Origin of the sequence: Paraglaciecola arctica BSs20135, from assembly GCF_000314995.1 — a bacterium.
Taxonomy (GTDB): Bacteria; Pseudomonadota; Gammaproteobacteria; order Enterobacterales; family Alteromonadaceae; genus Paraglaciecola; species Paraglaciecola arctica.
The window spans coordinates 1-57,671 of sequence record NZ_BAEO01000043.1; the positions used below are offsets into that span (position 1 = coordinate 1).

Annotated in this window: 56 protein-coding genes and 1 pseudogene (1 of these 57 running past the window's edge); 18 read left to right on the plus strand and 39 right to left on the minus strand. The window is 39.9% G+C overall.

What is annotated here, in order from left to right:
• Positions 1-144 precede the first annotated feature (144 nt).
• A complete protein-coding gene (locus GARC_RS14325; RefSeq protein WP_039989718.1) occupies positions 145-483 on the minus strand; it encodes a putative quinol monooxygenase in 339 nt (112 codons plus the stop codon).
• A gap of 483 nt (positions 484-966) precedes the next feature.
• On the minus strand, positions 967-1,626 hold the full coding sequence (locus GARC_RS14330; RefSeq protein WP_007621362.1) for a PEP-CTERM sorting domain-containing protein: 660 nt from the start codon (positions 1,624-1,626) through the stop codon (positions 967-969).
• A 237-nt stretch (positions 1,627-1,863) separates the two neighbouring features.
• Between GARC_RS14330 and GARC_RS14335 the strand changes: the two genes are divergently transcribed.
• Entirely contained in the window at positions 1,864-2,379 is a 516-nt protein-coding gene (locus GARC_RS14335; protein ID WP_039989738.1) for a hypothetical protein, read from the plus strand.
• A gap of 89 nt (positions 2,380-2,468) precedes the next feature.
• Here GARC_RS14335 and GARC_RS14340 read toward each other — a convergent pair whose 3' ends face one another.
• Together GARC_RS14340 and GARC_RS14345 are read right to left on the minus strand one after the other, a co-directional pair.
• Positions 2,469-3,605: an aminotransferase class V-fold PLP-dependent enzyme gene (locus tag GARC_RS14340; RefSeq protein ID WP_007621365.1), complete on the minus strand. Its 1,137-nt coding sequence runs from the start codon at positions 3,603-3,605 to the stop codon at positions 2,469-2,471.
• Positions 3,602-4,780, minus strand: a complete 1,179-nt coding sequence (locus tag GARC_RS14345; protein ID WP_007621366.1) for a PrnB family protein — start codon at positions 4,778-4,780, stop codon at positions 3,602-3,604. Before GARC_RS14345 ends, GARC_RS14340 begins: the two co-directional genes overlap by 4 nt.
• A 734-nt stretch (positions 4,781-5,514) precedes the next feature.
• Here GARC_RS14345 and GARC_RS14350 point away from each other — a divergent pair.
• A complete protein-coding gene (locus tag GARC_RS14350) occupies positions 5,515-6,210 on the plus strand; it encodes a substrate-binding periplasmic protein (RefSeq protein ID WP_161603934.1) in 696 nt (231 codons plus the stop codon).
• Positions 6,211-6,316: 106 nt separating this feature from the next.
• Here the strand turns inward: GARC_RS14350 and GARC_RS14355 are convergent, their stop codons facing one another.
• A complete protein-coding gene (locus GARC_RS14355) occupies positions 6,317-6,730 on the minus strand; it encodes a GNAT family N-acetyltransferase (protein WP_007621368.1) in 414 nt (137 codons plus the stop codon).
• 228 nt (positions 6,731-6,958) lie between these two features.
• On the minus strand, positions 6,959-7,252 hold the full coding sequence (locus tag GARC_RS14360; protein WP_007621370.1) for a hypothetical protein: 294 nt from the start codon (positions 7,250-7,252) through the stop codon (positions 6,959-6,961).
• A gap of 334 nt (positions 7,253-7,586) precedes the next feature.
• On the opposite strand from GARC_RS14360, the gene GARC_RS14365 reads away from it, so the two are divergent.
• Together GARC_RS14365 and GARC_RS27735 are read left to right on the plus strand one after the other, a co-directional pair.
• Complete coding sequence (locus GARC_RS14365) at positions 7,587-9,236, plus strand: class I adenylate-forming enzyme family protein (RefSeq protein WP_226989165.1); 1,650 nt, start codon at positions 7,587-7,589, stop codon at positions 9,234-9,236.
• A gap of 108 nt (positions 9,237-9,344) precedes the next feature.
• Positions 9,345-9,557, plus strand: a complete 213-nt coding sequence (locus GARC_RS27735) for an NIPSNAP family protein (RefSeq protein WP_007621376.1) — start codon at positions 9,345-9,347, stop codon at positions 9,555-9,557.
• Positions 9,558-9,568: 11 nt separating this feature from the next.
• On the opposite strand, the gene GARC_RS14375 is transcribed toward GARC_RS27735, so the two are convergent.
• The 4 genes from GARC_RS14375 to GARC_RS14390 form a co-directional block, all read right to left on the minus strand.
• On the minus strand, positions 9,569-11,125 hold the full coding sequence (locus tag GARC_RS14375; RefSeq protein WP_007621378.1) for a polyamine aminopropyltransferase: 1,557 nt from the start codon (positions 11,123-11,125) through the stop codon (positions 9,569-9,571).
• A gap of 1 nt (position 11,126) precedes the next feature.
• Positions 11,127-11,510 (minus strand): adenosylmethionine decarboxylase, encoded by a 384-nt coding sequence (speD, locus tag GARC_RS14380; protein ID WP_007621388.1) that lies wholly within the window; start codon positions 11,508-11,510, stop codon positions 11,127-11,129.
• A 137-nt stretch (positions 11,511-11,647) separates the two neighbouring features.
• Complete coding sequence (locus tag GARC_RS14385; protein WP_007621390.1) at positions 11,648-12,466, minus strand: phytanoyl-CoA dioxygenase family protein; 819 nt, start codon at positions 12,464-12,466, stop codon at positions 11,648-11,650.
• Positions 12,467-12,548: 82 nt separating this feature from the next.
• The gene (locus GARC_RS14390; protein WP_007621398.1) at positions 12,549-13,808 is read right to left on the minus strand and encodes a DEAD/DEAH box helicase; all 1,260 of its coding nucleotides are present in this window, start codon (positions 13,806-13,808) and stop codon (positions 12,549-12,551) included.
• Positions 13,809-14,137: 329 nt separating this feature from the next.
• Between GARC_RS14390 and GARC_RS14395 the strand changes: the two genes are divergently transcribed.
• Positions 14,138-15,478 carry a magnesium transporter gene (locus GARC_RS14395; RefSeq protein WP_007621399.1) on the plus strand — a complete coding sequence of 447 codons (1,341 nt, stop codon included), beginning with the start codon at positions 14,138-14,140 and terminating at the stop codon, positions 15,476-15,478.
• 146 nt (positions 15,479-15,624) lie between these two features.
• Here the strand turns inward: GARC_RS14395 and GARC_RS14400 are convergent, their stop codons facing one another.
• From GARC_RS14400 to GARC_RS14415, 4 genes are all read right to left on the minus strand, one after another.
• Positions 15,625-15,936, minus strand: a complete 312-nt coding sequence (locus GARC_RS14400; RefSeq protein WP_007621400.1) for a hypothetical protein — start codon at positions 15,934-15,936, stop codon at positions 15,625-15,627.
• 37 nt (positions 15,937-15,973) lie between these two features.
• A complete protein-coding gene (locus GARC_RS14405; protein WP_007621401.1) occupies positions 15,974-16,633 on the minus strand; it encodes a hypothetical protein in 660 nt (219 codons plus the stop codon).
• 204 nt (positions 16,634-16,837) lie between these two features.
• Positions 16,838-18,985 carry a penicillin acylase family protein gene (locus GARC_RS14410; protein ID WP_007621402.1) on the minus strand — a complete coding sequence of 716 codons (2,148 nt, stop codon included), beginning with the start codon at positions 18,983-18,985 and terminating at the stop codon, positions 16,838-16,840.
• Positions 18,986-19,323: 338 nt separating this feature from the next.
• Positions 19,324-20,928, minus strand: a complete 1,605-nt coding sequence (locus GARC_RS14415) for a methyl-accepting chemotaxis protein (RefSeq protein WP_081587559.1) — start codon at positions 20,926-20,928, stop codon at positions 19,324-19,326.
• Between the two features lie 333 nt (positions 20,929-21,261).
• Here GARC_RS14415 and GARC_RS14420 point away from each other — a divergent pair, with 333 nt between their 5' ends.
• The 3 genes from GARC_RS14420 to GARC_RS14435 all read left to right on the plus strand — a co-directional run bounded on the left by GARC_RS14420 (position 21,262) and on the right by GARC_RS14435 (position 26,079).
• Complete coding sequence (locus GARC_RS14420) at positions 21,262-22,044, plus strand: SDR family oxidoreductase (protein ID WP_007621404.1); 783 nt, start codon at positions 21,262-21,264, stop codon at positions 22,042-22,044.
• Between the two features lie 466 nt (positions 22,045-22,510).
• A complete protein-coding gene (locus tag GARC_RS14430) occupies positions 22,511-24,289 on the plus strand; it encodes an ABC transporter ATP-binding protein (RefSeq protein ID WP_007621406.1) in 1,779 nt (592 codons plus the stop codon).
• Positions 24,286-26,079, plus strand: coding sequence for an ABC transporter ATP-binding protein (locus GARC_RS14435; RefSeq protein WP_039989722.1), 1,794 nt, complete (start codon positions 24,286-24,288; stop codon positions 26,077-26,079). Before GARC_RS14430 ends, GARC_RS14435 begins: the two co-directional genes overlap by 4 nt.
• 79 nt (positions 26,080-26,158) lie before the next feature.
• Here the strand turns inward: GARC_RS14435 and GARC_RS14440 are convergent, their stop codons facing one another.
• The 6 genes from GARC_RS14440 to recC form a co-directional block, all read right to left on the minus strand.
• Positions 26,159-28,174 (minus strand): putative bifunctional diguanylate cyclase/phosphodiesterase, encoded by a 2,016-nt coding sequence (locus GARC_RS14440; protein WP_007621409.1) that lies wholly within the window; start codon positions 28,172-28,174, stop codon positions 26,159-26,161.
• A gap of 291 nt (positions 28,175-28,465) precedes the next feature.
• Positions 28,466-30,073: an L-lactate permease gene (locus GARC_RS14445; RefSeq protein ID WP_007621411.1), complete on the minus strand. Its 1,608-nt coding sequence runs from the start codon at positions 30,071-30,073 to the stop codon at positions 28,466-28,468.
• A gap of 62 nt (positions 30,074-30,135) precedes the next feature.
• Positions 30,136-30,504, minus strand: coding sequence for a hypothetical protein (locus GARC_RS14450; protein WP_007621413.1), 369 nt, complete (start codon positions 30,502-30,504; stop codon positions 30,136-30,138).
• A gap of 118 nt (positions 30,505-30,622) precedes the next feature.
• On the minus strand, positions 30,623-32,605 hold the full coding sequence (gene recD, locus GARC_RS14455) for an exodeoxyribonuclease V subunit alpha (RefSeq protein ID WP_007621414.1): 1,983 nt from the start codon (positions 32,603-32,605) through the stop codon (positions 30,623-30,625).
• A gap of 7 nt (positions 32,606-32,612) precedes the next feature.
• The gene (gene recB, locus GARC_RS14460) at positions 32,613-36,389 is read right to left on the minus strand and encodes an exodeoxyribonuclease V subunit beta (protein WP_007621415.1); all 3,777 of its coding nucleotides are present in this window, start codon (positions 36,387-36,389) and stop codon (positions 32,613-32,615) included.
• Positions 36,386-39,787 (minus strand): exodeoxyribonuclease V subunit gamma, encoded by a 3,402-nt coding sequence (gene recC, locus GARC_RS14465; protein WP_081587560.1) that lies wholly within the window; start codon positions 39,785-39,787, stop codon positions 36,386-36,388. The genes recB and recC overlap by 4 nt, the downstream gene beginning before the upstream one ends.
• A gap of 86 nt (positions 39,788-39,873) precedes the next feature.
• On the opposite strand from recC, the gene ppk2 reads away from it, so the two are divergent.
• The 5 genes from ppk2 to GARC_RS14490 all read left to right on the plus strand — a co-directional run bounded on the left by ppk2 (position 39,874) and on the right by GARC_RS14490 (position 44,070).
• Positions 39,874-40,644: a polyphosphate kinase 2 gene (ppk2, locus tag GARC_RS14470; protein ID WP_007621418.1), complete on the plus strand. Its 771-nt coding sequence runs from the start codon at positions 39,874-39,876 to the stop codon at positions 40,642-40,644.
• 93 nt (positions 40,645-40,737) lie between these two features.
• Entirely contained in the window at positions 40,738-41,544 is an 807-nt protein-coding gene (gene xthA / locus GARC_RS14475) for an exodeoxyribonuclease III (protein ID WP_007621420.1), read from the plus strand.
• 2 nt (positions 41,545-41,546) lie between these two features.
• Positions 41,547-42,209 carry an energy-coupling factor ABC transporter permease gene (locus tag GARC_RS14480; RefSeq protein WP_081587561.1) on the plus strand — a complete coding sequence of 221 codons (663 nt, stop codon included), beginning with the start codon at positions 41,547-41,549 and terminating at the stop codon, positions 42,207-42,209.
• Between the two features lie 137 nt (positions 42,210-42,346).
• Entirely contained in the window at positions 42,347-43,033 is a 687-nt protein-coding gene (locus tag GARC_RS14485; RefSeq protein WP_007621425.1) for an alpha/beta fold hydrolase, read from the plus strand.
• A gap of 230 nt (positions 43,034-43,263) precedes the next feature.
• Positions 43,264-44,070 (plus strand): sulfite exporter TauE/SafE family protein, encoded by an 807-nt coding sequence (locus GARC_RS14490; RefSeq protein ID WP_007621427.1) that lies wholly within the window; start codon positions 43,264-43,266, stop codon positions 44,068-44,070.
• 208 nt (positions 44,071-44,278) lie between these two features.
• Here the strand turns inward: GARC_RS14490 and GARC_RS27340 are convergent, their stop codons facing one another.
• The 3 genes from GARC_RS27340 to GARC_RS14500 all read right to left on the minus strand — a co-directional run bounded on the left by GARC_RS27340 (position 44,279) and on the right by GARC_RS14500 (position 45,993).
• On the minus strand, positions 44,279-44,578 hold the full coding sequence (locus GARC_RS27340) for a TM2 domain-containing protein (RefSeq protein WP_322786602.1): 300 nt from the start codon (positions 44,576-44,578) through the stop codon (positions 44,279-44,281).
• Positions 44,466-44,723 (minus strand): hypothetical protein, encoded by a 258-nt coding sequence (locus GARC_RS27345; RefSeq protein ID WP_226989168.1) that lies wholly within the window; start codon positions 44,721-44,723, stop codon positions 44,466-44,468. The genes GARC_RS27340 and GARC_RS27345 overlap by 113 nt, the downstream gene beginning before the upstream one ends.
• A gap of 400 nt (positions 44,724-45,123) precedes the next feature.
• Positions 45,124-45,993 carry a sensor domain-containing diguanylate cyclase gene (locus tag GARC_RS14500; RefSeq protein ID WP_007621429.1) on the minus strand — a complete coding sequence of 290 codons (870 nt, stop codon included), beginning with the start codon at positions 45,991-45,993 and terminating at the stop codon, positions 45,124-45,126.
• Positions 45,994-46,449: 456 nt separating this feature from the next.
• Between GARC_RS14500 and GARC_RS14505 the strand changes: the two genes are divergently transcribed.
• Entirely contained in the window at positions 46,450-47,736 is a 1,287-nt protein-coding gene (locus tag GARC_RS14505; protein WP_007621433.1) for a cation:proton antiporter, read from the plus strand.
• Between the two features lie 111 nt (positions 47,737-47,847).
• Here the strand turns inward: GARC_RS14505 and GARC_RS14510 are convergent, their stop codons facing one another.
• The 4 genes from GARC_RS14510 to GARC_RS26765 all read right to left on the minus strand — a co-directional run bounded on the left by GARC_RS14510 (position 47,848) and on the right by GARC_RS26765 (position 49,768).
• Positions 47,848-48,186 (minus strand): DUF805 domain-containing protein, encoded by a 339-nt coding sequence (locus GARC_RS14510; RefSeq protein WP_039989725.1) that lies wholly within the window; start codon positions 48,184-48,186, stop codon positions 47,848-47,850.
• A 147-nt stretch (positions 48,187-48,333) separates the two neighbouring features.
• A complete protein-coding gene (locus tag GARC_RS14515; protein ID WP_007621440.1) occupies positions 48,334-48,783 on the minus strand; it encodes a hypothetical protein in 450 nt (149 codons plus the stop codon).
• Positions 48,784-48,867: 84 nt separating this feature from the next.
• The gene (locus GARC_RS14520; protein ID WP_007621442.1) at positions 48,868-49,500 is read right to left on the minus strand and encodes a DUF1294 domain-containing protein; all 633 of its coding nucleotides are present in this window, start codon (positions 49,498-49,500) and stop codon (positions 48,868-48,870) included.
• Positions 49,501-49,567: 67 nt separating this feature from the next.
• On the minus strand, positions 49,568-49,768 hold the full coding sequence (locus tag GARC_RS26765; protein WP_153810938.1) for a hypothetical protein: 201 nt from the start codon (positions 49,766-49,768) through the stop codon (positions 49,568-49,570).
• A gap of 982 nt (positions 49,769-50,750) precedes the next feature.
• On the opposite strand from GARC_RS26765, the gene GARC_RS14530 reads away from it, so the two are divergent.
• Positions 50,751-51,002 (plus strand): type II toxin-antitoxin system Phd/YefM family antitoxin, encoded by a 252-nt coding sequence (locus tag GARC_RS14530; RefSeq protein WP_007105088.1) that lies wholly within the window; start codon positions 50,751-50,753, stop codon positions 51,000-51,002.
• A complete protein-coding gene (locus tag GARC_RS14535) occupies positions 50,999-51,259 on the plus strand; it encodes a Txe/YoeB family addiction module toxin (RefSeq protein WP_007621448.1) in 261 nt (86 codons plus the stop codon). Before GARC_RS14530 ends, GARC_RS14535 begins: the two co-directional genes overlap by 4 nt.
• 106 nt (positions 51,260-51,365) lie before the next feature.
• Here the strand turns inward: GARC_RS14535 and GARC_RS14540 are convergent, their stop codons facing one another.
• From GARC_RS14540 to GARC_RS27745, 11 genes and pseudogenes are all read right to left on the minus strand, one after another.
• Positions 51,366-51,872, minus strand: a complete 507-nt coding sequence (locus tag GARC_RS14540; RefSeq protein WP_007621449.1) for a hypothetical protein — start codon at positions 51,870-51,872, stop codon at positions 51,366-51,368.
• Positions 51,873-51,977: 105 nt separating this feature from the next.
• Entirely contained in the window at positions 51,978-52,403 is a 426-nt protein-coding gene (locus GARC_RS14545; protein WP_007621451.1) for an immunity 26/phosphotriesterase HocA family protein, read from the minus strand.
• A gap of 252 nt (positions 52,404-52,655) precedes the next feature.
• Positions 52,656-52,934 (minus strand): helix-hairpin-helix domain-containing protein, encoded by a 279-nt coding sequence (locus tag GARC_RS14550; RefSeq protein ID WP_007621452.1) that lies wholly within the window; start codon positions 52,932-52,934, stop codon positions 52,656-52,658.
• A gap of 114 nt (positions 52,935-53,048) precedes the next feature.
• Complete coding sequence (locus tag GARC_RS14555) at positions 53,049-53,594, minus strand: hypothetical protein (RefSeq protein WP_007621453.1); 546 nt, start codon at positions 53,592-53,594, stop codon at positions 53,049-53,051.
• Positions 53,595-53,741: 147 nt separating this feature from the next.
• Positions 53,742-53,984, minus strand: a complete 243-nt coding sequence (locus GARC_RS14560) for a hypothetical protein (RefSeq protein ID WP_007621454.1) — start codon at positions 53,982-53,984, stop codon at positions 53,742-53,744.
• A gap of 110 nt (positions 53,985-54,094) precedes the next feature.
• On the minus strand, positions 54,095-54,400 hold the full coding sequence (locus GARC_RS14565) for a cupin domain-containing protein (RefSeq protein WP_007621455.1): 306 nt from the start codon (positions 54,398-54,400) through the stop codon (positions 54,095-54,097).
• A gap of 270 nt (positions 54,401-54,670) precedes the next feature.
• Complete coding sequence (locus tag GARC_RS14570) at positions 54,671-55,054, minus strand: nucleoside/nucleotide kinase family protein (protein WP_007621458.1); 384 nt, start codon at positions 55,052-55,054, stop codon at positions 54,671-54,673.
• 132 nt (positions 55,055-55,186) lie between these two features.
• On the minus strand, positions 55,187-55,528 hold the full coding sequence (locus GARC_RS14575; protein ID WP_007621460.1) for a type II toxin-antitoxin system HicB family antitoxin: 342 nt from the start codon (positions 55,526-55,528) through the stop codon (positions 55,187-55,189).
• A complete protein-coding gene (locus GARC_RS26395) occupies positions 55,525-55,755 on the minus strand; it encodes a type II toxin-antitoxin system HicA family toxin (RefSeq protein ID WP_081587562.1) in 231 nt (76 codons plus the stop codon). Before GARC_RS26395 ends, GARC_RS14575 begins: the two co-directional genes overlap by 4 nt.
• 145 nt (positions 55,756-55,900) lie before the next feature.
• Positions 55,901-56,056, minus strand: a pseudogene (locus GARC_RS27740) (BrnA antitoxin family protein); the annotation flags it as partial.
• Positions 56,057-56,247: 191 nt separating this feature from the next.
• A complete protein-coding gene (locus GARC_RS27745; protein WP_226989171.1) occupies positions 56,248-56,433 on the minus strand; it encodes a BrnT family toxin in 186 nt (61 codons plus the stop codon).
• Between the two features lie 121 nt (positions 56,434-56,554).
• Between GARC_RS27745 and GARC_RS14580 the strand changes: the two genes are divergently transcribed.
• Together GARC_RS14580 and GARC_RS14585 are read left to right on the plus strand one after the other, a co-directional pair.
• Entirely contained in the window at positions 56,555-56,800 is a 246-nt protein-coding gene (locus tag GARC_RS14580; protein WP_007621464.1) for a type II toxin-antitoxin system CcdA family antitoxin, read from the plus strand.
• Complete coding sequence (locus tag GARC_RS14585; RefSeq protein WP_007621466.1) at positions 56,800-57,117, plus strand: CcdB family protein; 318 nt, start codon at positions 56,800-56,802, stop codon at positions 57,115-57,117. Before GARC_RS14580 ends, GARC_RS14585 begins: the two co-directional genes overlap by 1 nt.
• A gap of 87 nt (positions 57,118-57,204) precedes the next feature.
• Here GARC_RS14585 and GARC_RS14590 read toward each other — a convergent pair whose 3' ends face one another.
• Positions 57,205-57,671: the 3' portion of a DUF6544 family protein gene (locus GARC_RS14590; protein WP_007621468.1), read on the minus strand. Its footprint extends 388 nt past the window's final position; only the last 467 of its 855 coding nucleotides appear in the window; its start codon lies beyond the right edge, outside the window — the gene reads right to left on this strand; it ends in the stop codon at positions 57,205-57,207.

Consider the following 57,671-nt stretch of genomic DNA (forward strand, 5'->3'; position numbering starts at 1 on the left):
TGGGCACATCACGGCCATAATAATTTAGTCGCTTTGAGCCAGTTTCAGGCCGTCACTGATTGATTTATTTGTAACTCAGTTAAAATGATTTTTACTTTTTTATTGCTCCGCAGATCACACCATACGGCTTAAAAAAGTAGTTGCTTAGTGAATGGTTTGTTGGGCGGTAGACTTTTTGGTGGCGACAGCAACTTCCTCTTTCTGGGCAAAATAACTGCGGGTAATGATTGGCTTCTCTAAATGCTGGATCAGTTTGCTCATAAAATCATCCATGTGCTCGGTCTGGTAGTGACCTTGAAGGCTCTCGGCGTTTTCCCATTCCTGTAACAAAATGATTTGATTAGAATCGGTGATACCTTCGAAGTATTCATAGCTGATGCAGCCTTGTTCTTTTCTGCACAGCAGAACCATGTTCTTCATTAAATCAATCACTTCTGACTTCGATTTGCTTAACAAATGGAATGTGTTTTGAACAATTATCATATTTAGGAGCCACGTGGTGAAATTAACGTTCGATAACATCAATTGAGTTAATTGCTGTTTCCAATATAGATACTAAACGTACAGTTGTTGAAAAAACAGTAGCGAAAAAATCTATAAAGACATATGTGGTGCTTTTTAAGCAAAACTCAATCTGCGGGAGTCGCTGATTCATTAAAAAACCAACGGCCTTTTCTGGCACATAACCGGAATTCAATGTGGGTAAAAAACAGTAGTAGATAGATAAAACCCAAACACTAAAGCTACTAATAACAGAGAACTCAAAGCACTTCGCTGCATAGAAGTACAGATTGATATTTACGTTTTTTTCTCTGTGCCCTCCTATTCCTCTGGGTTAATATCTTTTTATCTTTTAACTACAATGAAATGAATTGCTCAAATCTAGTGAAATAAATAACCAAGGAATTAAATGTATTTAAAGCCCGCTATGAAAGCAGGCTTTTTAGCAACTGGATAAAATTAACTTTAAGCTGATTTACGTTTCACGAACATTAACCCGCACAGCCCTAACCCCAATAAAACTAGACTTCCTGGTTCTGGAACAGCAGTCGATCGCATGGCGATAATGATATCGTCATAGTCAGCATCAGAACTGTTGTGGTGGTTATCGTTAAAGCCCACAATAATATCGCCTACAAAAAGCGATAAGCTGCGATTACCCGATAGATAAGTAAGTGTAGTGTTTTGCGTTAAACGGAATAATTTAAAGCCGGGGTCATTGGAGGCCCCAAAATTATCCAGAGCAACATTCCAAGGACCATTCGAATCTTCGAAAAATAGATTTTCTGTATCAAAGTTAACTGTATCCCAAACACCCCAATTATTTGTGTTGGCAGTAGAGAATGTTAATAAGGAATCTAACGATCCCACACCTGCACTAGCGGTCTTATCAATATCATTGGTATTGCCCGACTCTCGTCCTATGGCGGTGAACATCCACTCTCCGTTAAAATCTAACCTAGACACCGAAGTTTCAATTCCCGGGAAAGCACCATTCGCTAAAAATCCGTTAATATTATCGCCATTCCAGCCACTAGGACCAATGAGTCCAGCCATAGAGTTAGGTACAAAAACCATCTGAGTGATGAATACTAATACCATTAATTTTACATTTAAAAATTTCATTAATTCTTACTCCATGAATTCTTAGTTAGCTAGGAGCATTTAAATACTCACTCGCGATTGTGCAAATAATACCCACCTAAAAATTCAGAAAATATGGCTAAACTGTCCATTATTAAAAAGTGAACAGCTATATTTCTATTTTTGATATCTAACCTATGCAAGTCTTTGGTCTTTCAACACTTTTCTTTACTCAGCTTTGTTGGTAATTTGTGAGAAATTGGGCAGGGAAATATTGTGGTGTCTGAACTTAATAGCAGTGAACATGAAAAAATAGTGTTAGAGCATCAGGCTGCAAAACTCTTTATGCGTTGGTATGAGCACGAAACAGGCCATGCAATCCGCCACCTTTGGCATAACCGCCCTTCTAAACCCGATGTGTCTTGTCGTTTTGAAGGGGAACGCTTAGATTTGGAAGTGGCGCATCTTTACGGCAGTGAGCAAGAAGCCATGCAGATATTGAAACGGGAATTAAGTGACAAGACCCGTCAAGAACTGCAAGAATTAGAAAATAATACTGAGCCTGGATCTCGTCTGTTAACTGCGCTAAACCGAATTCTGTTTAATAAATCCTTTAAACATTATAAGACCAAGCGAGTTTGGCTGGTTATCCGTAATGCTCATCCTGCTTGGAGTAAAACCCAGATCCAAGCTCTACAACATTGTATCACTGTGCCCGCTACCCACCCCTTTGAACAAATTTGGATAGTAGGTGACTGGGACGGTAAAAGCGGCATAGTGCAGCTCTTTCCCTAATGCAGATGAAGCTCTAATTAAAGAAGGGGTTATTTATAAACTTATTAAGTGTGTTATAGGCAATAAAAAATCTCAACGCTCCTATCGAATTAACAGGCTTTATTTATCACATCAATCATATGCACTATATCGTCTTCGTCATTATAGATATGCGGGGAAACACGGATCCCTAAACTACGGGCATCTACCCCTATATGAGCGGCCTTTAATGCATTGAGCACAACGTCTTGGGCATCGCCAAACTGCAATATAGCGGTGCCACTGCATTTATTGGCCTCTTTAGGTGACACAATTTGCGCCCCAAACGCTTTATGCAGCAAGGTTAAAAGCCTCAGATTATGCCGTCTAGCTAAGCCTGTGGGTATTTGATTAGCATAATTGATACTATGGGCCGCTAAAATAAAGGGAGCCACTGAAGGCGTACCACCCCAAAATCTTAATGCCCCTTGGTGGTAGCGAAAATCATGTATATTAAATTCAAAGGGATTTTCATGAGAAAACCAACCAACGTCTTTAGGTTTACAATCATCAATATGTTTAGGATGTACCCATAAATAAGCGGCTCCAGGGCCTGAGCATAACCATTTAACTGATGACCCAATCATAAAGTCGGCAGCTGTTTCGGTAAGATCTAAGGAGATTACTCCTGCTGATTGAGCCACATCTATTAGGGTAAATATACCCTGCTGTTTCGAGCGTTCGACTATGGATTTTACTGGCGGCTGTTGCCCAGAGTTTGAATACACTTGGCTGATAAACACCAAATCTATGTCTTGGCTTAAGTGTTTTTCCCACACATCTAAGCATGTAATATCTAACTCTTTAGGGATAAAACAAATTTCACATTCAGGTAACGCATGACGTAATGCAAACCCCATGCTAGGGAAGTCTTGTTCACTCATCAGTAACTTAGCGGATGGCTTGGTCAATCTTGGATGTGACATAACCAGCTTAGATAGAGCGCTGGATAAATTAGCCTGAGGGCAAAAATTCTCAGGGGCATGATTGAAGAGTTGTCCTAAAGCAGACTGAAATGTTTCGATGCTCTGCAGCCATTGTTGCCAAGGCTCAGAACTCTGCGTTTGCCACGGACTAAAAAAGCCATCAGAAAACGCCTGTTGCGCGCTTTTTAAGGGGCGTCCAACCGAGTGATTTAATAGATAACAGCCTTTATTTGGAAGACAAAAATCGTCTTTATAGTTTTGGGTAGCTAAAGCAACTGTCATTTAAGGCTAGCCTTAAGACTATTAAGATCTTCAAAACGAGTCAGAATATCGCTACGTTCATTTGCCATGCGTTTATCTTTAAGTTTTTCTAATCCACTCAGTAAAGCCGCAAGGGGCGGACCACTAGCTGTCACTGTTTTTAAGTGAGCTTGCGAGAGGTCAGTCGACGGCTGAGTAATATATTTATTAACTAGTTGTTCATGGTGCTGATTGGCTGTTTCACCATGTAATTCACAAGCGATTAAAAATTGTTTTAAGTTAGCTTGATACCAGTCTTGATCGGAGCAATCTTTAGCAATGAGAAAATCGTTCATTATACTTTCGCGGCGCATACAGTCGCGCAATAAAGTTTGATCTTCGGGCATCATGTAGAGAAATTTATCCACTAACAGCTGAGAATAATTGGGATCATTTGCCATACACAAGCCAAGCTGCATATCGATAACATTGATCCCTGCAAAATCCCCAGCATTGGCACCGCGAAAAACCTGGGAGCCAACACGGTAAGGTTTATAGTAAGGACGAACACAATAGAAAAAGCGCGTAGCATCTAAGCGTTCAAACAATATAGCATTAGAATCGATCACTTCTTGCAACGCCTTTTGGCAAGTCACCAGTAAATCATGGCTGATAGGATGGGAGATCCCCAACGGCTGAATTTTTAATAGTGCATCTGCAGCTCGTTTATAAGCCAAAATACCGCGGGTATTAAAATCCAAAAACAGTTTTTCATCTTTTAAGCTGGTAAAGCGCTTATAGATACCGTTTTGGGCACTGTTATGGGTGGTTAAATGGGCAGTAGCGAAACGTGGTGTCACCCCAATAGAAGCGCCAATATGCATGGCTAGCGCGGATGCTTCAACTAAGGGTGATTGAGTCTCTCGACTCGGTTCAGTAATTTCGTGACGACGACATGCGGCCATATACAGGCCCACATTCCCTAAAAGATCAAAAGCACTGTCAAATCCCTGATCGGTATTACCCTCAGCTAATAATTCTTTTATTAAATCTCGCCCTTCCCTTTCCAATTGCTGTTTAATGTCATCACCAATTCCCGCAACATTAGACTTGTCTTCTTGTTCAAAATAAAGCGTTTCCAGTTCATCATTAAGCTGCACAAAATCGCTACGGATCCAGCTATCGAAAGCCTGTGTTTTTGGCGTCAGTAATTTCATATTTTCCCATTTATAATATTTATTTTCCCTTTATGTCATGCAACCTTGGGAATAGAGAAATATGGTGCCAATAATTATGAAAATAAGCAAGTTAACCGCAGCGATAGCAGAGCGTAGATTTATCTGGAAGCGTAAATTACAAATTACGCTTACTCTCATTAAAAATTAATCAATTATGTGAAAATATTTTCACTAGAAGTATAGTGATACTTATCTTATAGACAACCTCACTACTTTGTCCCTTTTACGGCTCAATTTTTTGTAGACTAAGAATTAAATATGCAGCTATGCTAATTTACCCAAACACCTCGAAAACCTTCATTCTCTAGCGTTATAAAGCAAAACCATGACCAGAAAAATATTATCTATAAATGTCAAAAGACATAAAGAACCTAAACCAGTTGAAGGGTTAGTCAAAGATGGATCTCAAGTTGACCCTCCAAAGCTTTTTTAACCGCGTAGCGGTTAAAAGCCTGCATTTGGAATATTTCGATAACATCTTACCGATCCAACGGTGATAATTTTGAGAACTTCATTCTGAGCGGCCTCTCCTGCATTCATTTACCTATTTATCCTAGCGCTCAATACATCCTGCTATACTCCTTGCCAATCGACAACTGATTTACAATTCTGGTATATTTACAATATTAGCAAATTGTGTTTATGTGGAATAAAACGTTTAAAAAATTCAAAGGGACGTTATGCCAAAGCGCATTTTTTTTGCCATTATACTGATGGCGACATCTATTGTTAGCACTGGTAAAAACTTGGTTTTTTCAACTGGAGTAGATACTTTAGAACAAGAAGTTTCTGGCAAAGTCATTCATGAAGCCTACCAACAAATAGCGCTTAAAGTTGACATATTAAGCTACCCGAATATGCGTTCGCTAGTGAAATCTAATAATGGTGAAGTTGATGGCGAATTAGCAAGAATTGGTCACATCAATCAGCGATTTAAAAATTTATTACAAGTGCCTGTTGTCATTAATCATATTGACGGGTATGCGTTTTCAGCAAAATACAACTTGCAAGTGTCGGATTGGGAAAGTCTAAGAGAGTATGAATTAGTTTGTGTTAGAGGCTTGCTATTCGTTGAACAAAACCTGAGCCAAAGAAATATTCCATGTTATCAAGTATCGACATATTCACAGGCTATAAACTTGCTAAAAATAGGGCGTTTTGATATCGCTGTCTTACCAGAAATCACTGCGATTAGCATAATAAAAAAGAATAAGGCTAAGAATGTTTATATTCAGGGAAATCGTCTTATTAGAGTTGATTTATTTCACTATTTGCATAAAAAAAACATACCTATTTTACCAAAAATCACCGCTGTTTTACAAAAGATGAAAACCAGTGGGCGAATTGAGGAAATTCGGACAGAATATACCTTACAACAAAGCAGTAAGGCAGCTTCTGTTGAGAACTGAAAAATAATAAAATTTTAAGTCCTATTGTAATTCAGTCAAACATTCTGATTCTTTCGGTATAATCTACAACGAATATATTTGTTAATCTCATACCATTAATCTCAGATTATAATTCTTTGACCATAAAATACTTACAACCCGTTTTAGGATAATCCTGCTGAATCCATTGGGTTTTATAACCGTGTTTTTCGTAAAACGGCATAGCTTGAAAATTAAGTGTGTCTAAAAGACATTTTTTACATCCACGCTTCTTAGCTGACTCTTCAATTTCTTTTAATATTTTACTACCTACTTTTTGCCCACGTAACTCATCTGAAACCCACAATGTATTTAATAATAACCAATTACCAAATGTACGAGCTGCTGCACCAGCAATAACATCACCCTGGTCATTCTTTATTTGCACTGCTAAGGGAACTCGTTTGTTAACTTCCCAATTTTCCCAATTAAAATCTGCTATTTTTGTATCTAGAAAATCTATCAACTCTTGTTCAGGGTTGTCTAATACTTCAATTTTCATAAATATTCCGATTTACCTGACGTTAAAAATGCACAGTTCACCCTGACACTTATTCAATATATTTAGATTCATATTGACCATATTTACAAAAGCTCAATTTTTGTTCCTTTAGATTATCATTAATGACAATAAGTAGCTCCGCACCCATTGAAAAGTTAATTTAATCATTGAGTTTTCTGTACATAACGCGCTTGGTTATGCTCCGGTTTCAGCTCGTAGCTAAAAACACTAATTCCTGCGCCAAACGCAATACAATTCAATATTGCGTTTTAGTTCTTCCAAATTAGATAATTGGCCTTCTTCGACCGTTTTATCAAGCTGATATTTAGCATCTTCACATTTTTCACCAAAAGCATATTTGCTGTCATTTTTTTTAAGTTCAGTTGGATCCGAAGCCACCACTCTTGACTGTGCACAACCACTCAACCCCAACACTAAAAGACTGGTTACCAACAACACATTACCCATAAAAACCCTTAATGACACAAAGTAAACATCAGACAACAACTGATTAAAATTCATTTTGATTTGAGTAAACCAAATTACGCTGACAGCTTAGGTAATTCAATCAAATATTTAAGGGCATTTGAGAATAGGTACAAAGGATGACTTGCTAAGTCTCTATTTAGATCTAGTTGCTGCAGCATCTAGTTTTTTCATCAGATAACCTTGGAATTCAGTACATTTTTTAAGTTGATAGTTGCCTATAAACCTAATAAAAGCACTAGACGCCTTGTACATAACCTGACACATTTACATATATAAGTTATTGAAACGCCTAGACATCAATTTTCAAGTATTGACTGTCCGCTGATTTAGCGTTGTCTTTAATTTTCATTCAACGGATAAGGAACGCATGATGAATTTTCCATGGTTAGCTCACTACGAATCGTTAGGCATTATCACCCCTGAGTTTGAAGATAGACCCTTTGGTAGCTTCATAGAGGAGCATGCCCTTAATCAGCCTGAAGCCATTGCTATGTGGTATATAGCACGGGGGATTAGCTACGCAGAATACAATAAACAAGCGAACCGCCTAGCCAATGCCTTGGGTAAATTGGGTGTTAAAAAAGGCGATGTTGTTGGTATTCACCTGCCTAATATCCCGCAATATCCAATTATGCTGGCGGCAATCAGTAAGATAGGTGCAATAGGTTCGGGGGTTTCGCCACTATTAGCTCCTCCAGAAGTGGCATATCAAATTCAAGACGCTGGCATTAAAGTCATTATCACCTTAAGCGAACTCTCTTTAGCCCTAACAAATATGCCTGAAACTCCAGATTGCTTAGAATATGTAATTGTAACAGGGGCGGCAGATCTACTAGCGCCAACAGATTTTGATCTTCCAGAAATTAAACATTGTGAAGTATTACCTTTTTTACGGCTCACTCAAGCGGCATCAGATGAATATAGACAAACCGATATCCATTGGAACGATACCTTTATGATCCAATATACCGGTGGAACCACAGGCAAACCTAAGGGCGCGATGTTGTCCCATCGAAATGTTATGCATAATACTTCTCAATCCATGGCAGTAAATCCATTTGAGGGAAGCCAAGAGACACTATTAAGCGCGTTTCCGATGTTCCATATTGCTGGACTCGCTAATGCTATTGCCTCAGCAATCTATGGTGGTCTGATGATCTTAGTGCCAAATCCAAGGGACACTGATTTTATTTGCGCACAACTTCAAAAACATCCTGCAAACGTATTGATAGGTGTTCCGGCACTATACGACTTGTTAGTTGCAAACCCAGCATTTAGCACCCTAGATTTTTCTAATCTAAGAGTAGCAGTATCAGGAGCCGCCCCACTCACTCGCGGAAGTTACGACGCAATTTCAGCGGTTATTGGCACAAATAAAATATCTGATGCCTTTGGCATGACCGAAACGGCACCTTGCTACACTGCCAATCCACCTAAGCGATACAAACTTGGCTCAATCGGCTTTCCTGTACCAAATGCAAAGGTGCGTATTCGCGATGTTGAAACGGGTACTCAAGACATGCCCTACGGCGAAGCAGGAGAGATTATTTGTACTGGCCCACAAGTTATGAAAGGCTATTTGAACTTGCCGAACGAATCGGCCAAAGCACTGCGAGAGATAGACGGCGAGCGTTGGATGTTTTCTGGCGATGTGGGTTACATGGACGAAGAAGGTTACATTTTCCTTTGTGATCGCGCTAAAGATATGTTGATTGTTGGCGGTTTTAAAGTGTTCTCAGTCGAAGTAGAAGATAAACTTTCCGCTATACCTGAAATTGCGGCTTGTGCGGTAATAGGTAGCGAAGATAAAGCCCGTCCAGGCAATGATATTGTTAATTTGTATGTTGAGTTATCCTCCAATTATAAGGAAGCGGATCACAACACAGTAAAAGATAAAATATTAACATTTTGCCATGGATCAATGGCTGCCTTTAAAACACCAAAACATATTCATATTATCGACACCATACCACTCACACCAGTCGGGAAAATTGATAAAAAAGCGTTACGTCAGTGATATTTGCAGGTAAATCTCGCTGAGAGGTCACTTCATCAATGGGATTGTTATAAATTAAAAGATGTCATTTAAATAGCCAACTTTCTACTATTAGAATCATAGTGATTAATGCAGGTTACTGGATCCCAACTAAAGAAAAAAAACACCTTAATTTATATAATTTCTCATGCAAGCAAACAACAGACTGATAAAAACTGGCAGTTCTTTATTGCTGATCCTTTATGGAAAAAGGTATATGCCGCATCTCGCGAAAATGGACCAATTGTAAAAAATCTAACGTCCGAATATTTAACCGCAACAAATTTTTCGCCATTAAAATAATTCAGGTGTTTTTAGTCACTAAAATAGCGCCAACTATTTAGGTAATAATCGAGTACGACAGGTTTATCAATTTGATTTATTTCAACCGCTATTTCTTGAATATCTTTTGCAAAAACAAACATAGATAAGATAGTTTCTTGGCTTAAAAATAGACTATCGTCTAGGGAACGTTTAGGTACTAAACTTATAGGTTGCAGGCCGCTTAGTACAAAGCCCCAATCACCAAAAGACGGCACATTAGTATGGTACGGATAGGTGTAATCAAATCCGGCTGCTTCTATGGTTTTTGCAATACTCCAAAATGCAGGTTTAACAAAAAACGGGCTAGTTGCTTGGGTCACCATAATGCCGTTAGAGCTTAAATTTTCTTTGGCTAATCGGTAGTACTGTTTACTATATAAACGAGAAAGTGAAATGGTATTGGGGTCGGGTAAATCGTTAATGATAAGATCAAAAGTTTGTTGGTTTTTCTCGAGAAAAACAAAAGCATCATCAATCACAACTTGTACTTTTTTATTCGTTAAACTGGCTAAGTTAATGTCTACTAGATGGGCATTATTTTTTGCTAATTCTGTCATTCGCGCATCTAAGTCAACTAATACAATTTCTTGAATTTCTGGATATTTAAGAAGTTCTCTTACCGCTAAACCGTCACCTGCGCCTAACACTAATACACGTTTGATGGGGTTATCCGCGTATGTCATAGGCACCATTACTAATGATTCATGGTATCGATATTCATCCACAGACGAAAACTGTAAAACACCATTTAAGTAAAGCCGCAGATCGTCTTTGCTTTTGGTCAGGGTTATTTTTTGATACGGGGTTTGTTCGCTATGCACAATACGCCCGTTGTAGAGCATTTGATCCCATTGCTTCAAGGCCTGACTAGAAAACACTAACATAACCAAAATAACTAAACTCATAGCGGCTGTTAAAAGTTGTAGTTTTTGGGCCGTTTTTCCGAGGGATTTTCTAAATGAATATAAAACCACTGCAGCAATGGACATATTAATAAGCCCAAACAACAATGATGATTGGTAAATGCCCATTACAGGTAAAAGAAAAAACGGAAATGCAATAGTTGCAATCAAAGCACCTAAATAATCGAAAGATAATATATTCGCAATGTTGGATTTAAGTGCCTGATAATTATCCATTAATCGGGTTAGGAATGGAATTTCTAACCCGATTAAAAAACCAATACATAAAGTGAGTACTACATAAGTTGGGTAGAATAATGCGGTGGTGGTATAGGTAAAATACAATAATGGGATACTCATACCACCGATGAGTCCGAGTAGGATTTCGGCAATCACAAATTTTTGTAATAGTTTGTCCGTAATGAATTTAGATAAATAAGAGCCAAAGCCCATTGCTGCCATATATAAGCCAATGGTAAGTGAGAAAAATTTCACACTGTCGCCCATAAAATAAGACACAGTGGTGGCAATCAGCAGTTCATAAATAATCGAGCATAAGCCAGCGATAAATGCGGCATAAATCAAAGTCGCGGATTGTTTATGCTTAGATGCTTCCTTAGTCAAATCTGTTTGAGCATTCGTCATATCAACTGGACTTATCTAGTAACGATGTTTTGTTTAATGAAGTGCCTCTATCAAACTCACGCACATCGACACTTTTGGGGTGTAAATATTTCTTGATAGGCGCTATGGCGAGTTCTGGATCGCAGTTACCACACATAAATATATCTACGGCGGCAAAGTGACTTTCTGGCCATGTATGAATGCTTATATGGGATTCGGCAAGTAACAACATGCCAGTAATGCCTTGTTCTTCTCCAAAACTGTGAAAGTTCTTTTGTAAGACCTTAGCGTCGCAAGCCTCTGCTGCTTCCAATAATGCTTTCTCAATGACACTCTTGTCACTTAGGTGAATTGCTTGATATAGGTCTAAAAGCAGGTGTTTCCCTGGGGTATAACTATTTTCCATAAAAAGTTTTTTTAAAATCTGACATTATTTAAGGGTACGCTGTTAGGTTAATTCGCTATTGTCTAGTTTCGTTACCACAGTAGCAAATAAATCTGCAAATTTTACTGCTCGTCCTTTTAGCCTAGTGAATTAGATCCTTAGTCTACTGCTCGGGGCAAGGCAACAAAACAATCACCTAACAAACGTTGCGGAATATTATCCTTGGCAACAAACCGCAATTCGACACTGGTTCGATTCGACTGCATTTCTTTTAACACATGAGTCCGATGCAGCGATGCACCACTAAAAATAACAGCATCACCCGCTTCCATCTGAGGTTTGAAAAATGAATCTGCGGAAAAACGATTGAAAATGTTGTTATCAGTCAATTCCTCTGGAAGTAGTAATGAACGAATATCCTGGGATACAAATTCCAATCCAGGAGCATCTACTCCGCACTCAGTTAAAGCAATCCAACAAGTAACAGTTGGTAACAGTGCTTCTGGTTCCTTTAGTGCACTAGCCGCCTTTAGAAAATCAAAACCCAAGGCTCCATCTTGATGCCAACCGTGCGCGGCATGTTTCAAAGGATAAAGGTGTAGAGCATACTGTCGGCGTATCCAAGCCTGATCCAAATCGCAAAGCACCTCGTTACTCCCCAACATCTTGCGGACAAAACAACCGGCAGTACCTCGCCCAATTTCAGCTAATAAGACGTCAACAAGGGCTTTATCATCAATAGCTCCGAGACTCACCGAGGAAGCATGGGGTAGATATTTGTATTCTTGGGGAAGGGGCGCTGCTACAGTATCCGTGTATTGGCTCACCATGAAGGCAGCGATATCTTGGTATGTATTCTGGGCTGCAGCAAATAAAGAACCAGTCATGCCACTAGTTAAAGCTTTCCTAGCGAGCTCTATTGCTGCTATTGGAGTTTCAACGAGTGTTTCAGAAGTCACATGTTCAGAGATATTCATAACCCTTTTAGCTCATTCTCAATACATTGGCATTAAAGCACAGTAAAATTAATATTTTCGTTTTTCACATTAACGATTTTGATTAGTTTCCGCCACGCCTACCACGGCCTTTAGATTGGCCTCGCCGCAGGGGCTTAGCATCAGCTTCAAAATTACCGTACAAATCTTCATCTGCTGATCCTGTTTCTGCCTGCTTGTTAGGCGCAAAACCTGAGATAATTTCACGCTCAAATTTACGTCCAATCAAAGCTTCAATAGACTTCAATTGTTTAGATTCATCCTCACTGAACAATGAAATCGCTAAGCCGAAAGTCCCCGCACGGCCAGTACGGCCAATACGATGCACATAGTCTTCTGGTACATAAGGCAGATCGAAGTTAACCACACAAGGTAATTGATTGACATCAATCCCCCTAGAGGCGATATCAGTAGCGACCAATATTTTCACATTGCCGTTTTTAAACCCATCTAAGGCCAATGTCCGCGCATGCTGAGTTCTATTAGCATGGATTGATGCAGCACTAATACCAGCCTTTTCCAGTACAGCGACTAAACTATCCGCTCCCTGCTTAGTGCGACTAAAAACCAAGACTTGTCGCCACTTATTCTTTTTAATCAGGTGGATCAACATCTCACCCTTACGGGATTTATCTACAGGATGTAATTTCTGCTTAACCTTCTCCACAGTGCTGTTTGCAGCAGCCACATCAATCAAAAGTGGACTATTTAACATACCTCTAGCAAGCGACTTGATCTCGTTAGAAAACGTTGCTGAAAACATCAAAGTTTGACGTGTCTTAGGCAGTAGCTTTTGAATATGGTGGATATCGTCAATAAACCCTAAATCCAACATGCGATCTGCCTCATCTAATACCAATATTTCAAGCTGATCAAAGTTAATCGCCTGTTGATTATAAAGATCAAGCAAACGACCAGGAGTAGCAACAAGCACGTCTACACCAGCTTGCAGCTCTGCTATCTGTGGCTCAATCCTCACCCCACCAAACACCGCCACAGAACGAATATTCATACGGCGGCTGTAATTTTTAACATTATCGGCAACCTGTGCAGCAAGCTCACGAGTTGGCGTAATAACTAACGCCCGCACACATTTGGCCTGCAAGGTAGGTGCATCCATGTTAGCGCCGCCTGACAATAACTGCACCACAGGTAAGGTAAACCCAGCCGTTTTACCGGTGCCAGTGTTTGCCACCGCCATTACGTCACGACCACTAAGCACCGCCGGAATAGCTTTAATCTGTATCGGAGATGGCTTGGTATAACCTTGTTCTGCAACAGTTTTTAACAGTTCTTCACATAAACCTAATGCACCAAATGACATAGATAAATATTCCTTGGATTGATTAACGAGGGTAGTTGCGCAGACACACATTGTAATGCAATCAAAGATTTAGAACCATTTAAGAGTATTTTCAATGATATTCTTGTCAATTCTACAGATATGCCATAAATAAGACATGGGCAATGGGTGAGTACAGTTGCTGTTTCAGGTCACCAAAAGAGCTAAGCCAACTCGTCAAAGCTTTGATAGAAAGTCAAAAACCTTATAGTTTTTAAATAACTTTCCGCCTCAGACTTGTGACTATTAGCCCCCTGCTCACGTCTAACGCCACACAATAAAATTAAGAATGATCATCCTGGAGCCAGAATATGTCAGAAGTTTTGCCCGACAGAATTGAAGAAGTGATAAGTCAGTCAGACTTGTATTCAGAAACAAGTGACACTGCAACAGTTCTCGCTCAGGCTGATGAAGTTGAGCTTGCTTTATTACTTGAATCTTTACCGATCCAAGAAAGAATTATTCTTTGGCAAACCATACCTGATCATAAAAAGCTCGATGTTTTAATTGAGATGCGTAGCGATCCTAGGGCCGTATTGGTTAGTGCTACTGAGCCAGAGCAATGGGATGTGTTGTTTACAGATATTGACGCTGAAGATTTGCTTGAATTAGCAGACTCTTTACCTCAAGAATTATTCGAACGCGCCTATACCGCCCTAGATAGACTTCAAAAACAGTACTATACCGAAGCAGACCAATACCCTGAGGAACAAATAGGTCATTGGATTTCCCATGACTATTTAGTTTTACCAATCAATGCCAAAGTGCGTGATGGATTACGATTAATTCGTCGTGAAATGCCTCGCCATACTGACGTGATATTTTTGATCAATCGTTCAGGTCATTTTTCTGAAGCTGTCCCTATCGCAAAATTACATGTATTACCTGAACATTTGCATTTAACCGATGTGTCATTAGATGATTTTCCGATCATTAGTGCGGTAGAAGAAGGACAACTGGTAGCCAAAGAAGTGTTGTTATCTGGCTTTGGTGCCCTGCCCGTTGTGGATGAAAATGAAAAACTCATTGGTCGAATTGATGTTACAACGGCAGCCGAACTGATGCAGGAATATTATGAAGGACAGATAATGGCCAGCGCCGGTATGGATGAAGACGAAGATTTATTCTCCCCCGTGCGTAAAAGCGCCAAAGGAAGAGCAATTTGGCTGGGTATCAACCTGCTAACCGCCTTTGTAGCCAGTGCCTTTATTGGCATGTTTGAAGCAACCATTCAACAAGTTGTCGCCTTAGCTGTCTTAATGCCAGTAGTGGCGAGTATGGGAGGTATTGCCGGTAGCCAAACATTAACACTCATTATTCGTGGTCTGGCCCTCAAGCAAGTCACCTCAGCCAACGTCGGAGCATTACTCTCTAAAGAATTTAAAGTAGGCGGTTTAAATGGAGTGATCTGGGCTGTGGTTATAGGTGTAGTTGCACTACTGTGGTTTAACGATCCTCTGTTAGGTTTGGTTATTGGGATCGCTATTTTTCTGAACATCATTGCAGCAGCATTGGCTGGAGTATTTGTGCCGGTGATCCTCGATAAATACAAAATTGACCCAGCACTTTCTGGCTCAGTTATATTAACCACAGTCACCGATATCGTTGGTTTTGTAGCATTTTTGGGCCTAGGAACTGTGTTTTTACTATAAGGGAGGATTTTTAGAGTAATTTAACAACATGGGTAAAGGAGCTTTTGTTTTAAAGTTAATTTTATAAAATATTATTAAAACTCTAGAGGTTCATTTTTCCAACATCTACAGCGCCACTTTTAGCATAATGGTATAGATCACTGATACTAAAAATCAGCATTTCTGGGAAAGAGAACCGACCAAGATTCTTTTGAACCCACTAACAAGCCCAAACCGTCTATAGAGGGCTTTTTGCACGGTATAGCATCTACCGCTTTGGCTACTACAATAGTTGCTGGTGAGAAGTATACTTTGAGCTGGCAGTGGACTTGCCTAGTAGATTCATGGCGAAAAAATACCGACATTTCATTTGAGCTGTTGATTTTCTTGTCTTGTGACAAAAAAACCGCCTTGATATGAGCTAATGCCTCGTCGGCCAACATGGGATCGCCAAGATTACTCGTAAACCAAATATTCATCTATATTCCAATTACTGACAACTGTATATCTCAATGTTTATAGACGGTTTTTTAACACGATTAAATATTGTTTCCTATTTATCAATTCGTCTAAATCACCTTCGAATGCTCCCAACTTTCCCAGGTTAGGAAAACTCAACTTTGCATTTAACAATGACAACGAACATAGCAGATTAAAATAATTGTAATACAAAATGATGCGTTGCAAAAAACTTGGCGTAACTGGTTGCATACCTATTTTTTGTGCGGTTCTAGCATTAATAATGTAGCTGGTAGCCTTAATTTTTATAGCATTGGGACAAGTTTTTTGGTATTCCTCAATAAGATTAATCAAGCCTTGAATATAGGCTCTATAAATCTGTTTTTTACGTTCTGATTTAGTGGTGTTTTTGTCTAACACATAGTAATAATCAAACAAAGTACCGCTATGCAATGTCAAAATTCCATTTTTCACAGTTTCACCTATTAGCAATGGCGAATAGTAATGTAGGCTGCCGCTTTTCACCCCTGATGGTACATCAATAAAAGGCGCGATAATTGATAGGGTGATTGAGAATGATAGAATCACAAGGAAACTAACGTCTAATAAAAAAAACATAACCCCGAGAATAATATTGCAGAGCATTGCAAAGGCTACAATTTTGCATTGAATGGCAAATTGTTGTTTTGTGGTTTTCGCAAAAAATCTATGTTTCATTCACTCTCCAATAATTCAGAACTTGGATGATTTTTCAAAATTATGCGCTAAACCCATTGAGATTCAAGAAAATATTCATAGACACTTGAGCAAATTGATAATGAAGATTTTGTTGCAAAGTTATTTTTAAAACATGGACAAATTTAGTAACACAGCCAAAACACTCATTGCAAAGTTACAATGAGTATCTTATTAAACGGCCGCTTAATACCCACCAATTCGCTTATCACTGGTTTTCTCAGCCATAAGTGTAGCCATATCTAAGGGTAGAGCCCGCTCTTTTTCAGACGCAAATATGGGTGCCTGATCATCATAGTGACTCGACGTAGCATCTAGGGTTGCGCTGCCAAAGTTGTGTATAGTGCGCGACGAAACTTTACCATCTGGTGCCCATTCAACAAACATAATGTAGCTGTCTCCGGCGGTTGCTTTTTGATAGCCCGCCTCTTCATCAAATTCACCATATACGGCTCGCAACACATCGGGAGCACCAGACAGTGGCCAACTTTTATCACCACGCACTAGCCGGTTGACTTCGCCCCATTTAGGGTCAATCCGACCAAAATGATGTTGCAAAAGAGTCAGTGATTTTTCAAAAACTTCGGTCAAATCGGGTTCTGGCTCCTCTCGCATCAACGCCATAACAAAGGGACTGCTAGTCAACACACCTAATGCTGCTATTCTACTTTCTGCATCAGTTGCTAAATCCCAACTTTGCAGAAGTTTTTGCCCTGCTTGCAGCTCACTTTCCGGTTCAAAAGACATGGCTAACAAGCGTTTTATCACATGGTCAACCACTGATCCCTCGGCGTAACGATTGTCATACTTATAGTTATGTAAATCTTCTCGGCTGATTGCTTCATCATCACCAAATAGTGCTTCGATGCGCAAAGCTCGATTGCTCACATTAGTCTGGATGCCCATTGATGACTCATAATCTTGGGGTTTAGGTTGGCCCTCACCCACTGACGAGTGATATGGGGAGTTGTTGGCATTATAGACAAAACCGGATGGAGGATTAACAGTGCTCGGCATGCGTTCAAAGGGATAATATCCCTGCCAAATAAGGTCTGATTGGTCACCTGGAACTAAACCAAGCCAATCTATGCTCGAAAACTTCTCACCTACTGGTCGCTTGGGCATCATCGCATTATAATAATGAGCAATATTGCCCTCTTTGTCTGCATACACATAATTAATGCTAGGCGAGGCGGTCATCGAAAGCGCCGCTTCAAAGTCAGCTTTGGTGCGCGCTTTGTTCATGGCTAACATCTCTTCGAGAGTACGCATTTCATCCATACCAGCCCAACGCAGTGCAAAAGCCCCTTTTTCTGTTTTGAAAACAGGACCATGAACAGAGCGATAAATAGCTTCGTGAAACGTCCAGCGGATCGGGCCCCAAAAAGTCACATCAATAGCAGCGTCTTTTACCTCAAAATTTCGCCATTGGTCGTCTAGTAAATATTGGTCCTCATTATTAGGATTAATCGTTAATTGATAGACATCCACCAAATCTGGTTTATTTACTGTGCTAGCCCAACCAAGTGTGGGGCCGTGGCCATGTAAAATAACCGGAGCCCCCGGAAAAGTACTGCCAGCCATGTCCCAACCTTGGTCTGTTTTTACCCGTGCTTCATACCAAGCAACTGGCCCGGTAAGGGGTTGATGAGAATTCACCAGCAGGCGTGTATAACCATCGTCGGAACGGGACGGTGCAATGGCAATTCCTTGGCTACCAAGATCAGGTTGAGGTGAGTCAGTGACTTGTAAGTACGCCAGTTTATCGAGCCCTGTACCGTATCGACCCTCGACAACAGCTGCAACCGCCTGATCAAAACCATAAAACAAAGGTGTTTTAAAAGTGAAGCCAGCAACAATATCTTTGGCTGTGACAGGCAACAATCCAGCAGCAATTTTGTCTGGGTTTTCAGAAGCATAATAGTTGACGCCATCCGCATAGGCCTGAGCATGATCACGGGTTTGCTGGTTAATGCGGCTCTCATAACCAGCATCGACCACATCCCACACCCCCATAAACTGAACCAAATAATCCGTTTTAGCAGCGTCTACCCCATGTAAGGTTGCGAGTTTGCCACGAGTAACCAGCAAAACATCCTGCATTGTTTCAAAATCATCTTCCCCATGAGCATAAGCCAGCCCGAAGGCTGCATCTACATCCCGAGCACCAAAGATATGTGGCACCGCATATTTGTCACGCACAATACGTACTTGGTATTTATCAGCAAGCATTTGATATTGTTGAGGATCTACTGAGCGAGGAGCGGTTGCCCAAAAGCCAATGTATATTGACGCTAATAATGCTGTGACAGCAATTAGTATTTTTTTACCCATAATGTTTCCCTATAACAGCGCACTCATTAAACTTTTGAGTTTTCTATACATCAAAAACTTATAACAGTTGCATGTTAGTGTTTTTTTTATAGGGGGTAGACTAAGTGCTATTTCTATTAAAAGCCAGATTACATTTTCTAGCTCTATTTTTCCAAATTCACACTTCGCTACATACAAAAGAACGGGGCAGGATCTGCAGCAGGAAACAAAGAAGAACCCCATCTTAGGGATAAACTTGTGGGATCACTTAAATCAACTAAGTCGAATGCGAGAGATCACCACTAATACTTAAATATTAGCCTAGGGACTGAAAAATCACCAAGCAGCGACATGTGGATCTAAAGCTTAAATTGCTCCAGAGTCTTAGATAAACTAGCGGCTAGCTGTGCCAATGAATCTGAAGCTTTAGAATTACTGGCATTTCCTTCGGATACTGAATCACCAAGGTGTTTAAAGGCTTGTACCTGCTCACGAACGTCAACCGAAATATTCTTAGAGTTGGCTGCTAATTGCGCCGATTCTTTACTGACTTTTACCAGTGACAAAATGCTTTTGCGTCCCGTTTCAAGTGTCTCAACCAAATCATTGGCCAGATCCACAGACTTTTTAGCTTTGCCTTGATTAGAGTCCATATTGGTAACAGCTGATTGAATGGAAACCACTATATTCTCCAACATAGTATTGATTTCATCAGTAGATTGTTGGGTACGGATAGCTAGAGTTCTGACTTCATCAGCTACCACCGCAAAACCTCTACCTGTCTCACCAGCTCTAGCCGCTTCGATGGCAGCATTTAGGGCCAACAAGTTAGTTTGAGAGGCAATATCAGCAATGGTTTTAACCACATTAGAGACTTGATTGCCGGCAGTTTGCAGAGACAGTAATTCCGCAGCGGTAATTTCAATATCATCTGCAAGCTCACCAATGCTACAGGCAGTTTCTTGCACTTTTTGCTGGCCTTGTGCCATGTTGTCAGCACCCTGTTTGGCTTCATCCGCCGCAGATTCAGAACATTCCAAACTTTGCTGCATGTCCTGCTCAAGTGTGGCCATTAGCTCTACAAGCGTCCCTATATCGGCTTGTAATTGTCCTACGGTTGCCCCCGATCGCTGCGTACTGGTCCCCAATTGTTTCACTGACTGATCAATGCTGCTGATAGCCTGATTAACATCGGCCATGCCAGATTGAAACATCCTAAGTAGACCATTTATGCTGCCAGCCATGCTCCCCACTTCTAAAGTTGAGTGAGCAGATAACGTTTTAGTTAAGTCTCTGTGACTTGAGAGTAAATCCAATTGTTTAGCCAATGACACTATAGGCTGAGCAATTTGTTTTTGGGATATCAGATATGCGCCCACAGCCACTAAAATTAGCACAGTCACTAACACTATAACTATGATAAAACTGGTATCCAGTTGCGTGTCAATCTCATCAACACTCTTGCCAGTTTCAATTGCAATAGTATCTCGCAGCTTATCCAATTCAACGGTTAGTTCACCAGCTTGCTGATCAAGAGCCATTAAATGTTCACGAGCTAAGTCCCAGTCAACATTGGATTGATTCATCACCTCGTACAACCTATTCAAGGCACCTTTAACCTTTCCAATGCTGTTATCAACCTTAGCTTTTGATGATGAACTTGCTAACTGCTTATTTGCAGTATCTAACTGTTGCTGCAATTGTTGTCTGTCAATTTGAAATTGCTCTGTAGAGAGTGTGGTGCCGTAGAGGGAATACCCTTTGAGTACTAATTCTTTAGAGGTCGTCTGCAAGATATTAATATTATTTAATGCAGGCAGGGTCTGCTGTACGAAACTCCCCACTTTACCCTGCACAAATTTGCTACTACTAGTTAGAATAATTGCAGCCACTAGAGTAACCAGTAAAATGGCGGCATAGCCAATCATTATCCTGATACGAATCGAACTAAACAGAGTGGGCATAGTATAGTGTCCTTTGTACAGTCAATATTATTAAGCTATCTAATAACGAGCATTGGAATTAATGTCAGTTAAGACAAGATCATGCCGTAATAATCACTAATTAGCTTGTTATAAAAAACAATAAGTAAGCAAAAGTCGAGTTAAAATTTCAAATTACGAAAAAAACTCCCATCGCAATTTATTAATACCCTACTGATTTTAACGTCATTAGGCACCACAAATCTTTTTCAACCTGCCCTACAGCTTTGTGACTAATAGATCATCACTCTAAAAAATATTCTTCACGGGGATTTCTTTGTTAAATTAATCCAATCAATTTAAGGAGAGAAATCAATGTTTGAAAATCTATTTTCTATGCAACAAAAAATCTGTGTTATTACCGGTGGTTATCGTGGTTTAGGTGCCTTTATGGCCCAAGGTTTTCTCGAGGCAGGTGCGAAGCGTGTTTACATCACTGGTCGCAAAGCTGCAGCCTGTATTGCTGCAGCTGAAGAACTCAGTAAATTTGGCGAATGTATTGCGTTGCCGGGCGATGCATCGACCACTGAGGGCTTAACTCAGTTAGTCCAAGAAATTAATAAACGTGAAGATCATATTGACGTCTTAGTAAACAACGCTGGAACGGCTTGGGCCGCTCCTTTTGGTGAGTTTCCTGAAAAGGGCTGGGACAAAATAATGGACATCAATGCTAAGAGCCCGTTTTTCCTAACCCAAGCATTGACGCCCCTACTAGCTAAAAATGCCAGTGCAAAAAACACCTCTACTGTGATTAACATAGGGTCCATCGCTGGGATTTTGGGCAATGCCTTGGATACCTTTAGTTATGCGGTATCAAAATCAGCCATTCATCAGGTAACAAGAATATTAGCAACTGAATTAGCAGCATCACATATTCGTGTCAATGCCATTGCGCCGGGACGTTTTTATTCAAAAATGACTGAATTTCTAAGTACCGACCAAGCAGCATTTGAAGAAGAACTGCAAACCATTCCAATGAAACGTTGGGGCGAACCAAGCGACATTGCAGGTGTTGCTATTATGTTGGCCAGTCAAGCTGGCGCTTTCATCACAGGACAAATTATTCCTGTAGATGGCGGTACTACCTTAACTAATTAACCATTCATGAAGTACCCATTGTAATTTTATTAACTATGCTGTGTCATACCAACAGATTTGCAATGGGTATACTAAGTAGAGAGTCCCTTTCAAGGGCTTTTTTCTATTTATCCGAAAACTGTTTCGCCAGTTAAAATACCTTAGCTGCTATTGCTGAACTACATTGCTAGGTATTTGTTGCAGATAGTGGCTAGCAAAACCCCCTTGATAAGTGTACACTTATCAAGCCTTTCTACTACACTCCTTTCTAAGCGAACAAAAATGCCCAACAAGTCCAATGAAGCTTGCTGTGATCACGGTGGCAAGCGCAACGGTTGCGGTCGCAAGCCCGGCGTTAAAACTCAACCTATTCGCCTGCCTGCTTGGTTACTTGAGCAATTAAGTGAACAAGGAGATCCAAGACAGCTGATTATCGACGCCTGCCTTGCGAGACATCCATCGATCTGTAAACAAGGATCGGGCAGCAATGACTAAATCAAAATTCATCATTCACTATTTGCTGTTGAACAAATATTCTTATTTGTTTGCGATCCTATGTATTTTTGTGGTGAATTACCTTCAAGTAGAAATCCCACGCTACATCCAGCTTGCAGTAGATTTACTCAATCAATCAACCATTGAGTCTAAAGAGGGTTTGCTTGAAAACGTGCAGTGGGTAATAGCCCTATCGGTGGTCATGGTGGTGGTGCGAATTCTGTCGCGAATGTATTCATTAAACCCAGGACGAATTACCGAAGCGACCTTGAAAAATGATGTTTTTCATCGTTTGAATCGTTTGCCTTCTACCTTTCATGAGAAATATGCATCAGGCAAACTGATATCCATTATCAATAATGACCTCAATGGCATACGCCTGTTTTATGGCATTGGTTTTTTACAGTTGTTTAATATTTTGTTTGCACTATCTCTAACGCCTATCTGGATGTGGAGGATCTCTCCCGAATTAACTTTATACTCTGTGATCCCTATCGTTATTGCCTCTGTTATTTTCTGGCTTGGTTTTAGAAAGTTGCGAGCCTTACATTCTCAGCGGTTGATACGTTTGCAAAATTTGTCCGAGCAGTTAATGAACTACTTGTCGGGCATCGACTTGATTAAAAATCAGCAAATGGGTGATTGGGTCACAAACGAAGTGGATAAGGTTAATCGCCGTCTCTTTGATTGCACTATGCAAATAGCCAAAATTCAAACCTTCTTTATGCCTATTCTAGATTACGCCAACCATTTCATGAAAGTGCTGATTTTGGGACTGGGCGGTTATTATCTATTACAGGCAAAGCTGTCAATTGGCGAAATCACTGCATTTTTGTCCTACTCTGTCCTCCTTGCCCTACCCTTGATGCATCTAGGACGAATTGCCACGGTTTATCAAATGGGCATGATCAGTATTGATAGTGTGCAGAACATTCTCAATAACGAGGTGCCAAGTACTGATATGTTGAGAATGAGCGACGCTGAAAAGTCCTCCTTAAGAGGATCGACCCTATTGGTACAAAACCTCAGCTACAGTTACCCAAGCGCTAAAAATGAACCCAATGAGCTAGTTCTGAAAAACCTCAGTTTCACCATTGAACCCGGTGAAAAAGTAGGCGTTTTAGGCAGCATAGGTTCGGGTAAAAGTACCTTAGTAAATTGTTTGAATCATCACTTGTCACTTGAAAAGGGGCACATTTTTTGGGGTAGTAAAGATATTACACAGATGTCCCGTCAGGATTGGCGTAGCTATGTGCGCACTATTACCCAAGACCCTTTTCTGTTTTCCGATACGATTTTTGAAAATGTTAAATTCGGCGCCAATCACCAAGGCCAAGCCACGGATGATCTCGACGTGGAGCAGGTGCTCGAACTCAGCCAGTTAAGCGAAGATGTGCGCCGTTTTGGCGCCGGTGACCAAACCCTAGTGGGTGAAAAAGGAATAATGTTGTCTGGTGGACAAAAACAACGTCTGAGCATCGCACGGGCTCTACTCACTCCCAGCGACTTAATTATTATGGACAATGTGTTGTCGGCTGTGGATTACGAAACAGAGCGAACCATTCTAAAAGCAGTATTCAATCGTATTCAGGGGCAGAGTTTATTGGTGGTTTCTCACCGAGTCAGCGCGCTTGAATACATGGACAAAATTCTGGTTTTAGAACAAGGTGAAATCATCGCACGTGGTACTCACGCCGAACTACTTGGATCGTGCAGCTATTACCGCGAGACTTGGGAATTACAACAACATGAGACGGAGACCGCAGCATGATTAAATCTCCTGATCTACAGTACCTTAAACATTTCTTTCACTACGCGTCACGCTACAAAAAGACCGCTATTATTGGTTTGCTTATGATGCCGCTATCGGTGGCTGCCAACTTGTTGTTTCCATGGCTGGTGATCCAAGTGATAGATGAGCACCTCACTCCCGGTATATACGCAGGGCTGATGTTGTTGATTGTGATTATGTTAGTAGTATTAGTCGTCAATTACACTGCCGATGCCATCTACACCTACTTTTTGCGTATTACTGGTCAAAAAGCTGTTTTCGATATTCGTATGGCCTTGTTTGAGCGCATTTTAAAACTGCCCAGAACCTATTATGACAAAACACCTACGGGTGTCACATTGTCGCGATTAACCAGCGACCTTGAAGTCATAGGTGAATCTTTCGTGCTAGGTGTGTTGAGTTTAGTGAAAGATTCCATCAATACTTTAGCAGTACTGATATTTATGTTTTTTATCAACTGGCAATTAGCTTTGTTGATATTGCTGGTGTTTCCTCCTGTGTTGATGCTGACCCAGTATGTCCGCAATCGCCTGCGTGAGATGTATGCCATCACCCGCTCATCTTTGGCCAAAGGAACAGGCTTTTTACAAGAGTGTTTGTTGGGCGTGAAAACCGTACAGTTGTATGGTGCTGAAGAAGAGGTGGAGTCTAAGTATCACGGTTACACCGAAGATTTTCTAGGAGCACAATTAAAAACCAATAAATACGATGCCACCTTATTTTCAATTATTACTGGTATCACCTCCATCACTATCGGACTCATTATTTGGTATGGCTCAGGTAAGGTACTTGAGGGCGTTGTCAGCCTTGGCGTCCTAATCGCCTTTATCAATACCTTGGAAAAAGTCTTTGTACCGCTGCGTGATTTCACCTCGCAGATCGCCTCCATACAGCGCTCTTTTGCAGCCTTTGAGCACATAGAAGAACTTTTTGTGGAAGACTTAGAAGAACAAGGGCAAAAACTTTTGCCAAAAGAATCGCTGCAACACAAGCTTGCTAATTTTGAGACGCTCGAATTCAAAAATGTACGTTTCCAGTATGGCGGCGTAGGCCCATACGTTTTAGATGATGTGTCCTTCACGCTCAACAAAGGCGAACAATTAGCCTTGGTGGGCACAACCGGCTCAGGCAAGTCGACCATCATTCGTATCATGAGTAAAACCTACATGGACTACGAAGGCAGCATTCTTCTGAACGGCATTGAACTGTCGAGTATTCCCAAAGACGCAATGTTGCACTTGTTTTCACTGATGCAGCAGGACGTATTTCTGTTTGAGCAGAATATCCATTTTAATATTTCCCTTGGCGCCGATGAAATCAGCGACGACGCAGTGGTCGACGCCGCACAATACGTTTATGCCCACGACTTTATTTTGGGGCTGCCTGGACAGTACCAATTTGAGCTAAAAAATAGTGGTAGTAATTTGTCTGCGGGTCAAGCTCAGTTGATCTCTTTTGCGCGCTCAGTCGCCCAAGGCGGCCAAGTGATGATGTTGGATGAAGCTACCAGTTCAGTGGACTCAGTTACCGAAAATCTGATCCAAAAAGCCATCGGGCGTTTATTTGCGGAAAAGACCGTCATCGCTATTGCTCATCGCCTGAGCACTATTCGCCACTCAGATCAAATTCTGGTGCTTAACCAAGGTAAAATTGTAGAGCGAGGCAATCATCAGGAGTTGCTAGCAAAGGATGGGGTTTATTCTAGCTTGCTGACGGATGACGCGAATATTGAGGATGACGAAGGATTGCTATTACCTGAGAATGGCTGATAACACTTAGCTGACTAAACAATAATAAACTAGACATCCCTAGTTACTTATTCAAAATTGGCTTACCAATTGAGGGTGTTTACATTGAGGATCTAATAGTTTTTTGTTTTTCAGTTACTTTGTCTAGCGACTGCTGAATTAAATTGAACGTATTAAGCTCAGCGTACCTTAACGGTTTGCTAAAATAGTACCCTTGTAAATTATTGACTCCGAGTAGTTTAAGGGCTTCTACTTGTTCAGCAGTTTCAACACCTTCTGCCACAACGTCGAACTTTAAATCATGGGCGATATTCATTGTAGCTTGGATTATTGCCCTGCCTCCTTGGTTTAATGCTGAAATAAAACACTTATCTATTTTTACTATATTCGCAGACAGGTTTTGCAGTAAGGCCAGCGATGAAAAACCTGTACCAAAGTCATCAATAGATATCTTAGTACCAATTGCCTGAAGCTTTCTTACAACATCAATCACTTTATCTATATTTTCTGCAAAAAGTGATTCAGTTATCTCAAGGTGTAATCGCCCTGGAGATATACCTGAGCTAACTATAGCGTTTTCGACAATATCTATTATGTCGTCGTTCATAATTTGGGCAACAGACACGTTAACAGATATTGCAACATCATCGCCTAAACTCCATTCTACTGCGTCAAAGCATGCTCGCTTGAGTACCCAAGCACCTATTTCATGGATAAATCCATATTGCTCTGCAATAGGTATAAAATCGTCTGGAGCTATGTTCTTATCATCCCAACGCCAACGCAACAGAGCTTCACAAAAGGTCACGTTATTTGTTTGGCCATCAACGACAGGTTGATACACAAGGTATAATTGATTATTAGCCAGCGCATTTTCTAAGCCTGTTTTTAAGCTGCTATTGAATAGCAGCACTTCTCGCATTTGCTCAGTAAAAACTAATACATTTGAAATTTTTACTAATTTTTGTTTATACATGGCTGTGTCTGCCAAAAGTATCAAATCGTCCCCAGTACTGGCATGATCAGGATAAATTGATATACCTATGGTTGCTCCTACACCAACTGCATTGACACTCAATTCAATGGGCCGCTTAATTTCCTTAATGACCTCAGTAGCAAACAACTTTGCCTGTTCGACAGTTACATTTACCATGGCGACGATAAACTCATCCCCTCCCCATCTACAAACTTCATATTTGTTTTCAGTTATTTCACTAAGTCTTTTTGCTACTCTAGCTAACACAATATCGCCAGTTGCATGGCCATTTTGATCATTAATAGCTTTAAAACCATCCAAATCGATAAATAGTACTGCAATGCTTTGCTGCATTTTTTGAGCATTGCGAATAAGGTCGTTAATAATAGTAGAAAATGCTTTGCGATTAGCTAAGTTGGTTAATGGGTCGATATTCGAAACTCGAACCACCTCTTTAGTGCGAATATGAATAGTTTGTTCCAACATTTCATTATGTTGCTTTATTTTAAGTAAAAGCTCATCTTTATGGGTGACTAACTGCTCATTGTGATGCTTTATTTTAATAGCTTGTAATGTGAATTTTGAGGATTTTAACCCAGAAATAACCATCACCCCAGAAAAGCTGAGGCCTAACAATCCTAGAACATAATGATGGGTTTGATCTGAAGTTATGCCAAGAAGAGATATTGGGATCAGTAGAATAATAGAATAGCTAATTGAAGTGATTTTATCTGCCGCAAGAACCGTACTGCCACCGCCTGCCATCGACGAAAGAATGATAATAGTAGTTGAGAATTCAATTAACGACAGACTATCAAAAAAATATACACCATAAAAAGACCAAACCAAAGCTGTCGCTATGTTTCCTGCCCTAAATCGATATAGTTCGGCAACGCCACTCTTTAGTTCGTCGCGACCTATGTTTTTTTGCCAATAAAACCAATCGGTTAACCTAACAAAAAGGACAATCAACATAAGGATAAACCAATTTAATTTATCGTTAAATATGCCCTCATTCTGAAATCCAAACGTCATGCCAGCACTAGCCACTAGACTAATTAGTAAGCCACTCAGTAAGTCCTGATACAGAATAAATACCCTGTCACTTAATATTTCTGAATCTTCCGTGCCAGCAACCATTATTTTTAGATATAGTCCTATAAGTAGCAATAAATATTTTTATATTTGTAAAAATACCAATAGATATCGGTAATCAAATAATAAACTAAGATACTACAAGATTTGCAATCGGTATCCTGTAAATTGTTTGTTTTACGTTCTTTTTAGTTATTTATACATACTGTATTTTAAATCAGTGCCTCCATCACCCGCTAAATCACTAACAATTTTCTCAACATAATTTAGACTTTAAAGTCAGCCTATTATGGGCGAATTAATCCCCAACCAATTTATTAAGTTTAAAACATAATGTTAAAACGATAACCAAACCATAGATACGGCACCGACCATCAAACAATACATTAGCATGGGCACCATAGTTATCCTGATAACAGCGCCTTCTTTACCTGTTAATCCAACCACAGAACATGCCGCAACCACATTAACAACACAGATCATGTTACCGGCGTTTGACCCGAGCATTTGTAAAGCCAGAATAATATTTTCAGAAATATTTAAATTGTTGGCTGTCGACTGCTGTAAGTCGGAAAACATCATATTTGAAAAAGTGGCAGAGCCAGAAATAAAAGCCCCCAAAGCACCAATAAAAGCAGCAAAAAGCGGCCATGCCTGACCAAAACTATCAGCCATCATTAACGCTAACTCTTTTGGCATACTCCCTAGCGTAGAACCAGCCACATTCGAATTAATAAAAACCCTAACCAAAGGAACCGCTGCACCAAGTGTCAATGCTGTTGGCAATAACGCTTTGGTTGATTCTTTAATAGCCATGAAAGCTTGTTTATTATCCATTTTATGCAAATAAAACGTCGCAAAACACACTAAGATAAAAATAAATCCGGGTAAATATAATGGACTTATAGAATTAGAAATACCCGTATTTAAGATATCTACAAAGTTGATTTTAACGCCGTTCAACAATGACTTAAATGGCAGAAAATCCACTCGTGTCAACACCAGTAAAATGGCGGCTAATACATAAGGAGCCCATGCACGACTCATGGACATAGATATTTTCTTTTGTGATACCAGAAGTGGCTCACTGTCATCGTTTCTGTCGGCTTTAAATCCCCAGACTTTTTTAGGCACTAAAAAACCTATTTTCACCGCACTTATTACTAATACTAAACCAATGAGCCCTCCGATAATTGACGGGAATTCAGGTCCTAATAGATTCGCAACAACCCAGGCAGGAAAAATGAACGCAAGGCCGGAAAAAATTGCAAATGGCCAAAGTGCTAAACCTTCCTTATAAGATTGATTTTCACCCCAAAACCGAGTCAGAATACTGACCATTATCAGAGGAATAAATATCCCAACAAATAAATCAATGCTGATGGCTGTAGTTGCAATATCTTGTAATTGGCTTGCAGAAACTTCAGATAAACCCCGTTTAATGCCCACCAAAACTGGAGTGCCAACGGCACCAAAGGATACCGCTGAAGAGTCAGCAATTAATGCTAAAGACACCGCGGCAAGTGGATTAAAGCCCAGCGCAACCAGCAAAGGCGCACAAATGGCTGCTGGCGTACCAAAACCCGACGCCCCCTCTAAAAAACTACCAAATAACCAAGCAATAATAATGAGTTGAATACGACGATCAGGTGTTATATCCATAAAACCTTGTTTAATAACGTCAATTGCGCCACTTTGCGATAACGTTTTAAGTAAAAATATTGCGCCGAAAACAATAATTAAAATTGACGCTGCAATGAACCAACCTTCAATGATAGAAGCGGTTATTTGTACAATAGGAACATGCCAAAATAAGTAACTCATCAAGGCAGTGATAGCTAGACTAATACTCATTGCCTTCATTGCCGGCCAACGCATTATAATCAGGAAAACAAGTACAGATAAAACAGGCATTAACGCTGTTATTGTTTGTAATAATGTCATTTGAAATCCAATATTAAATAACTAAGACTTAACTGATAAATGCTTGATAAATGGCTATATGATTAATGACAAATACTTTTACCCGTCGAAAAATCCATGCCATCAAAATCAGTACAACTAAAGCCATTCTCAGATTCAGTGCATGATGGTTCTGCCCTAAGTTCCTCGCAAAGTTCTCGATTGTGCTTTTTCCAAAACATGCCATCCAAGATAATACCTAGAGCAATTAAGAATAAACCGACTAAAGCAAGGTATCTAAATTTTTCCCAAAAAAGCCCCAATACCGAAGATACAATTCCAATTAAATAACCGAGACTTATCATCAGGTAATACCCAGCAGTACTTCCAGCTAAGCCGAATATTATTCCAATTCCGAAAACAGGAATGGTTAAAATTAACAACACTAAAATAACTATGTTGATTTCTTTCATTTAGTAAGTCGCCAATTTTGTCCCTTAATTAATCTATGGCTGTCCTAAGTAGAGATGTACTTGTACGTACTAGCATAAAGGAGAGTTTTATTTACCAGTAAAGATCTCCAATCTGAACTCACCTCAACAACCTCTCTGACAAACCACTGCCCCGCACACACTGCTGCCCCAAACTTAAACTCAACGCCTTACTCTCACCAAATAACCCAAACTTCTTCTTAGCACGAGTAAGGCCAGTATAAATCAACTCCCTATTCAACCCCCTGCCCTGATTATTAGCCGTAATAGGCGGCAAACATAAATAAACCGATTCAAACTCAGACCCTTGGCTTTTATGAATAGTCATAGCGTACAAAGTTTCTAAACTAGGCAAACGACTAGGCAACAATCCTCTGAGCTCACCTTCGGGTGTCACAAACCAAACTTTGGTTAAAGCAACATTGTTAGGGTCTGGCATAACTATGCCCACATCACCGTTAAACAACTTAAGCTGGTGATCATTTTTCGATAACATAACCGGTCTGCCAACATAGAAGTCTTTGCTATTATCTATCAAGCCTTGTTTGTGCAATTCGCTCTCGATCAAAACATTTAGCTGCGTAACGCCCCAATATCCACTCTTTTGGGCGCATAACACTTGTTGTTGATGCAAATATTGAAATGCTTGGCGTAAGTCACCTTGTTGTATCGCTTGAGTGTATTGTTTATAAATAGGCAAGAGTTGCGTGATAAGTGTTTTGAGTATTTCACTAGCAACGGTCTGTGGTGAAGTTTGCGTAGGTTGATACCAATTTATGTCGCTAAACTGATCGTTATTTAACAAACTAAGGCATCGCGCAACCTGCCCTGCTTTGACCTGTTTAGCTAATTGCCCGATGCCGCTGTTTTCGCCAAATCTATGGCTTTTGATTAACCTGACCACATTGTCTTGGATAACACTTTGATCAGTCGTTGCAGTGGTAACAACTTCCAAATTAGGTACACAGAGCAACTTTGCTAAATGCTGCTGCATAGTTTCGCTATACGCCATCAAAGTAGAATCGAGACTTTCACCATTAGAGTGTTCATTTTGTAAATGCTTATCTTGAAAGTGACTGGCAGCGCAGATATCTGATAATACACTGCCGGTTTCTACCGAGGCTAGTTGGTCTTGATCGCCTAACAAAATAATCTGCGCATCTTTTGGCAGTGCTGCGAATAGTTTTGCCATTAGCGGTAAGTCGACCATTGATGCTTCATCAAGTACCAACACATCCAAATGTAATGGATGACTGGCATTGGCTTTAAAATAAGGGCTTTGTGGCTTAGCGCCTAATAAGCGATGAATGGTTTGACATTGTTCCGGCAAATTTGTTTGTAGATCAGTAGGTAATTTTTGTTTTGCGGCGCTGATGGACTCTGTCAATCTTGCCGCGGCTTTACCTGTTGGTGCTACTAATTGTATATTTAGTACTTTACCCTTTTTAGCGGCGAGCCCTTGTAATAACGCCAGCAGTTTTGTGACTGTAGTGGTTTTACCTGTGCCCGGCCCACCAGTAATAAAACTCAGTGTTTGGCTGGCAGCAATACATACCGCTATTTTCTGCCAATCGAGAGATGACTGTTGTTCTTCAAACAAATCACTTAATAAAATCTGCGCAGAAGCAAGATCCAAGTCTAGTATTTTAGCGGCTTTTTCTCTGATGATAGCCGCTAGTTGCGACTCGTATTGCCAATATCGCTGCAAATAGAGCTTGCCGTTTTGCAGCACTAGCGGTTTTGCGGTGTTTTCATCTAAGTTACTGACAGTTGCAGCCACGTTCGCGAAAGTAAGTGCCTTTTCGATATAACTTTGCAGTATTTTTGCTTCTGGGAAATGATAGACACCTGAAAATGGTTGGCCTAAACTTTCTACGTTAATACAGCTATGTTGTTCACCGGTTTGGGCGCTTACGTAAGCCGCCAACATAGTGAGGCATTCTCTATCTGAATTATCTAGAGCAGACTCTTCACTATAAACAAAATCGGCAAAGGCCATATCGATAGCGCGAATTTTTGACATCTTAAGTAGTTGCTCAAGTGCGTCTTTTAAGGCTGGATTGTTTTGCACTTGCATCAACATAGCTGGCTTACCATAAGTCTAACTGTCCTTGTTGTTGAGGCTTTTCATCAGGCTGAGGCTCTTTATTAAGCTGAGGCTCTTCATTAAGCTGAGGCTCTTCATTAAGCTGAGGCTCTGTTTTCGCCGACGGCTTACCTGAGAACAAATCATCTAATGCTTGGATCATTGATTTTTCAGGTAAAACAAAATACACACCATTGCCAGGCACTGTTTGGCTCATGCCGCGAATAAATAAGTAATAAGCGCCACCAATATGAGTGTGATAATCGTAATTAGGTAGTTTGTGTTGTAGCCAGCGATGTAAGGCTAAGGTATATAAAATCGCTTGTAGATGATAATCGTGGCCTGTCATAGCCTCTTCCATGGCCGAATAATGGTAGTTGTCATAACTATCACCTAAATGGTTAGACTTATAGTCGGCTACATAAAACTTGCCTTCAAATTCAAACATTAAGTCGATAAAACCTTTGATCATGCCGTTAAGTTGCTCGAACTGGTAGTCACGCTTGTGTTGTTTAAAATTCTGATTAATGATGCGATTGAAGTCATCCACCTTCACTTCATGCAAGGGCATGTGAAATTCCATCTCTACTTTGACTTGTTTAGCAGATAACTGCGCCAAACTTATTGCAGGTGTTTCTGCTTCAGCCGCACTAAATGGCGTAAGCAATACATCTGTTAACCAGTTTTCTAGGCAGCCATGCCATTGCTCACCAATACCAAACCAAGTGGATTGTTGGGTTATCACTTCAGCAAGTTGCTGAGGCTTTTGCAGATCAATATTTTCTAACACTCCATGTAAAAACGACCCTGCGTTAGCGCCGCGTTCAAAACTAAATGGACTTTGCGCCAGCTCGGCGTTTTGTGCTGATTGCTCAGTGATTTCTTCCCCCTGAAGAAGATTTAACACTTGGTCTTGGCCTTCATCTTGCCCCGGCGCAGGCATATCTAAATGCACTTGCTGACTACTAATGGCTGAATAGCTGGTTAAACGCCATGCCCTGTTAACCGGCTTGAGCAATTGTAAGGCTTTAAGTTGTGGCAGTTGTGTTTCACTGTCTTGTGATACAAGCCCCTGAGGTACTTCCCTTTGTACTTGTGTAAAGTGACGATAAGACAAGTCACACTTAGCCCCTAAGGCCTGAATACGTTGAGCTATATGCTGATCGCTAATGCTTAGTTGTGGATCAGTTTCAGGTTCGTCTTTGCTCGACATCAACAAACAACCTAAGGCTGATTGCCCAAAGCCTGATACTTTTTTGCTCTTGCCTAAGTTGATATTCCACACACCAATAGAGCAATAATATACAGCACGGGTAACGGCCACATAAAACAAACGGATATCTTCGGCTAAACGCTCAAAATCAGCTTTTTGGAGGTTTTGGTCTTTCAATAAAAAGTCCACTTCAAGCTGCTGTTCATCGTTGTGATACAAGGCTTGTTGCGCGGTTTTATAACTGCTAGCAAAAGGTATAAACACTAAGGGGAATTCCAACCCCTTAGAGGAATGCAAAGTGATGATCTGTACTAAATTGGCATCGCTTTCTAAACGAATTTGTTGGTTGTCGTTATTGTGATCTGGCTCTAACAAACAACTTTCAAACCAATGAATAAGCTGCGCTTCGCCTACCAACTGTAAACTTTGCTGTTGTAACAATTCGGTTAAATGACGTAAGTCGGTGACACGTCTTAAACCATCGGCTTGATGTTTAATCAAACCTTGTTCTACGTCAAAGTGTCGCAACACTTGGTTTATTGCACGGATCAAACCTTGTTTTTGCCAGGTTTGATGCCAGTAAAAACGTTGTTCCAAAACCTCTTGCCAACTTGATTCATCGTTAAACAAATTATCTAACTGCTGGGCATCAAAGGTGAATAACTCACTCATCAAGGCTGCTTTTAATAAGCGCTCATCCGTAGGTTGGCTAAGGGCTTTGAGTAATCTAAATAGGTCAACTGCAATTTGTGTAGCAAACACACTCTTGCGGGCTAAAAACACACTAGCCACATTAACCGCTGACAAAGCATTTTTAATCACTTGAGCTTCATTACGATTACGCACTAATACGCAACAATCTCCAGCTGTGATGGCACGGTTTTTTATCAGCGCTTGCTCTGTTTTGGCTAAAGACAACCAGTGAGATATTTGATTAGCCGTAGCAATGGCTAATTGCCCAGACGCTTCGTTGGCTGAAATAGGTAAGTTTTCGCTGCTGCACAAATGATTAAAGTCTAAACTCTCAACGGCTTTACCTTGCACCGTTAAACCCGCAAAATCTCGCCCTGCTTGTACCGGATAAAATGGAATACTTTGTTCGAACAAAAAGCCTTTACGGCTACTTTCAAATAACTGGTTAATGCCCTTTACTAGTTTTGGCGCTGAACGCCAGTTAGTGGCTAAGGTAAAATGCCGCTGCTTAGCAACCCAGTCTTTGGCTTTGATATACGTAAAAATGTCTGCACCACGAAACGCGTAAATCGCTTGTTTGGGGTCGCCAATCATGATCCAACAGGCTTGGCTCCCTGTTTCTGGCTCTTCTTTAGACGTGCCGTAAATACCTTGGAACACCTCAAACTGCACAGGATCGGTATCTTGGAATTCATCTATCAAAGCGACTGGGTAGTTTTGCCTAATAGTGTTGGCCAAAGCATTCGTTTTATTATCAGAGTCTGCTTGTTGATTAATAGCTCGCTGCAAACCAACCAGTAGATCGTCAGGCGATAACAAATGTAACATTTGTTTGTGAGAAGCAAGGTTTGCCGACACCACAGCCATAGCGTGTTGACTAAAGGCTAAGGTTAACTTTTGTTGGCAACCCAGTAACATGTTTTGTAGCACTTCAAACTGGCTAAAATCTAAGTGGGACAGATCCTCACTGCCTTTTTTGGCAGCCTTAGTGATTTGTTCAGGTGAGAACAACAGCCAGCCAGTCTTATCAAAATCAATTTGTAATAGATCACTTTTACAAAATGCCTGCATATCTTGTAGCGTTGGCAATTTTCCCAATTTAGCGCGGCCATTTAAGTTGGCCTTGCTGAGTTGTTGGCTGACGTCATTTGTTAACCACCAAGTTTTAAGTTTGGCAACTTGCTCGGCGTATTGATCAACACTTTTGATTGCAGCATCAATATCACAAGTTTGATGGGGCGTAGCATGTTGACTCAGCAAACGGCCAATACCTTTAAGCATGGCATCGGGTGTCGCCCAATGTTTTAACAGTAACTGCAAACTTTGCTGTGGCAGAGGCACCACATGTTTACGCCAATAATCCTCGGCCGCTAATTTTAGCCATTCACTTTCATCTAAAATAAAACTCTGTTCATACATAGCACCACTTTCAAAGGCATGCTCGGTCAGTGCTTTGTGACAAAAGCCGTGAATGGTGTACACAGCTGCTTCGTCCATTTGTTTACTGGCTAAGGCGAGTCGCTGGCAATCGAGTTCAACATTGTCACTTTGATCAATAAGCTGTTGTATAAAGGTGTCTTGGCTAGCTTTAGCAAAAAAGTCTAAGTAGGCCTGGCGCAAACGCTGGCGAATACGCTCTTTTAATTCACCTGTGGCGGCATTGGTAAAAGTAACCACTAATATTTGCTCAACGCCCAAAGGCGCGCAGCCATGGCCGAGTAACAAACGAATATACAAATTGACTATGGTGTAAGTTTTACCCGTGCCTGCACTGGCTTCAATCAGCGATACACCAGACAAGGGAAAGGTGAGCGTATCTAGTGGTTGCATCGACGTTGATTGGACTGTAGCGATGTCATTAGGTGTAAGATTCATTTGGCTTCACCTAATGCAACAAGAGGTAAAAGTAACACTTCAGCTATTTGGCTAAAGCCTTCAAAATGTTCGCCTAAATCAGGGCAAACCCTTTGAATGTGGGCTTCACCGCCCTCGCCTGCAGCAAAGTCATTGCCTATAAAAGTGCTTAAGGTTTTGTTTATATCTTGAGTGCTTACCCATTGCCAAGCGGCTTCGGGGTAAAAATGTAATATTTGATCGGCACCACGCTGCCAATGCTCAAGCCAAATAGCTAATTGCTGCTTGGCTTGTTGTTTTTCTATGACAGGCAATGAATACAATTTTTCGGTGCTTATAAAATGGGCCTGACTGAGTCCCGTTTTACAACCATTGGCGCACAAACAAAGCCATTGTAAATACAAGGCTATGCGATCTTTAGCCCTGAGTTTTCCGGTTCGCCAGAGTATTAAGTCTTGGCCATAAAGATTAGCTACACGACCTAATAAAGTGATGTCATCAAACCGCAATTCAATATCCACACTTTGTGATGTGTTAATCGATTGACTCAACTGAGTAATTTGTTGCGCTAAGTCGCTGCTTTGTTTGTTTAATGGTCTAAGTGCTAATTCACCCGTTTGCCCTACTGGTAATTTGCCCTCGGCTCTTAATTTATTTAATAATCCAAAGCTAATATTTTGTTGCTCGTCGAGCTGTGCCGCTGCAATGTCTGGATCTTCGCTAAGGGCCATAGCAAGAGTGTGTTGAACCAATCTTTCGTTTACTTGGTATCTGTCGAGTCCATCAAATGCAAAAGGTTCTTCATCGCTATTTTGTTGGCCTAGTGGGTAAAAACGGGTTTGCCAACGCTGAATAAAAAACGCTTTAGCGGGGTTTTGGAAAAACTGTATCAATGTTTCAAGCTCTAGCTGAGTTGATTGCTCTAAAGATTGAGTCAAAGGGGCGCTATTAAACTTCAATGCTAGCGAAGCTTGCTGCAATTGCTCGGCAATATTTTGTTGTTTTTGATTAAAGCTTAAAAAAGACTCAGGTTTGTTATCAGCTACAGCAGTCTCAAAGTAAGCCTGATTAAAAGGCTGTAATTTATGTTTAGCCGTTAAGTGCGCAAGTAGATTTGCCTCGGTATCTTCTACCTGCAACCCCAATTCACCATTCAAACAAAAACCTTGTTGGCAATATTCCAGTAATTCACTGAGTAAAATTGAAGGAGCCATGAGACTATTGTCTTTTTGACTAAACCCTTGATAGCTAAAATACAGTTGTTCTCTGGCCGACAATAAGGCTTCTAAAAACAAATATCTGTCATCTAACCTGCGAGATCTGTCGCCACGTTTAGCAGGTGCCAAACGCATTAAGTCAAATCCCATGGGCACACTTTGCCGTGGATAATCGCTGTCATTCATGCCCAACAAACACACCATTTTAAAGGGGATACTTCGCATCGGCATCAAAGTACAAAAATTCACATAACCCGCTAAAAATCGCTGGCCTACGCCGGTTTCCTGAATGTTTTGCTGTAATTCACTCACAAACACATCTTGATCAATCTCATCTGTATATTGCTGGCTGTGAACTAACATTTTTTCGAGGGTTTCTCGAAGGATCAACATATCCGACTGTTCAGTTTCATCGGCATCGTACAACTCAGATAACAACTCGAGGGATTGCTCGACTTTTTGCTGAATGTTTTGTGACTGCTGGCAAAATGCCAATACTTTTAACAGTGCGCCGGTAAACTGATAACACTTACCTAAAGCCACAGCTTGCTGACCTTCTATATCAGCATAAGCCGAAATCAATTCTTGTTTGCCTTGGTACAGCTCTGTGCTTGCCATGGCATAACCGGCTAACAATCGCTGCAAACCAAACACCCAAGTATTTTGTTTTTCAGCAGGCAGATCCCAACGTTGTTTATCTTGTTCGTTCCAACCCCAGCGCACACCTGCATCGGTTAACCAATGTTGTAATAACTCAAATTCTTGGGGATCAATCGCAAATTTGCGCTGCACCGCAGGCACTTCAAGCAAAGACAATACTTCAGATAAAGTTAAGCGGCTTTGATGTAATTTCATCAACTGCAAAAAACTGCTTAACAAAGGTGAGACTTGACCCACATTACGGTCTGATATGGCATAAGGAATAGCCAACTTATGATCTACCGCACCAAATACACCTTCAATAAAAGGCGCGTAAGTGGCGACATCAGGCATCATCACAATCACATCACCAGGGTGCCAATCGGGATTGTCGTTAAAACGTTTTAATAATTGATCGTGAAGTATCTCTAGCTCACGTACTTTTGAATGACAAGCATGCACTTGTAAAGAGTGGTCTGATGCAGCAATTTCAACTTTTGGATAAGTTTTGCCGTTAGATAACAACTCACTAGCATCTAGTTCATCTGCAGTTGCTCTAAACTGTAAGTTGTTCACATCAGACTGAATATGCTGCAGTAAACATTCAGGTTGAATATCGATAAAGCAGTCTTGTTGCTGCAAGTCTAGGCCAAGTAACATATCTTGGTAATCTCGGCCTAACTTGCCCCAAGAAGCAAGCAATGGATTACCAATATCTAAAAACTCGACACCGGCTAATTCTGTATTATCTATGGCTTTAAGCTGGGCTTTGGCCTGAGTTTTTTTATCAACAATATCGCCCCAATAATGCTGACTTGGGTTAAACCAAAATATCAACACATCTCGGGTTTCAGCCAAGGCACTGAGTACTTCTAGCTGCTGCATCGGCATAGCTGAAATACCAAACACCATAAGTGGTTTTTCAGCTTTAGCGGCATTGTTCGCAGTATGTAATGCTTCAAGCAAAGTGTGATGTAAATTGGCTCTATGAAAAGGTGATTCACCTAAGGCCTCACTATTGGTAACCAAAGCACGCCATAAAATAGGCTGCCATGGGTGAGATTCACAGATACTTTTATCATGGCTATCAGGAATATCATTATGACCCGCTTCCCAATGTATGATCCAATCGGGTCGATAAACCAAATATTGATCGTACACATCAGCAATTTTAGCTGCTAGTTGATACAACTTAAGAGGTTGTGAATCCGACAAATATTGTGCAATGGCGGCAAATTCAGCTTGCTCAAGCATAGTGGGCAATATCGACATGAGTTTCCATGACATATTGGGCTTAGTAAAGGCTGATTGATCAGGCAGGTCTTGAATATGCTGTTGGTATAATTGCCAAATAAAACTCGACGGCAGTGGGAAGTCAATATTCGCAGCTATACCTAGTTTTTCAGCTATTTGAATTTTTAACCACTGGGACATGCCTGGGCTTTGTACCAATATTTGATCTGAATCAAATACCGAACTGCCCTGACCTGCCGTTTCTTGCAAACAGCTGATTAAACTCTCAGCTAAGCATTCCATTTTGTTTGACTGAACCAGATAGAGCATAAATAAGGTATGTTTCTTGAGCCGAAGGATGTAGAGTTTTAGTCTATCAAAGTCTTTCATTTTATTAACAGATATTTACCAAGCCAATGAAAAAATCCAAATATGAAAAACACTTAGCTAAATTGGAAGTTGAACTGGCCCATTTGCAAGAGTCAGTGCAACAAACTGGTCAAAAAATTGTGGTGCTTTTTGAAGGTAGAGATGCGGCTGGTAAAGGTGGGGCAATCAAAGCCATCACTGCCAAGCTTAACCCTAGGATCGTCCGTATTGTAGCCTTGAGTAAACCTACCGACAGAGAGGCCACCCAGTGGTATTTTCAACGTTATGTTGCTCATTTACCTGCTGCGGGTGAAATAGTGTTATTTGATCGTAGTTGGTACAACCGTGCGGGTGTAGAAAAAGTCATGGGTTTTTGTACTGAAAATCAATGCCAAGAGTTTTTGATTACCTGCCCCGCTTTTGAAGATACCTTAATAAAATCAGGCATCACTCTGATCAAGTATTGGTTTTCAGTATCTGACGAAGAACAAGAGAAACGTTTTAACAAACGACTGAGTAATCCACGAAAACGCTGGAAGTTTTCAGAGATGGATCTTGCATCACGCAGTAAGTGGGTTGAATATTCACAAGCGAAAGACGCCATGTTCGAACATACCGACACCGAGCAAAGTCCATGGTATGTAGTCGATGCAGACGACAAAAAAGCAGCCAGATTAAATTGTATTGATCATCTGTTATCACAAATTGATTATCATCCAGTAAAACATCCAGAAATAACCTTACCTGAAATCGACAGAAAAGATTATCAACGCCCTCCACATAAACACCAAAGACATATTCCGCATAAATTTGGGTAAATGCAGGTTTAGCTAAGCAAGAGTTATTGATACAATCATAAACAGTGGTAACAACAGTTGCCGACCCATTTCTATTTCCTTTGGATCTCCTACATGAAAGTTATTTCTTTTAATATCAATGGCATACGTGCCAGACTTCATCAACTACAAGCGTTAATCGACAAACATCAGCCAGATATCATTGGCTTGCAGGAAATAAAAGTACATAACGACCAATTTCCAGTGGCCGAAGTTGAAGCCATGGGTTACCACGTTTATTTTCATGGGCAAAAAGGCCACTATGGTGTGGCTATGATGTGCAAAAAGCCTGCCCTTGAAGTGCAATACGGCTTCCCAAGTGATGACGATGAAGCACAGCGCAGAATGATCATGGTGAGCTATCCCATGGATAACGGCGAAACTGTGCGGGTGTTAAATGGTTATTTCCCCCAAGGTGAAAACCAAACTCACGAAACTAAATACCCTGCTAAACGTAAATACTACTCAGACTTAATGGGTTACCTAAACGAATATCACACCCCAGATGAAAATGTGATTGTGATGGGCGACGTGAATATTTCCCATACGGATTTGGATATCGGTATTGGTGAACCTAACCGCAAACGTTGGTTACAAACCAAAAAATGCAGTTTTTTACCTGAAGAGCGTGAATGGTTAAATACCTTAATTGGCTGGGGTTTAACTGACGGATTTCGTGATATGTACCCAGAAGAAGCCGAAAAATACAGTTGGTTTGATTACCGTTCAAAAGGTTTTCCTGACAACCGCGGTTTACGTATCGATTTGATTTTAGCCACTGCAAAGTTACACACTATGTTAAAAGAAGCAGACGTTGATTACGAGTTAAGAGGCATTGAAAAACCCTCTGACCATGCACCTATTTGGGCGGTATTTGAATAACTGTGGAGCAAATATCAAACATTACAAACCTACAAATACTAGCGGGAATACTCAGCCTACTGATTGGGTACTTGGTTAGTAAAAAACTCATTTTCTCGCGGTTAATATCAGACAAAAAGTGCCAACACCTGGTGTTTGGCAGCGCTGCCTGTGTATTTATTTTGTGGATGTTTCGCACCGGTATTTATGATGGTTTGGTGGTACATTTTTTATGGTTGTCTGCCCTGCCCTTATTATTAGGATTTAGGTGGGCAGTCTTTAGTGCAAGCTTAGCGCTAGTTGGCGTAACCATCTTCGGTCAAGAACATCTCCACATGTTAGGGGTGAATTTTCTACTTGGGGTGTTAGCGCCTATTTCATTGACTTACGGTGTCTATAGCCTGACTTTTTACAAGTTACCCAGGCATCTTTTTGTGTATATATTTTTATGTGCTTTTATCCCCGGCGCATTAAGCATAGGCCTGAAAATGCTGGCGATGAGTGGTTACTTTTATCTTGATGGTATGTATAGCTGGCAAGTTATTGAGGATAATTATTTGGTACTCTCTACCTTAATGTTATTCCCTGAAGCCATGTTTAATGGCATGACCATTACCCTACTAATTATCTACAAACCGGAATGGGTTTATACGTTTTACGATAAGTTGTATTTAGACGATAAATAATACCGGTGTTCACAATATCAAATTTTAATGACCTTATATTTACATAAATGATTTGAGACCTACTAGGCAGTGCGCAACACTCGTATTATTAACAGTTCGCCCCTTGAACTCCCCTAATATAGGAATGTTAAATTTAGATGAAGCTTATATTTATACATGGCTCTGGTGGATGTAAAGAAGCATGGCAGTTTCAAAGCAAACACTTTAAAGATCCCTTGGCATTGAACCTACCGGGTCACCCTGACGGTAATCTATGCACCAGCATCGCAGAATATTCAGCTTGGTTACATAGCTACATTCAAGAACAGGGCTTTAAAGACATTGTATTAGTTGGACATTCAATGGGCGGCGCAATTGCCTTGCAGTATGCTGTGGATTACCCAGAAGCCCTCAAAGGTATTGTTACCATAGGAAGTGGCGCTCGCCTACGTATACACCCAGATGTACTAAAAATGTTCGAGGCTTCGGTTGCCAAGCCATCGCTAGCAACACAGTTTAGTGATCAAACCTATAAACTAATCGCCCCTTCCTTAGTTGAAGTGCTGCAAACTCGCGATCAACAAAACACCCCAGCGGCTTTTTTGAATGATTTTAAGGCATGCGATAAATTCGATATCATGGAAGGGCTAGGTAAAATCACTAAGCCATTACTAGCGGTTGTAGGTGATCAAGATGTGCTGACGCCCCCAAAATACAGTACATTTTTAGTTAACAATGTAGAAAAAGCTCAACAAGTTTTGATCCCAGGCGGTACCCATTATGTATTCGCCGAAAAGCCAAATGAAGTAAACCAAGCCATAGAAAATTTCATTCAATCTCTTTGATGTTTTTCTAATAGTATAAAACGCGACTATCGCTGTTTTAGGCCTAACAGTTAAGGGTATGCAGCAGTTTTTTGTAATAAACTGACTGGATATGGTAACTGTGTATCCATTTTTGTTGCACTGCCTGTTAATGTTGTGGCCTTGTGAGGTACATTACTTGGCAGCCTGAATAATATTCTCTGCAGGGCTGTGAAGAACGTCTAACAACAATAAAGACAAGAGACCATTTTGTGGAAATAGAATTAATTATCCAACTGAGTTTATTAGGCTTAGTAGTTGGTTTTGCAGCAGGTTTATTAGGTGTCGGTGGCGGCGGGATTTTGGTTCCCATGCTAACCAGTATTTACCTAGCCGAACAAATTGTACCTTCCCATGCTGTTCACTTAGCTTTAGGTACTTCTATGGCTTGCATTATTACCACTACTTTATCCAGTGCATTTAGTCACTACAAAAATCATAATGTTGACTGGGAAAGTGTTAAAGCAATGGTGCCTTTGATTATTGTAGGCGCCATAGCAATTTCGTTCTTGGTTCCCTTCATTAATACAAGTTTTCTTGCAGTATTCTTTTCGTTATTTATGTTTAGCATTTCCATAAAACTATTCTTCAACAAACAACATATAACCGCCAACAAAACCAAAATTCCACCGCAGTTGGCGGGATTAGGAATAGGCAGTATTTCTACCTTAGTGGCGATTGGCGGCGCGGTGTTGATTGTGCCTTACCTAATGAGTAGAGGATTAGAAATGAGACGTGCTATTGGCAGTTCGGCCGCTATTGGTTTTCCCATCGCTATTTCAGGCACTATAGGTTACGCAATTAATGGTCATATCAGCGCCGAAGACTTAGGCAATAATCAGGCTATTATAGGCTTTGTGCATATTCCCAGTGTGATTATTATTTCAATATGTGGATTTGTTATGGCGCCAGTGGGGGTGATGATGTCGACTAAACTTCCGGTCAAAGTATTGAAAAAGATATTTGCGGTATTGTTAGTCTGTTTAAGTATCAAGATGCTGATGAATGTGATGTTGTAGATATTTAGCAATTCACGCTGTTTGCTTGGCACTGCTTAAACCAATCTGGGGTTATTCCATGAGCATATCCGAGTAATATAACACTCAACATCACTGACAAAGGGAAGACAGCAACGCCTTAAGTAAGTGGAAAATAACGGTTGGTTATAATGCACAAGGAACGGCCCGCAACCAACTGTTATTTTACCGTTTGATTAACTTGTATGAATTAGAACCAAGGCTTATGACCTACTACATAAATTTGTTCAAATTCCTCATCAGATTTAACTAAATAAATAATAAACTCTACAAATGCTATTATTGCAATAATCATTGAGGGGAGCCCAAGCAATATAAAGCCAAACAAAAATACTAATAGCATAATTACACCTTGTTTGGTGTAACCTAAGTAAAATTTATGAGCTCCAAAAGCACCAAGGAAAAAAGCAAGCAACGCAGCTGCTATTTTTTTTAGAAGCTCCAGCTGAACCAAGTGATTCAGCATAAATGGCTTCAGCATTCTCACCATTAATAGAAAAATCAATTTTATTACCTGCTTTAGGTAACGCTGTTCCTTTCCATTCCTTTATTTCAAAGTTATATCTATTTCCATCATCCCCTGAAATAACACCAGAACGACTATCTTCATTAAACTCAAGGATTTTACCCTTCATAACTACTACTCCATTGCTGATTTATTATTTGAACATCTAACGAGGCTCTAGAATAACTCGTTTTAAATTTATTTACTCATCCATAGACGGTTTCTGAGTTCATATTTTGATTCAATCGATTACTGTATTTTATGGTGACCATATTTATAACGACATTCAATCTAGACTATTTATCTAGCCCCCCTTCAAAAACGTCATTTATTTTAAGGGTACAGCTCTTAATTATTGGCATACTTATCTAAATATACCTTCGTTTGAATTTCGGAATTCATTCAATATCTAAGGTTGTTTAATAACAATCGCTAGATATAAGCTAAACACTTAACATCCTAATTATTATGTGCAAAAAACGAGTAAAAACGCGGGATTAAGTGTTGTAGAATCCTTAAGTATTGAACCACTAAGTATCACTTAGTTTGTATTTATCTTTATACATGGCTTTATCTGCACTAGCGAGCAAGGTATCTGGAGTAGAGCCTTCTTCAGGGAAGATAGCGACACCGATACTACAATTCACTGCAATCTTTTCATCATTGATAGTATAAGTTTGGTTTAAAGCCTTAGATATTGTTTTGACCATTGACGAAATATCATTTTGGTTTGAAATACTTTCCAATAATACTACAAATTCATCACCCCCAATCCTTGCAACTGTATCTGAAAGACGGATAGATTGTTTGAGTCGCAATGCAGTTTCTAACAAAACCTGATCGCCGAATGCATGACCTTTAGTATCGTTAAAGATTTTGAATTTATTCAAGTCGATATAAAGCAATGCAAAATTACTGTTATTCCGTTCAGACTGGTCGATTAAATGCTGTAAGCGGTCAAGCAACAAATAGCGGTTAGGAATTTTTGTGAGGTAATCATAATGAGCAAGATGTTCAAGTCGTTCAGTTTCTTTAATACGAGCAGTGATATTCCTATTAATACCTAAAGCTCCTACCATTTGTTTGTCTAAATCATAAATAGGTACACACATGGATTCTATCCAGCCAATCTCTCCATTTTTATGTAACATCCTGATTTCACCAGTCCATTTACCCGATTTTTCCACAGCGGAAATAACTTCAGAGACAATTTGGTCGGTGTCTTCAGGCACATGCAGCATATTAACAGGTTGGCCAATAGCCTCGTCTTTGGAGTAGCCATAAAGATTTTCAGAACCCTTATTCCAGTCTGTAATGGTGCCCTGCAAATCAGTTACTACCAACGCATCAAATAGATAATCGAAAGCTATAGATCTTAGTTTAAGAATGTCAGTTATCATAATTTACCTTGGCCTAAAAATGTACGATGCACAAGTAGTAAATACCTTAAGGTGCTCACAAAACACATATTTATTTCTTCGAATGTCAATTCGATTATTATTTCTAAATTAGAAACAAAATTAAGGTTAACTACCAATACTAATAATAAGCTGAAACCGATGTTTCCATATTCGGTAAATATGCACTGTATAGAGTGGCCAAATCGCAGCTTATAAGCACAAAACAAGCGATAAAAAACGCTCGTACAGTTTGTAGCAGTTGCATACTTTTTTAGTGCCACATTTTATTAAAATGTGGCACTAAAAAACCTAAGTAATTAGGGCGTCGGGGGATAATCCAACATTCTCAATTTCTACTATTAGATTGATGATTCAGAATTAGTTAACTAGCTGAATACCAATGCGTGTAGACTTGCCGCCGAACACTCCTACACCACAGAAATACGGATTACAAATATGGCACTTGCCTCATGGTTTATGTTAATTGGTGCACTTATGCTGAGTATGGGGTTTCTTACTGTCGTAATAAATCGCCTGCCGATCACCTCATCAATGTTTTATCTTTCGGTTGGAATACTGATCGGCCCCACAGGGTTTGCGCTTTTTCATTTCAATCCTTTGGAGGAATCAGGATTTCTTGAAATTTTAACCGAATGTGCTGTGCTAATTTCGCTATTCGCAGCAGGCGTTAAAATGCCAGTTCCGGTTTCTTTTAAGCGCTGGCGAAGCCCAATTCAATTAGCATTTTTTTCGATGCTTATCACTGTGGCACTGGTTGCAGCATTTGCATATTATTTCTTACAACTGCCGCTGGGTGCGGCCATATTGTTGGGGGCAATAATTGCACCAACCGATCCAGTATTGGCCACTGATGTGCAAGTTCGTCACCATGGCGATGAAGATCATTTACGTTTTGCATTAACCTGTGAAGCTGGAATGAATGACGGAACTGCTTTTCCCTTTGTCATGTTGGGTTTAGGCCTTTTAGGACTACATGAACTCGGTGAGTTTGGCAGCCAATGGTTTCTAATCGATATAATTTGGGCGACCACAGCCGGTCTTGGTATAGGCGTATTATTTGGGTGCTTATTAGGCTATTTAGTGTGGTATGTGCGCAGCTACGGTCAAAAAATTACTGTGTTACATGATTTTCTAGGACTTGGACTGATTGCTACTGTCTACGGCGTTAGTTTGTTAGTAGATGCTTGGGGATTTTTAGCGGTATTTGCCGCTGCAGTGGCCTTGAGACAAACTGAAACGTCTCTTGTTTTAAAAAAGCAAAATCCAGTAGTACCTGCAGAATTACAAGATGCGGAAATAACTAAAGAAGCCGATGCGCCATATCAACATTTAAGTGAAGGTACTTTGGTTTTTAATGAACACTTAGAACGTTTGTCAGAGCTAGTTTTGATTATATTATTGGGCGGCACATTATTTGTTGATTCATGGAGTTGGCGAGCAGTAGGGTTTGCAGCCTTTATTTTTATGGTAGCGCGACCGCTAAGTGTCTACATAGGTTTGTGGCGTTCTGATATGCCGATGCCAATTCGAGGCATGAGTGCGTGGTTTGGTGTACGAGGAATTGGCTCACTCTACTATCTTATGTATGCGATTCAACATGGACTTCCCCAAGAACTTGCCTTGGAATTAATCCATTTAGTATTTATCGCCATTACACTATCAATATTTATACACGGATTGAGCGTTAAGCCTTTAGTGCGGCGTCACGACAAAATTGATTGAACACGGTCACTTTATCGTTTATTTACTTAGCTAAACGGAAAAATACAGTAGCGCTAAAATTGCAAAGCAATAGCCAACTGTATTTTCCCCGTTTAAGTGCCTTACTAGGTTTTATGCTAACTCACCAGATTTGGGGTTAACACCATACTCATTAGTGTCATGACTATCTTGCACTAAGAATACGATAAGAATAATTATTCCAATGAGTGGGATTAAAGCAATTAGCTGCCACCAACCAGTACGACCAGTATCATGAAGCCTTCTTGCCGCAATGCTAATACTTGGAACTAGTAGTGCAAGACCAAATATCATTGAAATGATATTTAAGCCAAGTACGGCTAAAACAAAATTGATAATCATATAAATTAATATGAACATCCAATATTCCTGTCTTCGTGCCCTACCTGTAAAATCAGCATACTTTTTTAATGCGCCTATAAAATAATCCACTACGGACTCTCCTTGTTGTTATGTTAATAAAACTGTAAAAATTTCAACGCCTGCATATGAGGCTTGACTGTACTAGCTGTTTTTTTTACTGCACACAGTGAAGAATGTGACTGTTCATTCCAAAAAGGCAAGATGCACTCGTTAGATTTAATTTGCACTTTTCTTGACCAAGTAACGCCATCTTAACTGACGATAACGATAAAAAACATGTGCATACAACCAAATTGCAGGTGTAAACAAACCAGCTTTAATTTCGACGTCGTCTGTATAATTACAGCTAGAAATATCTGCTGCTTTTATACTAATAAGGTGATTCCAAGTTTTAACTACCCCACCAGACTCATGAGTTAACATAACCATTTTTGAATCACAAATATATTGGAAACTTATTTGATGACGCCAAGCAGGTATAAGACCAAATAATATAATTCTTAGTTGTTCTGTTTTACCCTGCTGCCATTCACTAGGTAGGTTGGAACTTATAGATTTGAAGCCCATCAGTCCACGTGTGACATAATGCAAAGTGTTACTCTGTTTCACTAATGCCCATGCTTCTTCTGCTGAAGCTTCGATGTTAGATGTAATAGATACCTTCATATTCTTCCTTAAATATAAACGCCCATGAAAAATAAGCCCTAACATGCTAATGCCAAGTGAATACTTCTCCTTTTGAACGTATTGTTAGACATTCAATAATGGAGAAATTACATTATCGATGAAGTTTATTCCTTTTCCTGTATGGAGCCAAAAAAAGCCGGCTAAATTTAATACAACAGTTACCCAATACACACGTTTAAATTCCTTTTTGCTCGATTTATGCCGCAATTTTTTTTGAGCAAAAAAAGCACCAGGCCAACCACCAATTAGAGAAAGCATATGGAGTGTACTTTCTTGTGTTCTCCAGCGATCATTTTGAGCCGCAGATTTATCAATTGCGTAAGCAGTAAAAGTAATGACGCTCATTACAATATATAAACCCACAACAATTGCAGGTAACTTGCCGCTAAAGGTTGATAGTAATACCACAGCGCAAAAAATGATTGTAAAGACACCGCCAAAGTTACTAGCGCTTTTTGCTTTACTGCGTTTATTTAAGTTTTTAAGGTCACGAGCAAATTGAATATTTTCAGCTTTATAGCGATTATTATTTTCGTGAACTAATTCATAAACAATGACTTCGCCATTAACAGGCCTACGTGTGCGAGGTTTAAAGGCTTTTATATGCACAAAAGCGCGCTGTCCACCACCATTCGGCTCGACAAAACCAAAACCCTTATCATCATTCCAGTTTAAAACTTTACCTTGAAACTTCATGTTCCGTCTCGAATTTGGCTAACACTCCCAAAAGGGGCTTAAAAATTATTTTCTAATCTTACTTCTACTAGTCCGATTCAATGGGCTTGTTGTAAGGCACATGCTTACGTACATAATTCCATGCTGTAATTGAACATGCAGAGCCTAACACACCATAAACACCTAAAAAGGCAACGGTTCCAAAACTGAATTCAGTACCAACACTAACTAACAATATTAAGGGTGCAAACACTCCTAAAATAAAACCCGATAATAAATATACAAGCAAATTAGTTGGTTCTGAAAACTTAAATTTATTTCGGATTTTCATTAACGGGTAAGCAAAAATTAGACTACAAAACAAAGCGAATGAAAAAGTGATTAATCCGAATAATATGGCTGCACTGCCATAAAATGGAATACATACAGTTGTGAAAAGTAAGGATCCGAAAAATGCTGATTGTAAACTAGATATGATGACATGCCAGAACAATGAAGTGCCTTATCTTTGTCAGTGTTTGATGATTGATAGTGCCAGAACTTACTCGTTACGTGAACCTTTTTCACCCATTGTGATGTTCTAAAAAACTAACCGCCTTACACACCATTTTTAGGTAACCAACTGAGAACAAACCTTGGCCTGCTATCGCTTCCTTTAGAGACAAAAATTAGTTGCTCAAAATATAAGGAATAAAAACAGATCGCCGTTTCTTGCCCCTTGTAATGACTTGATATGTCAAAATCTACTGCGGTTTTTCTTCATTTATAAGCATATTCGTGAACCGCCATATGCTGCATGTCAACATCAGAAATGGGCATGCAACAATTAACAGGGCAGCGATGGTAAGAGGGTAATACAATCGGCATTACCGATAACCGCTTTGGTGGCAACGCTACTGCTTTTCCGCCTTTAAAGTCTCAGTGAAAATGGCTTGATTTAGGATCGCTACAAATGTTCTTCTCATATTCAATGTACACTTTAACAGAGTCAGTCACACATCCTCCATGATGATCAGCACCCAAGCTCGACAAGGATGTCGAACTTGGGTGGTTCCGCCACCGGCTAGAATAAATCAGTTATCTTGGATGCCCTGTTAATTTCTATTAGTCGCCCAGCCATTAAAATACCGACAAGGCTAATTGGTGAGTCAGCTGCAAAAACGCAAAACCAGACCCTTTGCATTTCCTGATCTATTAAACAAACTTGGATTGTTATGTGCCACCACGCTATACTGTACAAATAAACGTACATGAACATTTTGGAGTCAAAAATGGATGCAATAAGCTATACAGCAGCTAGAGCAAATTTAGCAAACACAATGGCGAATGTTTGTAATGATCATGCGCCAGTTATTATCACTCGTAAAAGTGAAGCTCCTGTTGTGATGATGTCTCTAGAAGACTATAACGCAATGCAAGAAACCACATATCTACTCAGATCTCCAGCTAACGCTAGAAGCTTGCTTGATTCTATTGCCGAACTTGAAGCTGGCAATGGAACTCAAAGAGAGCTTATCGAGTGAAACTCACTTTTTCAACTAAGGCCTGGGAACAATATCTATACTGGCAAACAACAGACAAAAAAATACTCAAACGAATCAATGTACTCATAAAAGATATCCAAATAACACCAAATGAGGGTATTGGAAAACCTGAGCCTTTAAAGCACGGGTTATCAGGGTATTGGTCTCGCCGAATTAATGATGAACATCGCATCGTATATAAACAGCAAAATGATACAATTTTAATTGCTCAACTGCGCTACCACTATGGCACATAACTGCCCTGTTAAGGGCCAAATTGTAGTTGGCTAAAATGTGAAGCTAAGCGGAACCACTCAACTGTTATTTGTTCCGTTTGAACAGATTGTTATAGGTATATTTAACCTAAATAAATTTGGATACCCATTTAGAAATATATCTACCTTCAGCAATAGATATTTTTTCAAGCCTATCACACGCTCCAAAAGCAACCGCAGAACCAATTAATTTTGTTGTGGTATGCAGGGTAGCATCACCTTTTAATATAGAAGCTTTAATTGTTGCATTTGAGCTAGGTCTGATTGCCATAAAAGTCCATCTATGAGGTACAACATTTACGTACTCTACCTTTAATTCATATTGTTCATTTCCTATTTTATTGCTTGAGGATATATTCATAGAGTGACTAAGAGATGAATCTAAAATTGATTTTCTTAAGACTGGCAGCATTGCACAGTCAGTTTTAAATTTACCATCTGCAACTTCTTTAGAAAAAGTAACATCTGACAAATATAAAGTTTGAGTGATTTTATTAACTTCTTTTTCTTCGACTAGTACTTTGTGATGCTTCTTATTACTACATGCTGCAATTAAAGTACTAATAACCAAAACAATTATTAATCTATTAAACAAAATTGAAAGCTCCCTCTATGATTGAAATACATATAACACCCCAATATGTCTACGAAAAAGAGCGCAGCGAGTTGAGGTCGGAATAATTGATTTGTTATGTTGCGTTTACTGAAGACCATAATGTTCATTTAACCTCTCCTCGATATGACAAGGATCCCAAGCTGCCGCAACTTCTAAGTGTTGGCATTCTTCTTTGGTAGCAGAAACTTCATTCATCCATATGTGATCCACAATACTATATTTGCCATTAATCATATCTTTTTTGTAGTAGTAAGGTTTAGTTTTGAATCTATCGCTAAGTTCAACCTTTCCAGCTATCGGCCAACCATTTTTACCAATACCATATTTCATTACCGTCACTTCGAACAAAATAGGTAATGCTACAATTTCTTCTGGGTTTAGATTTTCAGTATCGCAATAATCAACTACAGCCAATCGCTCAGTTATTGTAACAACACCGTAGCAGTGTTTGTTGTCTCCAACAGGAATTTCTATGTAATTTCCAGGAGTCCAATGTTTACGAGTTGTCATACATCCTCAAGCAACATAACGAGGCTGTAGAATTTATCTGAAAGCCCAAATCAATAAGAAATGGAGTCTCTGTATCGCACTGTATGCTAATAACTCAACTTAACCAATGCAATTAGAACCCTGTTTTTAAGCCATAAAATTAATTTTTGATAAATTCTACAGCCTCAACGCTTAATATAACCAGAAAATACGAAGCGCTTTGGGCGTAGCCCAGCGAGTAATTTTCTGGTTGATGTTTTTGTTAGCAATATACTACTCCATGTAAAGTTTTCTTTCTTTTGTGAAGTGCCACCAAGGAAGCGAATTACCACCTTCCATATAAGATATTGCCGATAAGAAAACATCTATAATACAGTGATCTTGTTTGCAACCAAGTCTCGAACAATGTTGTCGATACAATTCATATGCATTTTTGCCAATGAGTTGTTTTGGATGAGTTAATCCAATTTTTTCTAATTCAGCTGATATAGCTTTACCAATATTTGGTAAATCTGACATTTTTGAGATTTTATCGCGATCGGGTGATTTCATATTATATTGTTAACGCTTTTTATAAATGGCGCGCGTTTATTGCGTGTCCAGTGGAGGCCGTTTTTTGGCCGTAACGATATTTAATAAACGTGTTAAATTTTTAAACTAAATGATTTACAGGGCATTGTCATCAGTAATAGGTGTGATATTTGCGTCGCCACTCTCAACTCTCTGTAGAATTTTTTCTGCTTTCAGAATATATTTTTTAGGTACTTCTTTAGGTGATGATTTATCAATGGAAACCGTGCTCATTGTATTCCACTCAGAGATCCTTGTGTCTGTAGACTTAGCAACTCCAAGGCTTATTGGTCCCCAGCCAGACATGTTGAATTTTAGATAGTATGTTTTTCCTGGTTTTAGCTCTCCTTTTGCTACCCCCCAAGAACCTTGCACATAAACCATAAAAGTATGTACTCCTGGTTTAGCCTCATATTGCAGAAGCTTTCCTGCTTCAAGAGTTCCGATAAAATCACTTCCATCCCAAGCTTCAACCTTTGCACCATCGCCCATAAAAACAGCTCTTCGAACAATATTAACAGTGGCTACATCTGGTTTTGCCACTGACTGAAATTCTACCTCTTTCATATTACCTAACCCAGCACAACCTGTTAGCCCAATAAGTACAATGAAAACAATAATAATTTGAAAACCTTTAAACATCTCAAAACCCTTTTATGTATATGTTGTTTCAGTTCGATAGTTAATCCATCAAACAACCGAATAAATTTAACGCTTAATAAATGGGAATTTTATGAGCGCTTTTTCAGCGAGTAAAATTCCCGCTGACTTGGCTTGTTAGGTTTCAAATTAATTACTTAGTAAAAATAAAAATGCCAGAATAAATATTAGGACTGGCACAATTTTGATTGCCAACCAACCACCTTTGCGTTTTTGATACTTCATATATTTCTTCAAATGACGAATATCGAAAACAGTTAATTCGTAGCTGCAGTGGAGGCACTCCATTTCACCACGCTTAATATGTTTGCCACAAACTGGGCATGGTGCTGTTTCTTTACGTTCCAGATTATCATCAAAATCGAAATCCACTTTCAATTAACCTCGTTGAAACCTAACGCGCCGTTAATGGGTGAGCTCAGTTTGCGAGTCCGTGCCAGCGTTGTTTGCTGGCGTTTTCGTTAAACGGCTTGTTATCTGCATTACTTGAACCAGAATTCAATTTCATCAGTTTCCATTTCAAACGAGGCGGAATGCTCGACTTTTGCAGGGACATGATACCACTGGCCCACGCCAATTTTTTGAACACTACCGTTCATTTTAAGAATTAACTCCCCCTTAGTTATAACCCCATGATTGTCTGTATCATGAGAATGAGGCGGGATTGATGTTCCAGAAGGGTATGACGCGAAAAGAACATCACTGTTTTTTGCTTCCAATTTATGGGCATCAAAACGACCATCAAAAAGTGGCAGTTCTTTTATTTTATGTGGATAGCTTCCCGACACTTAACTCTCCTTGATTTTGCATATAACACTTAAGCTAAACAGAAAACGTGAGCGCTTTGGGCGAAGCCCAGCGAGTGGTTTTCTGTTTTGAGATTCTTGTTAGTTTGCATTATTTTTCAACCAGTTAGTAATGTAATCGGTTGTGTCTTTAATTGAAACCACTTCATTAAATATTAAATCAGATTTATTTCTAACTTGCTTGACCGCTGATATATAAATTTCTCTAAAGTGATCCTCATATTTATCCAAATAATTAGAGATAGAGCATATTTAGTCAGAATTCGGTTGTTCAGTATGCCTTTTGATAATACGAGCTAGGCATAACTCTAAGGGTTGATCTAACAAAACAACGAAATCGATTAATGACGACATAGAATCACGTTCTTTACCAAATGGCTCTTCAATAAAAATAAAACGACTGTCATTTTTTGAAATTAGGCTTTCCAATGAAGTAACAAATCTTGGCGTTTTAATCAGGGAAACGTTTGCTCCATTTTTTAGCCAGTTCTTAATGTTTTTAGGGTATGTACTGTTATCCGTGTGAGCATCAAAAAGTAGAAATGGGCAATCAAACTCATCAGCTAGTTCTTTAACAATTGTGGTTTTCCCTGCGCCAGATGCCCCACTTACTGCAACTACTTTTATGTTATTCATACTACCCTAGTGTGACAGAATCCGATTGCAAACTTACACTTCGCATAAACAGCGGAGCAAGTAGGACGCTTTTTTGCGTTGTGTATTTTTCAAAAATCCGGCGTACTTGCGGAGTCTGATTTTATGCGTTTGTTATAGCCCATTGACTACCGTACTTGATATCGATTCGACAACAAGCTGATTAATACTCTTACCTGTTGCAGAGGCCTTGAGAACTAGATTTTCATGTAGTTCAGGGCTTATGCGGACATTGAATTTACCCGAGTAATTCTTTCTAGGGCTCACTCCATCTTCACTGCACATTTCAAGAAACATGTTTAGTGATAACTGACCTTCTTTATGAAGCCCGGTAATATCGGATGCATAAAAATCTGCACCTCCATTCAAATTAATAAATTCTCCTCTAAACATTTCTATTTCGGGATCATAATTAATGACAGCATCGTAACCATCAATTTTCATAACATTTTTCATGGTTTTACCCCATTCATTTCAAACCAGCGTCGAATACTACTCACCGCGCCTTTATCTGTATCAGGTGATGGATGTGGACGATGGAATACTCTGCGCTCACCAAAAAGTCTCACACCAACACGAGAACCTTCGCCCTCAACTATATCAGCACCTAATTCGATAAATAGCTGTTCAATATCTTTCCACTTTACATTTCCACTTACAGGCCTAGCAAAAATGAGAGCGATTGTTTTCTGATTCTTTTTTTTATTGGAATATTTTAGTACTAGATAGTAGTACCGTCAAGCAGAGTTCTGGATGGGCTATAGCACTTACCATAAGCGGCCGACCGGCGCACTTGGGGCACGTCCTACTTCATGGTTTTGTTATCCTTCACTGCCAATCTACCCTTGGCTCTTTTTGCGAATCTGCGCAGTCTTTCAAATATAGATTAATTAGATTTTGATACGGAATACCGTTCTTTTCCGATAGCTTCTTAAAATAGCCAATTACGTCTTTATCTAATCGAATTGTAATTTGTTTTTTTGTTTTTTTGTTTTTTTGTTTTTTTTACGTAGGGATTCTCTATCGAATCTGTAAAGTCATAGTGTTCACGCATTATGGAAATCCTTATAGATCTTACGCTTTCGTTTATCTGCCTTACGTGCCGAAATTATGCGGATAATATCACCGTTATCGCGATAACAATGACAAACAATCAGTAAGCGACCAGCTGTACTTTAACCTAAAATAATAAATCGCTCTTCTCCATGTGAGCTGTCAGGATCAGGTATTAACCGCGCCAAAACATCAGAAAACACAGTATTAACTTCATCAAAACTAACACCATGCCTCTTAGAATTAGAAGCAGCTTTCGCTATATCCCATTGAAAATTAAAATCAACCTCGTGAAGGAACGCCCCAATAAACGGCGCAGCTTGCTGCGTCCAATGGAGGCCGCTTTTTGCCCGTAATGTTGTTTGATTGACTTGTTAAATGCTTAGGACTAATCTATGCGCATAGCAATACGCACCAAAAGGCAATACCATGCAAACACTATACGACACCAACGCTCCTAAAAAACCAACAAACCTTAGTTTAAACAGCGACTTACTTAAAAAATCAAAGCTTTTAAACATTAATCTTTCAGCCACACTTGAGCAAGCACTACGCACAAAACTAGCCGAAAAAGAAGCTGAAAGCTGGGCTAGTAACAACAAAATGGCCATAAAAGCATACAATAATTTTGTAGAAAAAAATGGCCTATTTGGCGATGAATACAGAACATTTTAATGGCTCAGTTCGATGTATATACAAACCCAAGCAAACATACCCAAAAAGCCTATCCGTACATTCTCGATATTCAACATGAGTTAATTTCAGATATCGCAACAAGAATGGTTGTACCATTGGGTGATGCCAAGCAATTGAGAAACGAAGAGCTAAAGGGCCTAACTCCAAAAGTTGAATTTGAGGATATAAATTTACTGATTTTAATCCCTCAAATTTCATCAATACCTTCGAACATCCTAAAAGACCCCGTTGGCACACTTGCTCATATACGTGATGAAATTATTGCAGCCATGGACTTGGCAATTACTGGCATATAACGCCAGAATTCAGCGGCAAAAATAGGCGGCGGGCCAAATGTCCCCTGCAACGATTTGTTGGGCGTACGCACGCCATACCCTACTAGTTTAATGATTCTGCTGGATATGGACACTATTTATCTCGCCTTTCCATACAAGCTGCAACTCTCCGGCATCGTACCAACCGACCTCTCCGCGCCCAGGAATCAAAAAACCGTCCTGCTCGCGGTAGTTGCTAAAATGCCCCTCCCAACCGACCTTCCTGTATTCCCCGTCGAAGCGACCATACCTGCCAGGGCTATATACTGCTATCACTTCGTCGGCATCATTGAACCTGAATTCCAGTGAAACTTCGATGCTATGATCTTTCAAAGTAGCAACGGCTGATCGTTCATCCTTTGACACCCATGAAACCCCAGATTGAGGCAAGAGTGCGGTCGGGTACCAAACAGATTCCGCTAAATACCTATGCAGAGCACCCGAATTGAGTTCAGGTTCGTTTGATGTGGAAGAAACCACAAAGGCCGACATCAGACTCACACGCCCACTACCCACTCCAAAGCTGTAGCTATCTA

What these genes read in the sequence shown, in the direction of transcription:
- ppk2 (WP_007621418.1), top strand. Translation starts at nt 39,874, where the DNA reads ATGAAAAAATCCAAATATGAAAAACACTTAGCTAAATTGGAAGTTGAA.
- GARC_RS14440 (WP_007621409.1), bottom strand. Translation starts at nt 28,174, where the DNA reads ATGGTTGCTGGCACGGAAGATTCAGAAATATTAAGTGACAGGGTATTT.
- GARC_RS14520 (WP_007621442.1), bottom strand. Translation starts at nt 49,500, where the DNA reads ATGAAGTTTCAAGGTAAAGTTTTAAACTGGAATGATGATAAGGGTTTT.
- GARC_RS14515 (WP_007621440.1), bottom strand. Translation starts at nt 48,783, where the DNA reads ATGAAGGTATCTATTACATCTAACATCGAAGCTTCAGCAGAAGAAGCA.
- GARC_RS14580 (WP_007621464.1), top strand. Translation starts at nt 56,555, where the DNA reads ATGCAAACACTATACGACACCAACGCTCCTAAAAAACCAACAAACCTT.
- GARC_RS14570 (WP_007621458.1), bottom strand. Translation starts at nt 55,054, where the DNA reads ATGAATAACATAAAAGTAGTTGCAGTAAGTGGGGCATCTGGCGCAGGG.
- GARC_RS14530 (WP_007105088.1), top strand. Translation starts at nt 50,751, where the DNA reads ATGGATGCAATAAGCTATACAGCAGCTAGAGCAAATTTAGCAAACACA.
- speD (WP_007621388.1), bottom strand. Translation starts at nt 11,510, where the DNA reads ATGGAAAATAGTTATACCCCAGGGAAACACCTGCTTTTAGACCTATAT.
- xthA (WP_007621420.1), top strand. Translation starts at nt 40,738, where the DNA reads ATGAAAGTTATTTCTTTTAATATCAATGGCATACGTGCCAGACTTCAT.
- GARC_RS14545 (WP_007621451.1), bottom strand. Translation starts at nt 52,403, where the DNA reads ATGACAACTCGTAAACATTGGACTCCTGGAAATTACATAGAAATTCCT.
- GARC_RS14445 (WP_007621411.1), bottom strand. Translation starts at nt 30,073, where the DNA reads ATGACATTATTACAAACAATAACAGCGTTAATGCCTGTTTTATCTGTA.
- GARC_RS14575 (WP_007621460.1), bottom strand. Translation starts at nt 55,528, where the DNA reads ATGAAAAATGTTATGAAAATTGATGGTTACGATGCTGTCATTAATTAT.
- GARC_RS14415 (WP_081587559.1), bottom strand. Translation starts at nt 20,928, where the DNA reads ATGCCCACTCTGTTTAGTTCGATTCGTATCAGGATAATGATTGGCTAT.
- GARC_RS14355 (WP_007621368.1), bottom strand. Translation starts at nt 6,730, where the DNA reads ATGAAAATTGAAGTATTAGACAACCCTGAACAAGAGTTGATAGATTTT.
- GARC_RS14435 (WP_039989722.1), top strand. Translation starts at nt 24,286, where the DNA reads ATGATTAAATCTCCTGATCTACAGTACCTTAAACATTTCTTTCACTAC.
- GARC_RS14500 (WP_007621429.1), bottom strand. Translation starts at nt 45,993, where the DNA reads ATGATAACTGACATTCTTAAACTAAGATCTATAGCTTTCGATTATCTA.
- GARC_RS14585 (WP_007621466.1), top strand. Translation starts at nt 56,800, where the DNA reads ATGGCTCAGTTCGATGTATATACAAACCCAAGCAAACATACCCAAAAA.
- GARC_RS14430 (WP_007621406.1), top strand. Translation starts at nt 22,511, where the DNA reads ATGACTAAATCAAAATTCATCATTCACTATTTGCTGTTGAACAAATAT.
- GARC_RS14325 (WP_039989718.1), bottom strand. Translation starts at nt 483, where the DNA reads ATGATAATTGTTCAAAACACATTCCATTTGTTAAGCAAATCGAAGTCA.
- recC (WP_081587560.1), bottom strand. Translation starts at nt 39,787, where the DNA reads ATGCTCTATCTGGTTCAGTCAAACAAAATGGAATGCTTAGCTGAGAGT.
- GARC_RS14365 (WP_226989165.1), top strand. Translation starts at nt 7,587, where the DNA reads ATGATGAATTTTCCATGGTTAGCTCACTACGAATCGTTAGGCATTATC.
- GARC_RS14395 (WP_007621399.1), top strand. Translation starts at nt 14,138, where the DNA reads ATGTCAGAAGTTTTGCCCGACAGAATTGAAGAAGTGATAAGTCAGTCA.
- GARC_RS14345 (WP_007621366.1), bottom strand. Translation starts at nt 4,780, where the DNA reads ATGAAATTACTGACGCCAAAAACACAGGCTTTCGATAGCTGGATCCGT.
- GARC_RS14330 (WP_007621362.1), bottom strand. Translation starts at nt 1,626, where the DNA reads ATGAAATTTTTAAATGTAAAATTAATGGTATTAGTATTCATCACTCAG.
- GARC_RS14350 (WP_161603934.1), top strand. Translation starts at nt 5,515, where the DNA reads ATGGCGACATCTATTGTTAGCACTGGTAAAAACTTGGTTTTTTCAACT.
- recB (WP_007621415.1), bottom strand. Translation starts at nt 36,389, where the DNA reads ATGAATCTTACACCTAATGACATCGCTACAGTCCAATCAACGTCGATG.
- recD (WP_007621414.1), bottom strand. Translation starts at nt 32,605, where the DNA reads ATGTTGATGCAAGTGCAAAACAATCCAGCCTTAAAAGACGCACTTGAG.
- GARC_RS27340 (WP_322786602.1), bottom strand. Translation starts at nt 44,578, where the DNA reads ATGGTGAGAATGCTGAAGCCATTTATGCTGAATCACTTGGTTCAGCTG.
- GARC_RS27735 (WP_007621376.1), top strand. Translation starts at nt 9,345, where the DNA reads ATGCAGGTTACTGGATCCCAACTAAAGAAAAAAAACACCTTAATTTAT.
- GARC_RS14555 (WP_007621453.1), bottom strand. Translation starts at nt 53,594, where the DNA reads ATGTTTAAAGGTTTTCAAATTATTATTGTTTTCATTGTACTTATTGGG.
- GARC_RS14550 (WP_007621452.1), bottom strand. Translation starts at nt 52,934, where the DNA reads ATGAAATCACCCGATCGCGATAAAATCTCAAAAATGTCAGATTTACCA.
- GARC_RS14485 (WP_007621425.1), top strand. Translation starts at nt 42,347, where the DNA reads ATGAAGCTTATATTTATACATGGCTCTGGTGGATGTAAAGAAGCATGG.
- GARC_RS14405 (WP_007621401.1), bottom strand. Translation starts at nt 16,633, where the DNA reads ATGAAACATAGATTTTTTGCGAAAACCACAAAACAACAATTTGCCATT.
- GARC_RS14400 (WP_007621400.1), bottom strand. Translation starts at nt 15,936, where the DNA reads ATGAATATTTGGTTTACGAGTAATCTTGGCGATCCCATGTTGGCCGAC.
- GARC_RS27345 (WP_226989168.1), bottom strand. Translation starts at nt 44,723, where the DNA reads ATGAAGGGTAAAATCCTTGAGTTTAATGAAGATAGTCGTTCTGGTGTT.
- GARC_RS14340 (WP_007621365.1), bottom strand. Translation starts at nt 3,605, where the DNA reads ATGACAGTTGCTTTAGCTACCCAAAACTATAAAGACGATTTTTGTCTT.
- GARC_RS14450 (WP_007621413.1), bottom strand. Translation starts at nt 30,504, where the DNA reads ATGAAAGAAATCAACATAGTTATTTTAGTGTTGTTAATTTTAACCATT.
- GARC_RS14385 (WP_007621390.1), bottom strand. Translation starts at nt 12,466, where the DNA reads ATGAATATCTCTGAACATGTGACTTCTGAAACACTCGTTGAAACTCCA.
- GARC_RS14410 (WP_007621402.1), bottom strand. Translation starts at nt 18,985, where the DNA reads ATGGGTAAAAAAATACTAATTGCTGTCACAGCATTATTAGCGTCAATA.
- GARC_RS14360 (WP_007621370.1), bottom strand. Translation starts at nt 7,252, where the DNA reads ATGAATTTTAATCAGTTGTTGTCTGATGTTTACTTTGTGTCATTAAGG.
- GARC_RS14505 (WP_007621433.1), top strand. Translation starts at nt 46,450, where the DNA reads ATGGCACTTGCCTCATGGTTTATGTTAATTGGTGCACTTATGCTGAGT.
- GARC_RS14420 (WP_007621404.1), top strand. Translation starts at nt 21,262, where the DNA reads ATGTTTGAAAATCTATTTTCTATGCAACAAAAAATCTGTGTTATTACC.
- GARC_RS14375 (WP_007621378.1), bottom strand. Translation starts at nt 11,125, where the DNA reads ATGACGAATGCTCAAACAGATTTGACTAAGGAAGCATCTAAGCATAAA.
- GARC_RS14390 (WP_007621398.1), bottom strand. Translation starts at nt 13,808, where the DNA reads ATGTCATTTGGTGCATTAGGTTTATGTGAAGAACTGTTAAAAACTGTT.